The organism is Streptomyces sp. NPDC029956 (genome assembly GCF_055574655.1).
Genome location: NZ_JBVHZJ010000029.1, coordinates 1 through 57007 on the forward strand (window position 1 = coordinate 1; position 57007 = coordinate 57007).

General features: G+C 72.3%; 46 protein-coding genes and 1 riboswitch (1 of these 47 cut by a window edge). Of the genes, 11 read left to right on the top strand and 35 right to left on the bottom strand.

The annotated features are described in order from the left end of the window. The 5 genes from ACZ4XX_RS22675 to ACZ4XX_RS22695 all read right to left on the bottom strand — a co-directional run. Positions 1–593: AMP-binding protein (locus ACZ4XX_RS22675; protein ID WP_468509674.1), on the bottom strand; the 593-nt coding region annotated here is incomplete at its 3' end. Positions 594–698: 105 nt separating this feature from the next. Further along, positions 699–1991, bottom strand: a complete 1293-nt coding sequence (locus ACZ4XX_RS22680) for a glutamate synthase-related protein (protein WP_468509675.1) — start codon at positions 1989–1991, stop codon at positions 699–701. Continuing rightward, entirely contained in the window at positions 1988–3010 is a 1023-nt protein-coding gene (locus ACZ4XX_RS22685; protein ID WP_468509676.1) for an asparagine synthetase A, read from the bottom strand. The genes ACZ4XX_RS22680 and ACZ4XX_RS22685 overlap by 4 nt, the downstream gene beginning before the upstream one ends. Beyond that, the gene (locus tag ACZ4XX_RS22690) at positions 3007–4545 is read right to left on the bottom strand and encodes a methylaspartate mutase (protein ID WP_468509677.1); all 1539 of its coding nucleotides are present in this window, start codon (positions 4543–4545) and stop codon (positions 3007–3009) included. Before ACZ4XX_RS22690 ends, ACZ4XX_RS22685 begins: the two co-directional genes overlap by 4 nt. Next, positions 4542–5048: a cobalamin B12-binding domain-containing protein gene (locus ACZ4XX_RS22695; RefSeq protein ID WP_468509678.1), complete on the bottom strand. Its 507-nt coding sequence runs from the start codon at positions 5046–5048 to the stop codon at positions 4542–4544. The genes ACZ4XX_RS22690 and ACZ4XX_RS22695 overlap by 4 nt, the downstream gene beginning before the upstream one ends. 261 nt (positions 5049–5309) lie before the next feature. Between ACZ4XX_RS22695 and ACZ4XX_RS22700 the strand changes: the two genes are divergently transcribed. Together ACZ4XX_RS22700 and ACZ4XX_RS22705 are read left to right on the top strand one after the other, a co-directional pair. Continuing rightward, positions 5310–5579 carry a hypothetical protein gene (locus tag ACZ4XX_RS22700; RefSeq protein ID WP_266970030.1) on the top strand — a complete coding sequence of 90 codons (270 nt, stop codon included), beginning with the start codon at positions 5310–5312 and terminating at the stop codon, positions 5577–5579. A 292-nt stretch (positions 5580–5871) separates the two neighbouring features. Then, positions 5872–6084 (top strand): MbtH family protein, encoded by a 213-nt coding sequence (locus ACZ4XX_RS22705; RefSeq protein ID WP_055602877.1) that lies wholly within the window; start codon positions 5872–5874, stop codon positions 6082–6084. A 90-nt stretch (positions 6085–6174) separates the two neighbouring features. On the opposite strand, the gene ACZ4XX_RS22710 is transcribed toward ACZ4XX_RS22705, so the two are convergent. After that, positions 6175–7098 (bottom strand): ornithine carbamoyltransferase, encoded by a 924-nt coding sequence (locus ACZ4XX_RS22710; RefSeq protein WP_468509679.1) that lies wholly within the window; start codon positions 7096–7098, stop codon positions 6175–6177. Between the two features lie 151 nt (positions 7099–7249). Next, a complete protein-coding gene (locus ACZ4XX_RS22715) occupies positions 7250–8638 on the bottom strand; it encodes a helix-turn-helix domain-containing protein (protein WP_468509680.1) in 1389 nt (462 codons plus the stop codon). Positions 8639–8832: 194 nt separating this feature from the next. On the opposite strand from ACZ4XX_RS22715, the gene ACZ4XX_RS22720 reads away from it, so the two are divergent. Continuing rightward, a complete protein-coding gene (locus ACZ4XX_RS22720) occupies positions 8833–11880 on the top strand; it encodes an AfsR/SARP family transcriptional regulator (protein WP_468509681.1) in 3048 nt (1015 codons plus the stop codon). 16 nt (positions 11881–11896) lie between these two features. Here ACZ4XX_RS22720 and ACZ4XX_RS22725 read toward each other — a convergent pair whose 3' ends face one another. From ACZ4XX_RS22725 to ACZ4XX_RS22750, 6 genes are all read right to left on the bottom strand, one after another. After that, positions 11897–12262, bottom strand: coding sequence for a hypothetical protein (locus ACZ4XX_RS22725; protein WP_468509682.1), 366 nt, complete (start codon positions 12260–12262; stop codon positions 11897–11899). 202 nt (positions 12263–12464) lie between these two features. Continuing rightward, complete coding sequence (locus ACZ4XX_RS22730) at positions 12465–12899, bottom strand: hypothetical protein (protein WP_468509683.1); 435 nt, start codon at positions 12897–12899, stop codon at positions 12465–12467. Positions 12900–13002: 103 nt separating this feature from the next. Next, positions 13003–13650, bottom strand: a complete 648-nt coding sequence (locus ACZ4XX_RS22735; RefSeq protein WP_468509684.1) for a thymidine kinase — start codon at positions 13648–13650, stop codon at positions 13003–13005. 77 nt (positions 13651–13727) lie between these two features. Beyond that, a complete protein-coding gene (locus ACZ4XX_RS22740) occupies positions 13728–14933 on the bottom strand; it encodes an alkaline phosphatase family protein (protein ID WP_468509685.1) in 1206 nt (401 codons plus the stop codon). Continuing rightward, a complete protein-coding gene (locus ACZ4XX_RS22745; protein ID WP_030325407.1) occupies positions 14933–15529 on the bottom strand; it encodes a DUF5998 family protein in 597 nt (198 codons plus the stop codon). Before ACZ4XX_RS22745 ends, ACZ4XX_RS22740 begins: the two co-directional genes overlap by 1 nt. A 39-nt stretch (positions 15530–15568) precedes the next feature. Next, positions 15569–18646: a bifunctional acetate--CoA ligase family protein/GNAT family N-acetyltransferase gene (locus ACZ4XX_RS22750; RefSeq protein WP_468509686.1), complete on the bottom strand. Its 3078-nt coding sequence runs from the start codon at positions 18644–18646 to the stop codon at positions 15569–15571. A gap of 266 nt (positions 18647–18912) precedes the next feature. Between ACZ4XX_RS22750 and ACZ4XX_RS22755 the strand changes: the two genes are divergently transcribed. Next, positions 18913–19194 (top strand): HPr family phosphocarrier protein, encoded by a 282-nt coding sequence (locus ACZ4XX_RS22755; RefSeq protein WP_015036698.1) that lies wholly within the window; start codon positions 18913–18915, stop codon positions 19192–19194. A 144-nt stretch (positions 19195–19338) separates the two neighbouring features. On the opposite strand, the gene ACZ4XX_RS22760 is transcribed toward ACZ4XX_RS22755, so the two are convergent. The 4 genes from ACZ4XX_RS22760 to ACZ4XX_RS22775 form a co-directional block, all read right to left on the bottom strand. Then, the gene (locus ACZ4XX_RS22760; RefSeq protein WP_468509687.1) at positions 19339–20022 is read right to left on the bottom strand and encodes a GntR family transcriptional regulator; all 684 of its coding nucleotides are present in this window, start codon (positions 20020–20022) and stop codon (positions 19339–19341) included. A gap of 213 nt (positions 20023–20235) precedes the next feature. Then, positions 20236–21006, bottom strand: coding sequence for a M23 family metallopeptidase (locus tag ACZ4XX_RS22765; RefSeq protein WP_468509688.1), 771 nt, complete (start codon positions 21004–21006; stop codon positions 20236–20238). Positions 21007–21018: 12 nt separating this feature from the next. Then, a riboswitch (cyclic di-AMP (ydaO/yuaA leader) is annotated at positions 21019–21184 on the bottom strand. 200 nt (positions 21185–21384) lie between these two features. Then, a complete protein-coding gene (locus ACZ4XX_RS22770) occupies positions 21385–22752 on the bottom strand; it encodes a M16 family metallopeptidase (protein ID WP_468509750.1) in 1368 nt (455 codons plus the stop codon). Between the two features lie 26 nt (positions 22753–22778). Then, positions 22779–24131 (bottom strand): M16 family metallopeptidase, encoded by a 1353-nt coding sequence (locus tag ACZ4XX_RS22775; RefSeq protein WP_468509689.1) that lies wholly within the window; start codon positions 24129–24131, stop codon positions 22779–22781. Between the two features lie 181 nt (positions 24132–24312). On the opposite strand from ACZ4XX_RS22775, the gene ACZ4XX_RS22780 reads away from it, so the two are divergent. Then, entirely contained in the window at positions 24313–26772 is a 2460-nt protein-coding gene (locus tag ACZ4XX_RS22780) for a DNA gyrase/topoisomerase IV subunit A (protein ID WP_468509690.1), read from the top strand. Positions 26773–26795: 23 nt separating this feature from the next. On the opposite strand, the gene ACZ4XX_RS22785 is transcribed toward ACZ4XX_RS22780, so the two are convergent. Next, positions 26796–27902 carry a CobW family GTP-binding protein gene (locus ACZ4XX_RS22785; RefSeq protein ID WP_468509691.1) on the bottom strand — a complete coding sequence of 369 codons (1107 nt, stop codon included), beginning with the start codon at positions 27900–27902 and terminating at the stop codon, positions 26796–26798. Between the two features lie 121 nt (positions 27903–28023). Here ACZ4XX_RS22785 and ACZ4XX_RS22790 point away from each other — a divergent pair, with 121 nt between their 5' ends. Then, positions 28024–29799 (top strand): ATP-binding protein, encoded by a 1776-nt coding sequence (locus ACZ4XX_RS22790; protein WP_468509692.1) that lies wholly within the window; start codon positions 28024–28026, stop codon positions 29797–29799. Beyond that, complete coding sequence (locus ACZ4XX_RS22795) at positions 29796–30485, top strand: response regulator (protein ID WP_468509693.1); 690 nt, start codon at positions 29796–29798, stop codon at positions 30483–30485. Before ACZ4XX_RS22790 ends, ACZ4XX_RS22795 begins: the two co-directional genes overlap by 4 nt. 65 nt (positions 30486–30550) lie before the next feature. Here the strand turns inward: ACZ4XX_RS22795 and ACZ4XX_RS22800 are convergent, their stop codons facing one another. From ACZ4XX_RS22800 to ACZ4XX_RS22820, 5 genes are all read right to left on the bottom strand, one after another. Then, entirely contained in the window at positions 30551–32143 is a 1593-nt protein-coding gene (locus ACZ4XX_RS22800; protein WP_468509694.1) for a solute symporter family protein, read from the bottom strand. Then, positions 32140–32625 carry a DUF485 domain-containing protein gene (locus ACZ4XX_RS22805; protein ID WP_468509695.1) on the bottom strand — a complete coding sequence of 162 codons (486 nt, stop codon included), beginning with the start codon at positions 32623–32625 and terminating at the stop codon, positions 32140–32142. The genes ACZ4XX_RS22800 and ACZ4XX_RS22805 overlap by 4 nt, the downstream gene beginning before the upstream one ends. 99 nt (positions 32626–32724) lie before the next feature. Further along, complete coding sequence (locus ACZ4XX_RS22810) at positions 32725–33522, bottom strand: response regulator (RefSeq protein WP_468509696.1); 798 nt, start codon at positions 33520–33522, stop codon at positions 32725–32727. Beyond that, entirely contained in the window at positions 33519–34733 is a 1215-nt protein-coding gene (locus ACZ4XX_RS22815) for a sensor histidine kinase (protein WP_468509697.1), read from the bottom strand. Before ACZ4XX_RS22815 ends, ACZ4XX_RS22810 begins: the two co-directional genes overlap by 4 nt. A 97-nt stretch (positions 34734–34830) precedes the next feature. Continuing rightward, complete coding sequence (locus ACZ4XX_RS22820) at positions 34831–36948, bottom strand: DNA gyrase/topoisomerase IV subunit B (protein WP_468509698.1); 2118 nt, start codon at positions 36946–36948, stop codon at positions 34831–34833. Positions 36949–37380: 432 nt separating this feature from the next. On the opposite strand from ACZ4XX_RS22820, the gene ACZ4XX_RS22825 reads away from it, so the two are divergent. Then, positions 37381–37611: a DUF7455 domain-containing protein gene (locus tag ACZ4XX_RS22825; protein ID WP_015036683.1), complete on the top strand. Its 231-nt coding sequence runs from the start codon at positions 37381–37383 to the stop codon at positions 37609–37611. Positions 37612–37725: 114 nt separating this feature from the next. Here ACZ4XX_RS22825 and ACZ4XX_RS22830 read toward each other — a convergent pair whose 3' ends face one another. The 7 genes from ACZ4XX_RS22830 to ACZ4XX_RS22860 all read right to left on the bottom strand — a co-directional run bounded on the left by ACZ4XX_RS22830 (position 37726) and on the right by ACZ4XX_RS22860 (position 48250). Further along, positions 37726–38544 (bottom strand): S1 family serine peptidase, encoded by an 819-nt coding sequence (locus ACZ4XX_RS22830; RefSeq protein WP_468509699.1) that lies wholly within the window; start codon positions 38542–38544, stop codon positions 37726–37728. Positions 38545–38713: 169 nt separating this feature from the next. After that, the gene (locus ACZ4XX_RS22835) at positions 38714–40261 is read right to left on the bottom strand and encodes an RNA polymerase sigma factor (RefSeq protein ID WP_468509700.1); all 1548 of its coding nucleotides are present in this window, start codon (positions 40259–40261) and stop codon (positions 38714–38716) included. 379 nt (positions 40262–40640) lie between these two features. Further along, entirely contained in the window at positions 40641–41528 is an 888-nt protein-coding gene (locus ACZ4XX_RS22840) for a FadR/GntR family transcriptional regulator (RefSeq protein ID WP_468509701.1), read from the bottom strand. A 160-nt stretch (positions 41529–41688) separates the two neighbouring features. Beyond that, positions 41689–43542: an ATP-binding cassette domain-containing protein gene (locus ACZ4XX_RS22845; protein ID WP_468509702.1), complete on the bottom strand. Its 1854-nt coding sequence runs from the start codon at positions 43540–43542 to the stop codon at positions 41689–41691. Between the two features lie 122 nt (positions 43543–43664). Continuing rightward, a complete protein-coding gene (locus tag ACZ4XX_RS22850) occupies positions 43665–44504 on the bottom strand; it encodes an NUDIX hydrolase (protein ID WP_468509703.1) in 840 nt (279 codons plus the stop codon). Between the two features lie 109 nt (positions 44505–44613). Continuing rightward, positions 44614–46716 carry a glycogen debranching N-terminal domain-containing protein gene (locus ACZ4XX_RS22855; protein ID WP_468509704.1) on the bottom strand — a complete coding sequence of 701 codons (2103 nt, stop codon included), beginning with the start codon at positions 46714–46716 and terminating at the stop codon, positions 44614–44616. A gap of 115 nt (positions 46717–46831) precedes the next feature. Beyond that, positions 46832–48250: a DUF4192 domain-containing protein gene (locus ACZ4XX_RS22860; protein ID WP_468509705.1), complete on the bottom strand. Its 1419-nt coding sequence runs from the start codon at positions 48248–48250 to the stop codon at positions 46832–46834. A 141-nt stretch (positions 48251–48391) separates the two neighbouring features. On the opposite strand from ACZ4XX_RS22860, the gene ACZ4XX_RS22865 reads away from it, so the two are divergent. Next, positions 48392–50575 (top strand): RecQ family ATP-dependent DNA helicase, encoded by a 2184-nt coding sequence (locus tag ACZ4XX_RS22865; protein WP_468509706.1) that lies wholly within the window; start codon positions 48392–48394, stop codon positions 50573–50575. A gap of 228 nt (positions 50576–50803) precedes the next feature. Next, positions 50804–51433 carry a hypothetical protein gene (locus tag ACZ4XX_RS22870; protein ID WP_468509707.1) on the top strand — a complete coding sequence of 210 codons (630 nt, stop codon included), beginning with the start codon at positions 50804–50806 and terminating at the stop codon, positions 51431–51433. Between the two features lie 61 nt (positions 51434–51494). Here the strand turns inward: ACZ4XX_RS22870 and ACZ4XX_RS22875 are convergent, their stop codons facing one another. The 3 genes from ACZ4XX_RS22875 to ACZ4XX_RS22885 all read right to left on the bottom strand — a co-directional run bounded on the left by ACZ4XX_RS22875 (position 51495) and on the right by ACZ4XX_RS22885 (position 53689). Continuing rightward, complete coding sequence (locus ACZ4XX_RS22875; RefSeq protein ID WP_468509708.1) at positions 51495–52127, bottom strand: hypothetical protein; 633 nt, start codon at positions 52125–52127, stop codon at positions 51495–51497. Between the two features lie 106 nt (positions 52128–52233). Continuing rightward, positions 52234–52944: a ribonuclease HII gene (locus ACZ4XX_RS22880; RefSeq protein WP_468509709.1), complete on the bottom strand. Its 711-nt coding sequence runs from the start codon at positions 52942–52944 to the stop codon at positions 52234–52236. A 127-nt stretch (positions 52945–53071) separates the two neighbouring features. Continuing rightward, positions 53072–53689, bottom strand: a complete 618-nt coding sequence (locus ACZ4XX_RS22885) for a TetR/AcrR family transcriptional regulator (RefSeq protein WP_468509710.1) — start codon at positions 53687–53689, stop codon at positions 53072–53074. A gap of 133 nt (positions 53690–53822) precedes the next feature. Here ACZ4XX_RS22885 and ACZ4XX_RS22890 point away from each other — a divergent pair, with 133 nt between their 5' ends. Continuing rightward, on the top strand, positions 53823–55376 hold the full coding sequence (locus tag ACZ4XX_RS22890) for an MFS transporter (RefSeq protein WP_468509711.1): 1554 nt from the start codon (positions 53823–53825) through the stop codon (positions 55374–55376). Positions 55377–55431: 55 nt separating this feature from the next. On the opposite strand, the gene ACZ4XX_RS22895 is transcribed toward ACZ4XX_RS22890, so the two are convergent. Both ACZ4XX_RS22895 and ACZ4XX_RS22900 read right to left on the bottom strand, forming a co-directional pair. Next, entirely contained in the window at positions 55432–56340 is a 909-nt protein-coding gene (locus ACZ4XX_RS22895) for an ADP-ribosylglycohydrolase family protein (RefSeq protein ID WP_468509712.1), read from the bottom strand. Between the two features lie 12 nt (positions 56341–56352). After that, a protein-coding gene (locus tag ACZ4XX_RS22900; protein ID WP_468509713.1) for a histidine phosphatase family protein crosses the window boundary here: on the bottom strand, positions 56353–57007 show its 3' portion. It continues 5 nt past the right edge of the window; 655 of the gene's 660 nt are visible here — the last part of the coding sequence; its start codon lies beyond the right edge, outside the window; its stop codon occupies positions 56353–56355.

Below are 57007 nucleotides of genomic sequence, written 5' to 3' on the forward strand. Positions count from 1 at the left end.
AGCGCCAGCTCGACCACGTTCCGGTGCGTGTTCGCCACACCCTTCGGCACACCACTCGAACCCGACGTGTACATCACGTACGCCAACTGGTCAGGGTGAACGGCCACGTCGAGAGCGGCATCGTGCTCCGGAACCGTCACGTCCTCCGTCAGCCGCAGCACCGGAAGGTCGCCGGCGAAAGCCGCCTCCCGCTCGTCGCGGTCGGTGAGGAGGAGTACGGCCCCGGTGTCGGCGAGGAGGAACGCCCGCCGCTCCTCCGGCTGACGCGGGTCCAGCGGCACGTAGGCGCCACCCGCCTTGAGGACGGCGAGCATCGCGACGACGTACGCGAGGGAGCGGTCCTGGAAGAGGCCGACGCCGTCGCCGGGCCGTACGCCCCGGTCCCGCAGGCGGTGCGCCAGGGCGGTGGCGGCCGAGTCCAGTTCACGGTAGGTGAGTTCGCGCTCCCCGCACACCAGCGCCACGGCGTCCGGCGTCCGCGCGGCCTGGGCGGCGAACAACTCGTGCAGCGCACCCTCGGGGAGCCGCACGGCGGTGCTGTTGTACGCGTCGATGTCGACGGCGGGAGCCTGGACGGAGTGCTGGTGAGACATCTTCTCGACACCATTCTCGAAGGTTCGGGCGGGTACGGGTCTCGCGGCGTGCCGGACATCCCGTACGGCCACGACTGGGAATCGCGTAGGTGGTGCTGAGGCGGGCTAGACGCCGGCGGCGGTCGGGGGCTGCTCCCACCGGTCCGGCAGGAGCAGGTCCTCCGGGGCCAGGGCGTTCACGTGGTACTTGCCGACCGCGCTGGTCAGCATCCGCAGTTCGAGGGCGAGGGCCTCGGCGAGCCGGGTCAGGCCCGCCTCGCGGTCCTCGTCGACGGCGAGCAGGGCGGCGCGGCCGAGGCCGACGGCACGGGCGCCGAGAGCGAGGGCCTTGACGGCACGGGTGCCCTCCCACATGCGTCCGCTGGCGAGGAGGCAGTGGTCGGTGCGGCCCACGCGGCGCAGGCAGTCGGCGAGCGGCAGGCCGACGTGGGTGAGGAAGCCGGTGGGGGCCCAGGCGGTGCCGCCCTCCGCGCCGTCGACGGTGACGGAGTCCGCGCCGGCCGCCCAGGCGGTGGCCGCGGCGTGGGCCACGTCCCGGCCGGGGTGGAGCTTCACCCACACCCGGGCGCGGGGGAAGTTGTTGCGCATGAGGCGGATCTGCTGGCGCAGGATCTCCTCGGTGAAGGTGCCGGGGCTGGCGACCCGGAGCACCTGGTCGCTGCCGGCGCCGAACACCTCGTCGAGGGAGTACTGCTCGGCGACCTGCCCCGCGGTGCCCCGGTCGAGGAGGGTGAGCCCGCCGAGCCCGGGCTTGGCGCCCTGACCGACCTTGAGCTCGAAGGCGAGGCGGCCGGTGGCGAGCAGGGGTTCGGTGACCGGGTCGCTGTAGACGAGGTTCCACACCTCCGCGTCGGCGTCCTCGGTGGACTGCTGGACGACGACGCCGCCGTGCTCGCCGTCGGCCGCCTCTGCGTAGGCCGCGATCCGGCCGAGCAGCGGGGAGGCGCCGGCCTCGCCGGAGCTGCGGTAGCCGTTGACGGGGACGACGTTCTCGCCGATGACGAGCGGGATGCCGAGTGCTCCGGCCTGCCGTCCGGCGGCCTCGCCGAGGTCGTGGCTGGCGACCCGGGTGGACCCGAAGGCCGACACGTACAGCGGCAGCCGGCTCGTGAACCCGCCGATGACGGTGTCGAGTTCGACGTCGCTGTAGAGCGGTTCGCGGGCGAGGTCGATGAGCTTCTTCAGCCTCTCGGGCATGAAGACGGGCGGCACGATCCGGATCCGCTCGAGGACGTCGTCCGGGTCGTACCCGGCCCGCTCCGCGGACGCGGCGGGAGCGGCGCCGAGCAGTCCGGTGCCGTATCCCGCCTCGGCGGGGAAGACGGCCCCGGCGCCGTGCCGGGCGCGCTGCCGGACCTGCTCCTCGGGGAAGCCGTCCGCGACGAGTGCGGCGCTCACGCCGACACCACCCCGGGGAGCTTCGGGTAGGCGCTGGCCTGCCAGGCGGCCTGCCGTCCGGTGACGTAGCGGGTGAAGCGCTCCAGGCCGATGCCGAAGCCGGAGCTGGCGGGGATGCCGCGGCGGGCCAGGTCCAGGTACCAGCCGTACTTGGCGGGGTTCTCGCCGGTCTCCCGCATCCGGGTGACGAGGGTGGCGTAGTCGTGCTCCCGTTCGCTGCCGCTGGCGAGCTCGCCGTACCCCTCGGGGGCGATGAGGTCGAAGTTCCGCAGGACGCCGGGCTGTTCGGCGTTCTCCTTGTCGTAGAAGCCGCGGGAGCCCTTGGGGTAGTCGGTGATGAAGAAGGGGCGGTCCGCGCGGGCGGAGACGATCTCCTCGCCCTGCCAGTCGATCTCGGCCGCGGGGTCCTGGGGGTGGCCGAGGCCGATCAGCTCGGCGGTGGCCCGCTGGTGGCCGACGCGTCCGAAGGCACCCGCGAAGATCTCCCGCAGGGCGTCGGTGTCCCGGCCGAGCACGTCGAGTTCGGCCGGCATGCGGGAGAGGACCTCGGCGACGACATGGGTGACGAGCTGCTCGGCGAGGTCCATCGCGTCCTCGCGGCGGGCGTCGCGGATCTCGACGTCGATCTGGTGGAACTCGGCGAGGTGGCGGTGCGTGACGGCCGTCTCGAGGGGTTCGAGCCGAACGTTGGGCGCGATGTAGAAGATCTTGTCGAAGGCGAGGAGCGAGGCCTGCTTGTAGAGGATCGCGCTCGTCATCATCTTGTACTTGTGGCCGTAGAAGTCGACGTCCACCTGCTTGGAGCCGCGGATGCCGGGGTCGGTGACCGGGCCGATGATGGGCGGCAGCAGCTCCTGGAAGCCGCGGCCGGTCAGGAAGGCGCGGGTGGCGGTGAGCATGTGGCTCTGCACGCGCAGGGTGGCCCGGGTCAGCGGGTCGGTCAGATGCGCGTCGGGCGACGCCGGGAACGGCAGGAGTGCCTCGTCCACGGCCTCGGCGATGATGACGGTCACGGTCATACCTCCTGGAGGAGAAGGGCGTCGGCGGGGGTCCGGCCGGCGTCCTCGGGGCGGTCGTCGATGGGGTGGTGCACGGCGTGCTCGTCGGGATGACCGTCGAGCCGCGCCGCGGGCCGGGCTGAGAGCCGGGCTTCGGGCTGTGCCGAGGGCCGGGCTTCGGACTGCGCGTGGGACGGCGCCGCGAGCCGGGCTTCGGGATCGTCGTAGCGGCGCTGTACGAAGGTCAGCGCGTCGTGGAGTCCGGTCGCGGTGAGCCGGGCGCCGCGCCGTCCGGTGACCCGCCCGATGGGCATGGCCCCGATGTCCGACCAGCTCAGCCGGCCCGCCGCGTCGATGTGGCTGCGGGAGCGGCCGGCGTTGTCGGGGTGCAGGCAGTAGGGGACGTCCAGGTAGCCGCGCTCGAAGGCCTTCAGGAGGGCGCTTCCGAGATCGGTGTCCAGGTCCAGCACGGCGTCGACGAGGGCGCGGGCCTCGGCGTACACGGGGTTGTCGGCCGTCTCGTCGGCGCCGTCCGCCTCCTCCGTGCCCGCGGCCGCGGCGCGCTCGCCCGCGGCCGCCGCGATGCGCAGGGCCCGGACGTTCTCGGTGACCGTCGGGATGCGGTGGGCCTCGGCGGCGGTCTTGACGATCAGCCGCTGCGCACCCGCCCGGACCGCCAGCTCGGCGGAGTCCGCGAGGAGGGCGTGGGCGCCGCGCGTGGTCCTCGGGTATACGCCCATGTAGGTGTAGACGACGATGTGCCAGTCGGTGTCCGGCAGGAGTTCGGCCGCCAGTCGGCGCAGTGCGCGTACCGCCTGCCGGTCCTGCTCGGGGCTGGTCTGCTGGGCGTAGCTGAGGGAGACGGACCGCAGTCCGGCCCGGTGGAAGAAGACTCCCTCCAGTGCGCTGATCGCCACGAGCAGTCCCGGCGGGCAGAGCTGGCCGAGCATGCAGCCGCCGAAGCTCTCCAGGTGAGGCTCGGCGCCGTCGGCGCGCAGGGCGGCCAACCGCTCGCAGGTCTCCCGCCAGTTGCGGACCGAGTCGACGAGCGGCGTGCGGCCGTAGGGCAGGCAGTACGAGACCGGTCCGCCCTCGGTCGCGGTGAGGCCGAGCCGGGCGAGCGCGGCGACGATCCGTTGCGGGCTCGCCGAGCCGTGCCGGACCTGGACGGGGAAGTCCGCGTCGGCGAGGCCGTCGAGGACCCAGCGCGAGGTGTCGGGGCTGTAGGAGGTGATGGGGTAGCCGTTGAGCGGGATGCCGCTGCCCAGGGCGCGGACGGCCGAGGGCTCGTCGCCGACCCGGGTGTAGCTGTCGATGGTGAGGGTGCCGGCGACCGCGACGGCGGCACTCTTGGTGGCGGCGAGACCGGCCCGCATGCGGGCCGGCTCGGAGAAGCCCATGCGTGGCTGGACCACGAGGGCGCCGCGGGCCCTGGCGTCGGCCACGAACCGTCCGAAGGAGGTCGCGCGCCCGAGGGAGGTCCCGGCTCCGAGGGAGGTCCCGGTTCCGGAGGAGGTCCCGGTTCCGGAGGAGGTCCCGCGTCCGGAGGAGATCACCGTGCCACCCCTTCCAGCGGGGCGGCCGACGCGGCCGGGACGCGTTCGGCGGCCACCCGGCCGACGAACGCCGCGAAGGCGCCGAGGCCCTGGTCCTCGCCCCGGTCCTCCTGGAACACCGCGTCGAAGCCGGCCTCCAGGAGTCGGCGGCCGTGCCCGGCCCGGTCCTCGGCGCCGAGGACGCCCAGCTTGCCGCCGATGACGGCGGGCAGGCCGGCCAGCTCCCAGCGCGAGCGGATCGCCCGGATGAGCTGGTCGGCGTCCTGGAAGCCGTGGCCGTTGACGGTGCTGACCACGAGCAGGTCGGGCTGGTGCTTGCCGCAGGATTCGACGATCTCGTCCTGGGGGACGCACGGGCCCAGGTTGATGACGTGGTGCCCCAGGTCCTCGATCAGCAGCTGGATGAATACGAGGTTCCAGGTGTGCGCATCGGACGGCAGTCCGGTGACAACGACGTCCAGCGGCCCGGATCGCTCTCGGGACGCCCATTCCGCAGTCTGCATCATCACTTCTTCGTCCACATCGTGGGATGACAAGTGGGAGAAGGAGGTCCTGGATCGCTCGGAACATCCCTTCGGCATCGATCGTAGGAACGCGGGACACCGCCGACCGGCGCCCCGGGCGGCAGCCGGGCGGCAGTTGCCGCTGCCTGTCGCCGCCGCTCTCCCGGCCCGCCCTACAGTCGAGATCCGCCGCTCCGTAGCCCCGTCGGCCGGAGCGGAACGCGGGAGCACGCGCGTCCGAGAACCCTGAGGAGTGGACCCATGTCCCAGATCGCCCCCGCCGCGGAACTGGCCGCGGCCCTGCGTGACGTCATGACCGATGCCGACCGCCACGAGCCCCTGGGGGAAGCCAAGTTCGCCGTACTGGAGGCCGCGGTGCAGTTGATCGACGCGGACCGGCCGGAGCTGGCGGACCAGCCGCAGCTGCGCACGGAGCTGCTGCGCGAGGCACTCGGCTCGGTGCGGGCCGCCGCGGTCGCCACCGGCATCGCGGTCACGCGCGCCAACGAGGTGTCCCGCGTGCTCGTATAGGACCCCGGCGTACGGGGCCGGCCGCCCGGGGGACGAGGCCCGGGCGGGCTGCCGCCCCGACTGCCCGCCCGACGGCCGGATGGGCTGCCGCCCCGACTGCCCGCCCGACGGTCAGATGGGTTGCCGCCCCGACTGCCACCGCGACGGCCGGATGGGCTGCCGCCCCGGCTGCCGGGCAGGCTGCCGCCCAACTGCCGCCCCGGCTGCCCGAACCGGCGGACACGGTCTCGTAGCGTCGAGGCACCGGTGCGGCACCGGATCCCCGTTCCACGGAACCCACAGAGGTGAAGCCATGGCAACCAACCCGTTCGACGACGCCGACGGCCGTTTCGTCGTCCTGGCCAACGACGAGGGCCAGCACTCGCTGTGGCCCGCCCGGATCCGCCGCCCGGAGGGCTGGCAGCTGGTCCGCGAGGAGGGCAGCAAGCAGGAGTGCGCCGAGTACATCGAGGCCAACTGGACGGATCTGCGGCCCCGTTCGGTGGTCGCCGCGATGGGCGGCTGACGACCGTCGCTCACACGCGGGGGCGGCGTCGGTACCGGGTTCCACGAACCCGTACCGACGCCGCCCCCGTCCGTTGCGGACCTGTGGTGCTCAGATCTCGCCGACCACGCACCACTCCAGTACGGCCATCGCCGCGGTCATCTTGTGGTGGGCCTGCCGCCAGGCGAGGCTGCGCTCCCCGTCGAGGACCTCGTCGGTGACCTCCTGGCCGCGCACGGCCGGCAGGTCGTGCAGGAAGACGGTGTCCGGGCCGCTGTACCGCTCGAAGAACGCGCGGTCGATGGCGAACCCCTCGAACGCGTCCAGCCAGTCGGGGTCCGCCTTCGGTACGCCCATGGTCTGCCAGCGGCTCGTGTAGACCGCGTCGACGGGGCCTTCGACCTCGGCCGGGTCGGTGATCCGGCGCACCTGGTGGTCGCCGCCGCTCAGTTCGTCGACGAGGTCCATGGTGCTCTTGGGCACCTCGTACCCCTCGGGGCTCAGCAGGGTGATCCGCAGCCCGGGGGTCAGCGCGCCGGCCAGCGCGAGCGCCGCGCCGGAGCTGTTGCCCTCGCCGACGACGAGCACGTGGAGGCCGGCGAGCCTCCCGAAGTGCTCGGCGAGCGTGGTGAGGTCGGCGATCGCCTGGGTCGGGTGCTCGTCGAGGCTGAGGGCGTTCACCACGGCGAGGTCCGGGCTGCCGCCGAGGCGGCGCATCTCCGCCACGTCGCCGTTGGTGCGGACCACGAGGGCGTCCAGGTACTGGCCGAGGACCCGGCTGGTGTCCTCCACGGTCTCACCGGTGGTCAGCTGGAGCTCGTCGGGGCCGAAGGTGATGACGTCGGCCCCCAGCCGGGTGGCGCCGCTCCAGAACGAGGTCCGGGTCCGGGTGGACGACTTGCGGAAGTAGACACCGACCTGGCGTCCGGCCAGCGGCTTGTCCTCGACGCCGCCGGTGCCGAACTCGACGGCGCGGGCGACGATACGGGCGAGCTGCTCGGGCTTCAGGTCGGCGAGCGAGATCAGGTTGCGCATGGCGGACGGGCCTTTCTTCGAGGAGGAGAGAAGGGGAGAAGAAGCGGGACGGAGAGGGGAAGGGAAGCGAGGGGGAAGGGAAGCGAGGGGGCGAAGCAAGGAGGAACGGCGGCAGCGCGGACAGAGCCGAGGGACGGAGACCGGGCTCCGTTCAGGAGGAGACGAGGGCCGTCGCCGGTACGAGCGAGGCGGCGCGTTCGGCGGCGAGCTGCCGCACCAGGTTGAGCACCCCGAACCTCGGGGCTCCGTCCTCCTCGCCGGGAAGGCGTCGTACGAGACCCCGCAGCATCAGTGCGTGGACGTCGCGCACCACGGCGGCCGGCGTCGCGGACAGACCGACGGCGGCCTGGTCGGCGCTCCAGCCGTCGGGAAGGAGGCTCAGGTCGCCGAGCAGCGCCGCGGGTCCGTCGTCGAGCCGGGCCACGGCCGCCGCGAGCAGCGCGGCGAGTCCCTCGCCGCCCGCGCCGCCGCCGGCGTCCCCTGCGGTCACGTCGTCCACGACGTCGAGGGGTGTCGCCTGTGCGATGCGCAGCAGTTCCGCGGGTGAGCGCAGCAGCAGCCAGGAGGCGGCGGCCTCCATCGCCCGCGGTACACCGTCGAGGGCCCGGCTGATCCGCGCCACCGTGCGCACCAGCGAGTCGCCGGGCATCAGGTCGGGGCGCATGTGACCGACGTACGACAGCATGAGCTCGACGGCGGGCTGCCCCGCGGTCAGGGAGGCGCCGGGCGCCTCGGCGCCTCGCGGGGACTCTCCGGGCTCCGGCTCGGGTATGGGCAGCGGGCCGAGCGGCAGCATCCGGCTGCCCGGGGTGCGGTGCGGTTCGCGCGTGGTGATCAGCACCTTGAGCCGCTCGCAGACGTGCAGCAGTTCGAGGAGCGGGGGCGTGAGGTGGGGGCCGGTGTCGTGGCCGTCGAGGACCAGCAGGGTGGCCCGGCCGCGTATCACGGAGGCGAGTTCGTCCAGGCCCCGGCCGCCGAGGGCCAGGGAACGGGCCCAGGCCGTCAGCGCGGACCGCGGGCTGCGGGTCCCGGCGGGCCCGGCCACCGGCGGCGCGGCCTCGGTCATGTCGACCCAGACGACGGGGGTCCGGTCGCGGCCGTGGAGCAGCAGGGCGGCCTCCTGGGCCAGCCGGGTCTTGCCGACACCGGCCAGGCCCACCACGCTGAGGAGCCGCTCGTGCTCGGTGGCCAGCAGACCGGTCAGGGAACGGAGTTCCTCGGTCCGGCCGACGAGTCTGCGCAACGGCTGCGGTGGCGGAGCCAGTTCGGCGCCGTACGCCTCGCGCATCACCGTGCCGGCCTCCGCCCCCTCGACGGCCAGTTCGAGGGCGGCACGGCGGGCATCGCTCAGCCGCATGGCACCGGCGAGCAGCCGGAGCGTCTCCCGGCGCGGATGCCGCACCCGGCCCTGCTCCAGATCCCGGATGGCCCGCACGCTGACGGTCGACAGGCCCGCCAGCTGTTCCTGCGTGATGCCGGCCCACTGCCGTGCCGCCCGCAGCTGCTCGGCGAGCCCGTCCGGCGATGCCTGTTCGGTCATGACCAGTCTCCTTGCTGCATGGGGGGTCCTCAGTCGCGAGGGCCGTGAAGGAGGCGGCCTCGTGGGTCATACGGTGGCGGGACCGCTTACCGATCCCGTACCGCCTCGTTCCCGGGGGTCACGGGAACGGGCTAGGATCCGCAATCACCGGCGCCGAGGGCGTGGCCGGGAGACCTGGGGGGGTGCTCGCGGCAATGACCGCTGCCGAGGAGCAATCGCTGAGATTCAACGTGCTGGGGCCCCTTGAAGGCTGGGCCGACGGTTCCCGGCTGAGGCTGGGGGGCCTCATCCAGGAACGCGTGCTCGGAACGCTGCTCCTGGAGCCGGGACGGGTGCTGACGATCGGCCGGCTCGTGGAGTCGGCCTGGGCCGAGGACCCGCCGGCGACCGCCTCGCACCAGGTCCGCAAGGCGGTCGCCGATCTGCGTCGGCGCATCCCCGCGGGCAGCGAGGTCATCGTCACCGACGGCCCCGGATACCGGGTGGTCCTCGCTCCGGAGCAGCTCGACCTGACGGAGTTCGGCCTTCTCGTGAAATCGGCCCGGGACGCCCCGGGCGAGGGCCGGTCGGTCGACGCGGTGGAGTCGCTGCGCCGTGCGCTCGGCCTGTGGCGGGGTCCGATCCTGTCGGGGGCGGGCGGCCCGGTGATCGAGGCGGCGGCCACCGCGCTCGAGGAGCGCAGGCTCGCTGCCGCGGAGAAGCTCTTCGCCCTCCGTCTCGCTCTCGGCGAGACGGCGGAACTCGTCGTCGATCTGCGGGATCTGGTGCAGGCGCACCCCCTGCACGAGTCGCTGCGGGCCCAGTTGATGCTCGCCCTGTACCGCTCGGGCCGGCAGGCCGAGGCGCTGGAGGAGTACAGCCGGGTCCGCGAGCTCCTGGTGGAGGAGCTGGGCGTCGACCCGGGCCCCCGGCTGACCAAGGTGTACGAGGGGATCCTGCGCGACAGCCCGGAGCTGGCCGCCCCCGCTCCCCCGCCCGCCGTGACCCCGGTCGCCCTGTCGGACGCGGCGCCCGCCGAGGCCCCGTGCACCCTTCCGTACGACCTGGCGGACTTCACCGGCCGCGGCGACGAACTGCGGGAGCTGCTCGACTCGGCCGGCCGGGACTGCGCGCGGCATTCGCGGATCGTGGCCCTGGACGGCATGGGCGGCAGCGGCAAGACCTCCCTCGCCGTGCACGCGGCGCATTCGCTGGCCTCCGAGTTCCCCGACGGCCAGCTCTACATCGACCTGCGCGGCTACACACCCGGCGAGCAGCCGGTGACCGCCGGCGGGGCTCTCGACAGTCTGTTACGCGCCCTGGGCGTGCCGGGGTCGCGCATCCCGGAGGACCTCGCGGGCCGTACGGCGCTGTGGCGGTCGACCGTCACAGGGAAGCGGCTGCTGCTCCTCCTCGACAACGCCGCCGACGCCGACGGCGTACGACCGCTGCTGCCGACCACACCCGGTTGCCTGGTCCTCGTCACCAGCCGGGCCCGGCTGGTGGACCTCGACTCGGCCCAGTGGATCTCGATCGACGTGATGTCGCCTGCGGAGTGCGCGGCACTGATGGCGGAGACGCTGGGCGAGCGGCGGTACGCGGCGGAGCCCGAGGCGGCGGCCGAACTGGCCCGGCTGTGCGGCCGTCTTCCCCTGGCTCTGCGGATCGCGACCGCCCGGCTGCGCAACAGGCCCCGCTGGACGCTGCGTTACCTGGCCGACCGGCTGCGCGACGAGACGCGCCGGCTGGACGAGCTGAGTTCGGGGCAGCGCAGTGTCGCCGCCACCCTGCGGCTGTCGTACCAGGCCCTGGAGCAGGACTGCCGGACCGCGTTCCGCAGTCTGGCGCTGCATCCCGGCGGCGACCTCGACGTGTACGCGGCGGCCGCACTCCTGGAGACCGATCCGGCCGACGCCGAGGACATCCTCGAACTCCTCCTGGACGTCCATCTGTTGCAGCAGCCCGAGATCGGCCTGTACACCTTCCACGACCTGGTGCGCAGCTTCGCGCAGAGCCTCAGGTCGACGGTGACGGAGGAGGACGACTCCACGTCGACGCGTCGGCTGCTCGACTACTACCTGGCGGCGACGGAGACGGCCTGCCAGGTGATGTTCCCGGGCCGGCGCCGCATCCCCACCGAGGTGGCGGAGGTGGAGGACGCGGACGCGTGGCTCACGCGGCTGCCGCGGTTCGCGGAGAGCGAGCAGGCCGAGCTGTGGTTCGCACGGGAGCAGGCGTCGCTGCTCGGGGCGGTGGGTCTGGCCGACCGGCTGGGACACGACCGCCACACCGTGTTCCTGAGCCGTAATCTGGCCTTCCAGCTGAGTGCGCGGGGCCAGTTGGAGGAGTTCCGTTCGATGGGGCTCCTGGCGGTGGCCGCCGCGCGCCGGCTGGGTGAACTGCCGCTGCTGGGGGTGAGCCTGTCCAATCTGGGTGTTGCGTGCTGGAAGCTGGGGCGTTTCGCCGAGGGGATCGAGGTCGCCACGGAGGGCCGTGACGTCGCCGCACGACTGGGGGACGTACAGACGTTGGCCCACAGCGAGGGCGCCCTCGGTCAGCTGAACAGCCTGCTCGGCCGGTTCCCGCAGGCGCTGTCCCATCTGGAGAAGTCGATCGCGCACCAGCGGGAACTGGGCGCCAGCCGGGCGGAGGCGGAGAGCCTCACCCTGCTCAGCACCCTGTACGAGCAGTGGGGGCGGCACGAGGAGGCGGCGTCGGCAGCTCGTCGGGCGATCGCGCTCTGCGACGAACTGGGCCAGCACGAGAACAAGTTGGTGGCCTTCACGGACCTGGCGTTCGCCCACGCCTGCCTCGGCGACGACGAAGCCGCCGACACGGCCCTCGCGCGGGCGCGGGCACTGTGCACCGAGAACAGCGACCCGGGGCAGGTGGCCCTGGCCCTGGCTCTCCTCGCGGAGGTCGCCCAGCGTCTCGGCAGGGACGAGCAGGCCGTCCGGTACGCCGACCGTGCCATGGAAACCATCGGGCCAAACGTTTCTCCACTGCGCCGGGCCAAGGTCGAGAACACCGTCGGCCGCTACCTCTACAAGCGCAAGGAGTACGTGGCGGCGCTCGGCCTGCACGAGAGCGCCCACGAGGTGGCGCACTCCCTCGACTTCCGCATCGAGATGGCCTACGCCCTGTCCGGCATGGCCCGCGCCCAGGCCGCCCTCGGCCTCTCTGAGGAGGCGGCGCGCAACGAGCGCTCGGCGGAGGATCTGTTCGGCGAGATGGGCGTCCCGGCGGAACGCCGTCGTAGCTGACGTACGGGGCCGGGAATCAGGCGGCGAAGACGCTCGGACCCCCGGCGGCGACCCCGCCCTTGCCGATCACGGTCGGACCCTGGTCGTCCGTCGCACCGGCCTGGACGACCCCGCCCTTGCCGATCACCGTCGGACCCTGGTCGTCCGTCGCACCGGCCTGAACCACGCCACCCTTACCGATCACCGTCGGACCCTGGTCGTCCGTCGCACCGGCCTGAACCACCCCACCCTTACCGATCACCGTCGGACCCTGGTCATCGGCCTGGATCTGGACGCCGACCGGCCGGCTCTGCTCGTGACCCGCCTCCACCGTGGCCCCGAGCCCGAGGGCGAGAGCGGCGGCGACGACGATCCCGGCGAATCCAGTCGACTTGCGTCCCATGGCCGTATCCCCTTTACGTGGTTTCTCCGGTTCTGCTTCCCGACACCACGTACTCTCCGGTGAGCCGTTCCCGGACCGTTCCCGAGCCGATACCGCCCTTCGGCACGGCACGGGAACGCACCCGGGAACGCCAGGTCAGCCCGGGTACAACCCTCCTGTGGAATCCCGCTCGGCCCGCCGAGGACGCCCCCGGCGGACCCGCTCAGCCCGCCGCCCCCGACCCCGGCTCGCGCGCGAACACCGTCGCGCCGCCGCCCAGTCGGCAACTGACCACCCGTGGCCCCCGCTCGGTGAGGACCACGGTGGTACACACCCGTCCGGATCCGATGTCCGCCAGATCGAGCAGCGCGCGCACGGTCGCGCGCAGCGCGGCGACCTCTTCCTCGTCGGGCCCGGCACGGTCGGGCGGGGGCTGGCCGGGACCGCGCAGTGCCGTGATGTCCACCACGGTGTGCATGCTGTTGTCGCTGACGGTCTCGACGCTGAACTCGGGCCCGTCCCAGGGCCCCTCTCCGTCCGTACGGGCATCCGGCAGGCCCGCGCGTCCACCCTCGACCGACCGCTCGATGGCGGACAGCTCCTGAAGGATGTGGCGCAGCCCCTCGGCCACGTCGATCCGGTCCGGGGGATGTTTCATCGAAAGACTCCTCCTGCAGAGAACCACTCCGCCAGAGTCGATCGCCTCGATACCGTTTCTCTCCCGCTCCGGTCCCGCCGGACGGGCCCGGCCCGGTGAGGGCTCAGCCGTTGACCGGCAGCACGTCCGGGGAGAGGGCCCCTGCCCGGGCCGAGGCGGAGGTCATCCGGCGCCGGTGATGGCGTCGGCAGAGCACTTCGTAACCGATCTCCTCGGCCGGGCGGTTCACGTCGCCGACGACGACCTGCTCGCCCTCGACGACCATCTCGCCGCCCACCGTGCGGGCGTTGTGGGTGGCGCGGGCGCCGCACCAGCACAGCGCCTCGACCTGGAGCTGCTCGATGCGGTCCGCCAGCTCGATGAGCCGCTGCGAGCCGGGGAAGAGCCTGGTCCGGAAGTCGGTGGTGATGCCGAAGGCGAAGACGTCGAGACCGAGGTCGTCGACGACCCGGGCGAGCTGGTCGATCTGCTCCGGGGCGAGGAACTGGGCCTCGTCGACGATCACGTAGTCGGCCTTGCCGCCCTGGGAGAGCTGGGCGACGAGGTACGCGTACAGGTCCATGCCCTGCGGCGCTTCGACGGCCTCCGTCACCAGGCCGAGCCGGGAGGAGAGCTTCCCCTCGCCCGCCCGGTCGTCACGGGTGAAGATCACGCCCTGGAGCCCTCGCGCGTCACGGTTGTGGGCGATCTGGAGTGCCAGGGTGCTCTTCCCGCAATCCATGGTTCCGGAGAAGAAGACCAGCTCGGGCATGACGGGACGGGGACCTTTCAGGTCGTGGAGGGGGAAGGGTGTCCGGGGGCGTCCGGGGGTCCGGAGTTCCGGAGGGCTCAGGTGCGGACTTCGAGCAGCGGGACGAGCTGCTCCGCAGGGGTCATGGACCCGTGCATGCCGGCCATCGCGGACTCGTGGGGCTCGTTCACGGAGGCGGTGATCGCCACGTCGTCGTGGGCCGCGGCGACGACGTCGCCGATCCGCCCGTACACGCGCTCGTCGATCTCGTCGCCGAACCAGCCGAGCGAGATCGCCTCGTCGCGGCTCGCGACCCAGAACTGCTCGCCGATCACCTCGCGCCAGCAGGTGAGGACGTCCGTCTCGGCTCCGGGCACGGCGTAGACGTGCCGGGCACGTCCCTCGCCGCCGAGGAGGGCGACGCCCGCGCGGAGCTCCCAGTCCTCGTCGAAGTCGATGCGGTGCTGCTCGTCGAAGGGGATGTCGACCATGCCGTGGTCGGCCGTGACGTACAGCGCCGAGCGGGGCGGCAGCTGCTCGGCGAGCCGCTGCACGAGCCGGTCGACGAACATCAGCTGGCCGCGCCAGGCGTCGGAGTCGATGCCGAAGCGGTGTCCGGCGCCGTCGAGTTCGCTGTAGTACGTGTAGACCAGCGAGCGGTCGCCGGCGGCGAGCTGCTCGGCGGCGAAGTCCATGCGCTCCTCGCCGGAGAGCCGCCCGTGGAACGTTCCGCCGCTGAGCGCGACCTTGGTGAGCGGGGTCTGCTCGAAGATCGGGGAGGACACCTGGGCGGTGTGGATCCCGGCCTCGTGGGCGAGCTGGAAGACGGTGGGGTACGGCTGCCAGACGCGCGGCGAGGTCCACGGCTTCCAGCGCAGCTGGTTCATCAGCTCGCCGGTGTCGGGGTTGCGCACGGTGTAGCCGGGCAGCCCGTGCGCACCGGGGTAGCGGCCGGTGCCGACGGAGGCCAGCGAGGTCGCCGTGGTGGCGGGGAAGCCCGCGGTGATCGGCCGGCCGGTGCCCCCGCGCGAGGAGCCGAGGAGCGAGGTCAGATACGGGGCCTCGTCCGGGTGGGCCGTGATCTGCTCCCAGCCGAGCCCGTCGATCAGGAAGACGCAGTTCCGGTCGGCCGGGGAGAGCTCGGCGATCCGGGCGTCGAACCCGGGCACGCCCTGGCCGGCGACGAGCGTCGGCAGCACGTCGCCGAGGGAGCCGAAGGTGTACTCGGGGACCGGCGCGGTGTCCGGGGCGAGCGGAACCGGGTCGTCGGGCCAGCCGTGGGTCACGGCGGTCGGCTGCACCATCAGCGGGTGGGGGCGGCGGTGGCCGCGATGGCTTCGGACAGGGCCTGGGCGAAGACGAGGGTCTGCCGGACGGTGTCCGGGCCGTCCCCGGCCTCGCTCACCCGGAGGCTGAGGTCGTCGGCGGTGGCGTTGCCCGTGTAGCCGTGGTCGGCGTCGCAGTTGGCGTCGCCGCAGGCTGCGGGCTCCAGGTCGATGCGGGAGACGGCGCCCCAGCCGATGGTGAGGACCACCTCACGGGGCAGCGTGCCCGGGGTGTACGACTCCGGGTTGGCGACGACACGGCTGACGACGACCGACGAGATCCGGTCGAGCTTCACGGACTCGGTGGACGTCGTGGCGTACGGCGTCGGGGAGCTGGTGTCGGCGGCCTGCTCGTCGGTGTGGCTGACGATGAAGCGGTGCGGCGTCAGGACGAGGACGGTGACATGGCGCCGGACCTCGTTGGCGTCGAACGTGGTCTCCTGGTGCACGACGTACGACGCGACGGCCTCGCCGCCGACGGCGGCCTCCACCGCCTCGGCCACGAGGGCCGGGTAGTAGCCGCTGCGCTCGATCGCCGCGCGCAGCCCCTGGGTCGTCGTACCGGTCTTCGCCATGGATCCATCCTACGGGGCTGTGGGCCCCGCTCAGGCCCTTCAGTAGCTCGGCAGGCTGCGCGGACCGAGGTCGGTACGGGGCGGCGGCGGGGCCAGCCGGACGGTGGCGCCGAGGACGGACAGTCCGCGCGGTGCCACGACGACCGGCTCCAGGGAGACGGCGACCACCTCGGGGTGGTCGTCGACCAGGCGTGACACCCGGAGCAGGACCTCCTCGAGGGCCGGGGTGTCGACGGGGGCCGAGCCGCGCCAGCCGAACAGCAGCGGGGCGGTGCGGAGGGAACGGACCAGGTCGGCGACGTCACGGTCGGTGGCCGGCACCAGCCGGTGGGCCGTGTCGCCGAGCAGCTCGGACGCGGCGCCCGCGAGGCCGAAGGAGAGGACGGCGCCGACGGCCGGGTCGATGGCGGAGCGGACGACGGTGTCGACCCCCCGGGGCACCATCGCCTGGACGACCGGCTGGAGCTCCTCGGGCTTGCCGAGGACCTCGGTCAGCTCGGCGTAGGCCGTACGGAGCTGCTCCTCGGACGCCAGATCGAGCCGTACGCCCCCGAGGTCGGGGCGGTGGCGGAGGTGGGGCGCGGTGGTCTTGAGAGCGACCGGGTAGCCGAGCCGGCCGGCGGCCGCGACGGCGGCGTCGGGGGTGGGTGCGGGCAGTGTGGGCAGGACCGCGATGCCGTACCGGGCGAGCAGCTCGCCCGCCTGCGCGGTGTCGAGGGTCACACCGCGCGGGTCGGCGTCGTCGCCGCCCAGCACCCGCGCGATGAGCGCGGCGGCGCCCGCCTCGTCGATGTCCTCGTACTCGGGCACCCGGCCGGGCTCGGCGGCCCGCCGCCGCCACTGCCCGTACCGCACGGCCTCGGCCAGCGCCCGCACGGCCCGCTCGGCGGCGGGGTAGGAGGGGATGGTGGTGGGCGCGACGGGTTCGGGCGCGGTAGCCGGGTCGCCGACGACGCCGATGGCCCCGGCGCCGGACGCGGTGGCCGGTGCCGCTGCGGCCGAGGTCGGCCCGGGGGTCGGGGTCGGCCCGGGGGCGCCGGGGGCGGACACGGCGCCGCCCGTTCCCGGGCCGGACGGCCCCGCGCCGGCTGTCCGGGGCTCGGGCCGGAGCACGGCGGGCCCCGCCCCGGAGCGGGCGGGCCCGGCGGGCCCCGCTCCCGGTTCGGCCGGAAGTCCGGTCGGCCGGGCCCCCGGGGCGGCGGCCGCCCCGCCCCGTCCCGATGCCGTCGGCCGCGTGCTCGTGGCGACCGCGAGGGCCTCCGCGAGGCCGCCCATCTCGACGTGGACGACGACGACCGGCTTCGTGGGGGCCTGAGCGGAGGCGACGGCCTCACGGAGGGAGGCCGCGAGGACCTCTCCGTCGCCGAACTCGGTGGCGCCGTTCTCGCCGACCCACGGGATCGCGTTCACGACGACCGCGTCGGAGGTCTCGTCCGCGAGCGCCGCGACGAGTGCGTCCCGGAAGTCCGCCGGTTCCGCCGCCGTGGTGAGGTCGAGCGGCCGCAGCGGGCGCAGCCCCTCCGTCAGGCAGGCGTCGTACGTGAGGAGGCCGAGGGACTCGGAGTTGCCGAGGATCGCGACCCGGGGCCCGGCGGGCAGCGGCTGGGCGGCGAGCAGCAGTCCGGCGTCCACCAGCTCGGTGACGGTGTCGACGCGGATGACACCGGCCTGGCGGAGCAGCGCGGAGACCGTGGCGTGCGGGATGCGGGTGACGGGCACGCGATGGCCGGGGGGCGCGCTGCCGCTGTGCCGGGCGCCCTTGACGACGACGACCGGCTTGACGGCGGCGGTGCGGCGCGCGAGCCGGGTGAACTTCCGGGGGTTGCCGATCGACTCCAGGTAGAGCAGGACGACGTCGGTGCCGGGGTCGTCGTACCAGTGCTGGAGGAAGTCGTTGCCGGAGACGTCGGCGCGGTTGCCGGCCGAGATGAAGGAGGAGAGCCCGGCGCCCCGCCGGTGCAGTCCGGCGAGGAGGGCGATGCCGATCGCGCCGGACTGGGTGAAGAGGCCGATCCGCCCGGCGGCCGGCATCTGCGGGGCGAGGGAGGCGTTGAGCCGGACGTCGACGGCGGTGTTGATGATCCCGAAGGCGTTCGGCCCGATGATCCGCATGCCGTACGAGCGGGCCTGCCGGACCAGCTGGCGCTGCCGCTCGCGCCCGGTGGCCCCGCTCTCGGCGTATCCGGCGGAGAGGACGACCAGGCCCTGGACGCCGTGCTCGCCGCAGTCGGCGACGACCTCCGGCACCCGTTCGGCGGGGACGGCGACGATCGCGAGGTCGACGGGCTCGCCGATGGCCGCGACGGAGGGGTGGGCGGGGACGCCGTCGAACTCGACGGGCCCGTCGTTCTCGGTGAGCGCGGCGTTGACCGCGTACACGCGTCCGGTGAAACCGGCCCCGAGGAGGTTGCGGAGGACGGTCCGGCCGACGCCGCCCGGCGTGCGCCCGGCGCCGACGACGGCGACGGACCGGGGCGTGAGGAGGCGTTGCACGGAGCGGGCCTCGGCCCGCTGCTCCCGCGCGCGCTGGACGGCGAGGGAGCGGTCGGTGGGTTCGAGGTCGAGATGGAGCCGGACGGACCCGTCCTCGAAGCTGCGCTTCTGGGTGTAGCCCGCGTCCGTGAAGACCTTGATCATCTTGGTGTTGGCGGGGAGCACCTCGGCGGCGAAGCGGCGGATGTCCCGCTCGCGTGCGACGGCCGCGATGTGTTCGAGCAGGGCGGAGGCGACGCCGCGACCCTGGTGGGCGTCCTGGACGAGGAAGGCCACCTCGGCCTCGTCGGCCGGGGCGGAGGCGGGCAGGCCCCGGTCGTCGATGCGGTCGTAGCGCACGGTGGCGATGAACTCGCCGCCCACGGTCGCCGCGAGGCCGACCCGGTCCACGAAGTCGTGGTGGGTGAAGCGGTGCACGTCCTTGGCGGACAGCCGCGGGTAGGGGGCGAAGAAGCGGTAGTACTTCGACTCGTCCGAGACCTGCTCGTAGAAGCTGACGAGGCGGTCGGCGTCGTCGGCCGTGATGGGCCGGATGCGCGCGGTGCCGCCGTCGCGGAGCACCACGTCCGCTTCCCAGTGGTCGGGGTAGTCGTGCTCCGGCAGCTGGTCCGACGCGCTCTGCATGGGGTCAGCCTACGGCCGCGACACGGCGGTGGCACGGGTCGCGACACGGCGGCGGCACCGGCCGCGACATCGCGACGGCACCGGTCGCGACACGGCGGCGGCATCGCTCGCGCGGCGGGGGTCGGCCGTGCAAGGTAGGGAGCACGCCGCGCAGGGCGGGGGAGGGCCGAAGGGCGGTCCGATCCGGGCCGAAGGTCGGCGCGAGCACGCGGCATCACGTGAGAGACTGGTCTAGACAACCCGCTTGAGACTTGAAGGGCAACACCATGGCTGAGCGCCGCGTCAACGTCGGCTGGGCCGAGGGCCTGCACGCCCGCCCCGCGTCCATCTTCGTCCGTGCCGCCACGGCTTCCGGCGTTCCGGTGACGATCGCCAAGTCCGACGGCACCCCGGTGAACGCCGCCTCCATGCTCGCGGTGCTCGGCCTGGGCGCGCAGGGCGGCGAGGAGATCGTCCTCGCTTCGGAGGCCGACGGCGCCGAGGCCGCTCTGGACCGTCTGGCGAAGCTGGTCGCCGAGGGCCTGGACGAGCTTCCCGAGACCGTCTGATCCGGGTCGACCCCCACTGCACGACGAAAGGCCGTGACCGCCGGAATTCCGGCGGTCACGGCCTTTCGCTTTTCCATCGCCCCGCTTTTCGGGCAGCACGAGGCGACGGCGCCGAATTCCTATTCCATGTATACGATGCGCGCGTTAATTCCGGGAACTCGCCGTGTTGACTGCATGTTGCGAAACCCTCACACGGCTGCGGTCCGGCCTCTTGAGGCGGTGCAGCGACTGGGAGCGCTCCGCGTGCAGCGCGGTCAGCGTCCGCGCCCGCTCGGCGTCACCGCGCGCCACGGCGTCCACGATCGCGCCGTGCTCGGCCCAGGCGTCCACCGGCCGCTCGGGCTGCTCGACCGTGTACATCCAGGCGATCTTGTGCCGCAGCTGGGTCAGCAGCGCCGTCAGGGCCGGGCTGCCGGAGGCCTGCGCGAGCGTCTCGTGGAACCAGCCGCCGAGTGAGCGCAGATCTTCGCCCTGTCCGCGCCTGGCCCGCTCCTGACCCAGCCTGACCAGGCCGCGCAGCACCTTGAGATGGGCCTCCGTGCGCCGCTGGGCGGCACGGGCCGCCCCCAGCGGTTCGAGCAGCGCCCGCATGTCCAGCAGATCGGCGGCCTCCTGCTCGGTGGGCTCGGCGACATGCGCCCCGGCGTGGCGGCGGGAGACGACGAAGCCCTCGGACTCCAGGGTGCGCAGGGCCTCTCGGACCGGGACACGGGAGACCCCGTACCGGCGGGCCAGCTGGTCCTCGGTCAGCCGGCTGCCCCGCTCGAAGACGCCGGAGACGATGTCGTCCCGGATCGCCGTGCATACCGAGTGCGCGGGAATGCGCATGTCCGACCTCCGCCTTGGTCTGCGCGAGTCAATTCCGACGGCGCCTGTTCTGCGCCCGATCTGCGACTCTATTGCAGCGCGCCGGAATTTCCGATGCCCCGGTGGAATATCGATGTCCCGCGACCGACGAAAAGCCCCGGCTCTGTACGAGCCGGGGCTTTTGCGATGCGAGGGGGCGGCGAACCGCCGGCCCTGCGCGACGGGCGTCCTGGATCAGACGTCGACGCCGCGGGCGCGCAGGTACGAGACCGGGTTGATGTCGGAGCCGTACTCGGACGTCGTCCGCGCCTCGAAGTGGAGGTGCGGGCCGGTCGAGTTCCCGGTCGAACCCGAGATGCCTATCCGCTCACCCGGCTCGACGCTCTGGCCGACGTAGACCCCGATGGAGGAGAGGTGACCGTACTGGGTGTACGTGCCGTCGTTCATCCGGATGACGATGTTGTTGCCGTACGCGCCGCCCCAGCCGGCCTCGACGACGGTGCCCGAGCCGACGGAGACGACGTTGCTGCCGTAGGAGGCGTGGAAGTCGATGCCGGAGTGGCTGCCGGAGGACCAGAGCGAGCCGCCGGTCTGGTAGCCGGTGGACACGTACGTGCCCTCGACGGGCAGCTGGAAGGAGGCCAGGCGGCGGCGCTCGGCCTCGCGGGCCGCACGCTGCTCGGCCTGGCGGATCTCCTTGGCACGGGCCTCGGCCTTGCGCTTCGCCTCGGCCTTGGCCTTCGCCTTGGCGGCGACCTCGAAGGCCTCCTGCTCCTGGGCGGCGGCCTGGGCGTCGATCCGCTCGGCGAGGTCGTCCTCGGTGATCACCTTGGTGAGACCGGTGTCCTCGGGCGAGCGGTGGTCCGTGTCGGCGGCGAGCGCCGGGGAAGCGAGGGTTCCGATGACGCCTGTGGTGGCGAGCGTCGCCGCGCCGGCGATGCCCACGCCGCGGCGCGCCATCCGGCTCGGAGCACGATGCTTCCCGGTGGCACGGGTGAACGCCATGTAGGGGCTGATCCTTTCCTTCCCTCTCGCCTACCGGGTTAGCTGACGGGTTCGGAGCAGGAAGGTCTCCTACGAGCCCCTCCGTACGAGACGAAGGCGCCCGATTCACCCCAGGGACTACGTGTGGGTCCCCGGCTCCCCAGGCTCGCGCCTGACGGGGACTCGGCGATGTCTGTCCGATGCCGCGGATGCGGCACGTGCAACTGACGAACAGACGCACTGACGCTATGCGGATCGTCTTTCAATCACCAACCGGACACGCATTTTGTAAGACATGCCACAGGCCATAGGGCCACTCTTGATCTCAATACGGACAAAGGGGAGGACCCCGACGAACTATGCCGTCGGGGCCCTCCCTTGCCGTGTCGGCGGCGTGAATCAGCCGGTCACGACGGTCACTTCACCGATCCCGAGCGCGCGCACCGGATCCGCGATCTGCGCCGCGTCGCCGACGAGCACCGTGACGAGCCGGTCCACCGGGAAGGCGCTGACCACGGCCGCCGTCGCCTCGACCGTGCCGGTCTCGGCCAGCCGGGCGTACAACTGGGCCTGGTAGTCGTCCGGCAGGTGCTGCTCGACCTGGTCGGAGAGCGTCCCGGCGACGGAGGCGGCGGTCTCGTACTTGAGCGGCGCGACCCCCACCAGGTTCTGCACGGCCGTCTCCCGCTCGGCGTCGGTGAGGCCCTCCGCGGCCAGCGTCCGCAGCACCTTCCACAGGTCGTCAAGAGCCGGGCCGGTGTTGGGCGTGTCGATGGAACCGCTGATCGCGAGCATCGAGGCGCCGTTCCCCCGGCCGTCCGAGCGGAGCACCTGCCCGAAGGCACGCACGCCGTACGTGTAGCCCTTCTCCTCGCGCAGGACCCGGTCGAGCCGCGAGGTGAGGGTGCCGCCCAGGCAGTACGTGCCCAGGACCTGGGCCGGCCAGACGCTGTCGTGGCGGTCGGGTCCGACCCGGCCGATCAGCAACTGGGTCTGGACGGCGCCGGGCCGGTCCACGATGACGACCCGTCCGGTGTCGTCGGCGGTGATCGGCGGCATCGGGAGCGGCTCGGCCGGCTCGCCGGTCCAGGCGCCCAGGGTCTCGGCGAGGACCTTGTCCAGATCGACACCCGTGAGGTCGCCGACGACCACGGCGGTGGCCGTGGCGGGCCGGACGTGCGCCTCGTAGAAGGCGCGGACCGCGGCGGCGTCGATCGCCTCGACGGTCTCCTCGGTGCCCTGGCGCGGCCGGGACATCCGGGCCTCGGCCGGGAACAGCTCCTTGGAGAGCTGCTTGGCGGCGCGGCGGGACGGGTTGGCCGTCTCGTGCGGGATCTCGTCGAGGCGGTTGCGCACCAGGCGCTCGACCTCGGTCTCGAGGAACGCCGGCGCGATCAGTGCCTCGGAGACGAGACCGAGCGCCTTGGGCAGCCGGGAGACGGGAACCTCCAGGGAGACCCGTACGCCCGGGTGGTCGGCGTGCGCGTCGAGCGTCGCGCCGCAGCGCTCCAGCTCGGCCGCGAACTCCTCGGCGCTCTGCTGGTCCGTGCCCTCGAAGAGCGCGCGGGCCATGATGGTGGCGACACCGTCGAGACCGGCGGGCTCGGCGTCCAGCGGGGCCGGCAGGAAGATCTCCACGGCCACGACCTGCTGGCCGGGACGGTGACTGGTGAGCAGCGTCAGGCCGTTGTCCAGGGTGCCTCGGTCCGGGGCCGGGAAGGCCCAGGGCCGGGCGACGCCGGGCGTCGGCTGCGGGTGGAAGTCCATGCTCGTCAAAGACGCGGCGGCGTCGGTCACTGGTCCGCTCCCTCTTCCTCGTCGTCGCCGTTGTCACTCTGTTCGGTCGCCAGCGGCTCGTAGACCAGCACCGCGCGGTTGTCGGGGCGCAGCGTGGCCGCGGCCACGGCCTGCACCTCGTCGGCGGTGACCGCCAGGACGCGGTCCACGGCGGTCAGCGCGAGCTGCGGGTCGCCGAACAGCACGGCGTACCGGCACAGTTCGTCGGCGCGGCCCGCGACGGTGCCGAGCCGGTCGAGCCACTCGCGCTCCAACTGGGCCTGCGCGCGCTCCATCTCCTCGGGCGTGGGGCCCTCGGCGGCGAACCGGGCGAGCTCCTCGTCGACGGCCGCCTCGATCTGCGGGACCTCGACACCGCCGGAGGTCTTGACGTCCAGCCAGCCGAGCGAGGGCGCGCCGGCGAGCCGCAGCATGCCGAAGCCGGCGGCGACGGCCGTACGGTCGCGGCGGACCAGGCGGTTGTGGAGGCGGGAGGACTCGCCGCCGCCGAGGACCGTCAGGGCCAGGTCGGCGGCGTCGCAGGCGCGCGTGCCGTCGTGCGGCAGCCGGTAGGCCGCCATCAGCGCGCGGGCCGGGACCTCCTCCTCGACCACCTCGCGCAGCTGCTCGCCGATGACCTCGGGCAGGTCGCCGGAGCGCGGTGCGGGCTTGCCGTCGTGGCCGGGGATGGAGCCGAAGTACTTCTCGACCCAGGCGAGGGTCTCCTCCGGGTCGATGTCGCCGACGACCGAGAGCACGGCGTTGTTCGGGGCGTAGTACGTGCGGAAGAAGTTCCGCGCGTCCTCCAGGGTGGCCGCGTCCAGGTCGGCCATCGACCCGATCGGCGTGTGGTGGTACGGGTGCCCCTCCGGGTAGGCCAGGGCGGTCAGCTTCTCGAAGGCCGTGCCGTACGGCACGTTGTCGTAGCGCTGGCGGCGCTCGTTCTTGACGACGTCCCGCTGGTTCTCCATGGACTCGTCGTCCAGGGCGGCGAGCAGCGAGCCCATGCGGTCGGCCTCCAGCCAGAGCGCGAGCTCCAGCTGGTGCGTGGGCATGGTCTCGAAGTAGTTGGTGCGCTCGAAGCTCGTCGTGCCGTTGAGGGAGCCGCCGGCGCCCTGCACGAGCTCGAAGTGCCCGTTCCCGTGGACCTGCTTCGAGCCCTGGAACATCAGGTGCTCGAAGAGGTGGGCGAGGCCCGTGCGGCCCGGGACCTCGTGCCGCGAGCCGACGTCGTACCAGAGGCAGACCGCGGCGACCGGGGTCAGGTGGTCCTCCGAGAGCACCACACGCAGGCCGTTCGCCAACCGGTGCTCGGTCGCTGTCAGGCCGCCGGAGCCGGCCTCGGCCGTGGCCGTGTGACCCATGGGCATGTACGTCCCTTCGATCGCGATGTGAAAAAGTCCTGCCACTGTATGCAAGCGCGCCGACACCTGGCGAAGTTCCCGCCCCCTGGAGATGTCCCTCTTCCGGGTCGCGGTCGGCGCTGTCGGTGGCACGGTCCACAATGGTCCGCGTCAGATCAACCTTGTTGGTGAAGGAGCCGCAGCCGCGATGGCCCGCCGCAGCACGAAGACACCGCCGCCGGACGACGCGTTCGAGGAGCGAATCCTCGACATCGACGTTGTCGACGAGATGCAGGGCTCCTTCCTCGAGTACGCGTACTCGGTGATCTACTCGCGTGCCCTCCCGGACGCCCGTGACGGCATGAAGCCCGTCCAGCGCCGCATCGTCTACCAGATGGGCGAGATGGGGCTCCGGCCCGACCGGGGCTTCGTCAAGTGCGCCCGTGTCGTCGGCGAGGTGATGGGCAAGCTCCACCCGCACGGCGACGCGTCGATCTACGACGCCATGGTCCGCATGGCGCAGCCCTTCTCCATGCGGCTCCCCCTGGTCGACGGCCACGGCAACTTCGGTTCCCTGGGCAACGACGACCCGCCGGCCGCCATGCGGTACACCGAGTCCCGGATGGCCCCGGCCGCCCTGATGATGACCGAGTCCATCGACGAGGACACGGTCGACTTCTCGCCGAACTACGACGGCCAGGAGCAGGAGCCGGTGGCGCTGCCCGCCGCCTACCCGAACCTGCTGGTCAACGGCGCGTCGGGCATCGCGGTCGGCATGGCGACCAACATGCCCCCGCACAACCTCGGCGAGGTCGTCGCGGCCGCCCGCCATCTGATCCGTCACCCGGGCGCCGACCTCGAGACGCTGATGCGCTTCGTGCCCGGCCCCGACCTGCCGACCGGCGGCCGGATCGTCGGCCTCTCCGGCATCAAGGACGCGTACGAGTCGGGCCGCGGCTCGTTCAAGATCCGTGCCACGACGAGCGTGGAGACGGTGACGGCGCGCCGCAAGGGCATCGTCGTGACCGAGCTGCCGTTCACGGTCGGCCCCGAGAAGGTCATCTCCAAGATCAAGGACCTGGTCGGTTCCAAGAAGCTCCAGGGCATCGCGGACGTCAAGGACCTGACCGACCGCAACCACGGCCTGCGCCTGGTCATCGAGATCAAGAACGGCTTCGTGCCCGAGGCCGTCCTCGAGCAGCTCTACAAGCTGACGCCGATGGAGGAGTCCTTCGGCATCAACAACGTGGCCCTGGTCGACGGCCAGCCGCTGACGCTCGGCCTCAAGGAGCTCCTGGAGGTCTACCTCGACCACCGCTTCGAGGTCGTCCGGCGCCGCTCCGAGTTCCGCCGCACCAAGAAGCGCGACCGGCTCCACCTGGTGGAGGGCCTGCTCGTCGCCCTGCTCGACATCGACGAGGTCATCGCGCTGATCCGGGAGAGCGAGAACTCGGCGCAGGCCAAGGAGCGCCTGATCGAGCGCTTCTCGCTCAGCGAGATCCAGACGCAGTACATCCTGGACACCCCGCTGCGCCGCCTCACCAGGTTCGACCGGATCGAGCTGGAGACCGAGCAGGACCGGCTCAACGGCGAGATCGACGAGCTGACCGGGATCCTCGACTCCGACGCGGAGCTGCGCAAGCTGGTCTCGGCGGAACTGGCCGCGGTCGCGAAGAAGTTCGCCACGGACCGGCGCACGGTCCTGCTCGAGTCGGCGGGCGCGCCCGTCGCGGCCGTCTCCCTCGAGGTCGCGGACGACCCGTGCCGGGTGCTGCTCTCCTCGACCGGACTGCTCGCCCGTACGGCGACGGCGGAGCTGCCCCCGGTCGACCCGGACGCCACCCGCGTCAAGCACGACGCGATCCTGTCGTCGGTGGCCGCCACCCAGCGCGGTGACATCGGCGCGGTGACCTCGGCCGGCCGGCTGCTCCGGATCGCGGTGATCGACCTGCCGCAGCTCCCGGACACGGCGTCCGCTCCGAACCTGGCGGGCGGCGCGCCGCTCTCCGAGTTCCTGTCCCTGGAGGCGGACGAGACCGTGGTCTGCCTGACCACCCTCGACGAGGCGTCCCCGGGGCTCGCCCTCGGCACGCTCCAGGGCGTGGTGAAGCGCGTGGTCCCGGACTATCCGGCGAACAAGGACGAGCTGGAGGTCATCACCCTCAAGGAGGGCGACCGGATCGTCGGCGCGACCGAGCTGCGGACGGGCGAGGAGGACCTGGTCTTCATCACCTCCGACGCCCAGCTCCTGCGCTACCCGGCCGCGCAGGTACGGCCCCAGGGCCGGCCGGCCGGCGGCATGGCGGGCGTCAAGCTCGCGGACGGCGCCGACGTGCTCTCGTTCACGGCGGTCGACCCGGCGGCGGACGCCGTCGTCTTCACCGTCGCGGGCTCCACGGGCACGCTCGACTCCTCGGCGGGTACGTCGGCGAAGCTGACGCCCTTCGACCAGTACCCCCGCAAGGGCCGCGCGACCGGCGGCGTCCGCTGCCAGCGCTTCCTGAAGGGCGAGGACGTCCTGATCCTGGCCTGGGCGGGCACCACCCCGGCCCGCGCCGCCCAGAAGACCGGCGCCCCGGTGGAACTCCCGGAGATCGACCCCCGCCGCGACGGCTCGGGCACCCCGCTCGCCCACCCGGTGGACGTGGTGGCGAGCCCGGCGGTCTAGCCGGCGGGAGGCCCGGAGGCGCCCTACGGCGCCTCCGGCTCCTCCTCCGTCCGCTGCACGTACCGCAGGACACCCCACATGCTCGTCTCGTCGGGGGTGTCCTGCGGCCCGTTCTGCTCGCACTCCGCGAGCTCCTTGCGCAGGCCCGCCGCGTCGACGCCGGAGCCGATCAGGACGAGCTGGGTGAGCCGCTCCTCGCCCTCGGGCCACCGCTCGGGGTAGAAGCGCAGGAAACGGCCGACCGCGTGCACGGCGTAGCGGTTGTCCGGATCGGCGGCGCCGAAATCGACGAAGCCCTTGATCCGGTAGAGCCCCTCGGGCCGCGCGTCGAGGAAGGCCATCAGCCGGCGCGGGTGGAGCGGGGTGGCGGCGGTCAGGGAGACGGTCTCGTACGCCGTGTGCGTGTGCGCCCGCCGGTCCCCGCCGCCGCCGTCCCCGCCGCCGTCCGCGTCCCAGTCCCCGTCCGCGTCCGCGTCCGCGTCCGCGTACAGAATGTCCTCGATCGACATCTGCCCCTCGATCTCCCCCTCGGGGACCACCCGGTCGAAGAGCAGCTCCGGGTCGATCCGCCCGTGCGTGGCGTCGACGACCACGGCCTTCCCGGCGAGACGCCCCACCGTCTCGTGGACGGCGAGCAGCTCGGCCCCGGAGACCCGGTCGGTCTTGTTCACCACGACGAGGTCGGCGATCGGCAGGTGCCGGTCGGTCTCGGGGTGCCGCTCCCGGGTCGCCGAGAACTCGGCCGCGTCGACGACCTGGACGAGCCCGCCGTACACGATCCGCTCGTTCTCGCTGGCGAGGACCATCCGGACCAGTTCCTGCGGCTCGGCGAGGCCGCTCGCCTCGATCACGATCACATCGAGCCGCGACTCGGGGCGGGTGAGGACCTCCAGGTACTCGTCGAGCTCGCTCGCGTCGACGGCGCAGCACAGGCAGCCGTTGCCGAGGGAGACGGTGGAACCGACCTGCCCGGCGATTCTCATCGCGTCGATGCCGATGTCGCCGAAGTCGTTGACCATGACGCCGATACGGGTCCCCCGGGAGCTGCGCAGCAGATGGTTGAGGAGCGTGGTCTTCCCCGCCCCGAGAAACCCGGCCAGGACGACGACGGGGATCTGCTGCGTGCTCAAGGGACGTGCCTCCGGTTCCTTCGGGACCCACGGCTGTGGGATCCCCAGAATAGGTTTCCGCACAGACACCCGCGCCGACGCCGTTTCCGGTCCCGGGGCGCGGCCCCTTACCGTTTCCGGCATGAACCCCGCACAGACCAGCCCTCCGCGCCCGCGTGCGCGCCGTCGGCGGTTCGGCTGGCCGCAGCGGGTGTTCTCGCAGGTCCTGCTGATGCAGCTGGCCATCGCGACCGGTGTCACCGTCCTCGCCACCGGGCTCTTCCTGGCCCCGCTCAGCGCCCAGCTGGACGACCAGGCGATGCGGCGCGCCCTGGCCATCGCGGGGACCACGGCGTCGCCCCGGGTGGCCGCGGACCTCACCGGGACGCGGCCGTCGGCGACGGGGCCGGTGCAGACGGAGGCCGAGCGGATCCGGACCTCCACGGGCGCCGAGTACGTCGTCGTCATGGACACGCGCGGCGTGCGCTGGTCGCACACCGATCCGGCCGCGATCGGCAGGCGCGTCTCCACCGATCCGACCGACGTCCTCGCCGGGCACCAGGTGATGGAGATCGACAGCGGCACCCTGGGCCGCTCGGCCCGCGGCAAGATGCCGCTGCGGGACGCGGACGGGCGGATCGTCGGCGCGGTCTCGGTCGGCATCGAGTACGACAGCGTCCGCGACCGGCTCCTCGGCGCGATCCCGGGCCTCCTCGCCTATGCGGGCGGGGCGCTCGCCGCCGGCGCCCTGGCCGCGTACCTGATCTCGCGGCGTCTTCAGCGGCAGACCCACGACCTGGCCTTCTCCGACATCTCGGCGCTGCTCGCCGAACGCGAGGCCATGCTGCACGGCATCCGCGAGGGGGTCGTGGCCCTGGACCGCCACGGCTCCGTCCGGCTCATGAACGACGAGGCGCAGCGGCTCCTGGGCCTCGGCCCCGAGGCGGCGGGCCGGCCGCTCGACGAGGTCCTCGGCCGGGGCCGTACCGCCGACGTCCTGGCGGGCCGGGTTACGGGCGAGGACCTGCTCACCGTCCGCGGCCACCGGGTGCTCATCGCCAACCGGATGCCGACGGACGACGGCGGCGCCGTGGCGACCCTCCGCGACCGCACCGAGCTGGAGCGGCTCGGGCGCGAGCTGGACTCCACCCGGGGCCTGATCGACGCGCTGCGCGCCCAGGACCACGAACACGCCAACCGGATGCACACCCTCCTCGGTCTCCTGGAGCTGGAGATGCACGAGGAGGCGGTCGAGTTCGTCACCGACGTGGTGGGCGTGCACCGGGCCACCGCCGAGCAGGTCACGGAGAAGGTCCACGACCCGCTCCTCGCGGCGCTCCTGGTCGGCAAGGCGACGGTCGCCGCCGAGCGGGGCGCCTCGCTGCGGCTCGCCCCCGACTCGCTGCTGCCGGACCGGCTCGTCGACCCGCGCGAGCTGGTCACCGTCGTCGGCAACCTGGTCGACAACGCCCTGGACGCCGTCGCGGGGACCCCGGGCGCCCGTATCGACGTCTCGTTCCGCACCGAGGGGCGTACGGTCGTACTGCGGGTCGCGGACAGCGGTCCGGGGGTTCCCGAGGAGCGCCGCGAGCTGATCTTCACCGAGGGCTGGTCGACGAAGGCGCTTCCGCCGCACGGAAAGCGTGGTCTCGGTCTCGCCCTGGTACGCCGGCTCGCCGAGCGCCGCGGCGGCACCGCGCGGGTGACCGACGGGCTCGACGGGGGCGCGGAGTTCACGGTCGTCCTCCCGGACGCCCTGACCGAGCCGGAGCAGGGCGCGGCTGTCCGCGGGCCGGAGCCGGAACCGACCCTCCGCTCGCCGGATCCCGGACCGAGGCCGGCCGTCCGGGAGCCGGAGCCCGAACCGGGCGCGGCTGTCCGCGGGCCGGTTCCGGGGCCCGTCGAGGAGGCCCGATGATCGACGTCCTGGTCGTCGACGACGACGTGCTCGTCGCCCGGATCAACGCCGCCTACGTCGCCAAGGTGCCCGGCTTCCGTGTCGCCGCCACCGCCCACTCGACCGCCGAGGCGCTCGCCGCCCTGGACGAGCAGTCGGTGGACCTGGTCCTCCTGGACCACTACCTGCCCGACGAGAACGGGCTCGCCGCCGTACGGGAGCTCCGCGCGCGGGGCCACCAGTGCGACGTGATCATGGTGACGGCCGCCCGGGACGTGGCCACCGTTCAGGCGGCGATGCGGCACGGCGCCCTCCAGTACCTGGTCAAGCCGTTCAACTTCGCCGGGCTGCGCGCCAAGCTGGAGGCCTACGCGACACTCCGCCGCACCCTGGAGGTCGGGGGCGAGGCGGAGCAGGCCGAGGTGGATCGGATCTTCGGGGTCCTTTCGGCGGGTTCCGTGGCCCCTGACCTGCCCAAGGGGCACTCCCCCACGACAGCCGAGCTGGTCCGCCAGGTGCTGCTCGCCGCCGGGGGCCCGCTGTCCGCACAGGAGATCGCCGAGCGGTCCGGCGTCAGCCGCCAGACCGCCCAGCGCTACCTCAAACTCCTCGAACGCACCGGCAGGGTCCGCCTCTCGCTCCGGTACGGCGAGACGGGCCGCCCGGAGCACCGCTACGTCTGGGCGACCTCGCCGTCCCACGGCTGAGGCCCGCCTCGGACGTCCACCGGCCGACGCCCGCCCGCCGGTGGACGTCCGGCTCCCGAGGTCGGTCAGGCGGCGCCGGCGCCGGTCAGCGACCGGACCTCGGTCTCGGCGTGCCGCGCCTCGTCGGGCGGCTCGGTCGACGTCACGGTCCCGATCCACCCGGCGAGGAAGCCCAGCGGAATGGAGACCGCTCCCGGGTTCTGCAGCGGGAAGAGGTGGAAGTCGACACCGGGGAACAGCGATTCGGGAGCGCCGGAGACCACCGGCGAGACCAGGACGAGCAGCACCGCCGGGATCAGACCGCCGTACACCGACCAGACCGCACCCCGAGTGGTGAACCTCCGCCAGAACAACGAGTACAGCAGCACCGGCAGGTTGGCGGAGGCCGCGACCGCGAAGGCCAGCCCGACGAGGAAGGCCACGTTGAGGTCGCGGGCGAGCAGCCCCAGGCCGATCGCGGCCGCGCCGATCCCCGCGGCGGCGATCCGGGCCACGGTCACCTCGCTGTACTGCTTCGCGTGCCGGCGGCGCAGCGAGGCGTACAGGTCATGGGCGACGGAGGCCGAGGAGGCGAGGGTGATCCCCGCGACGACGGCGAGGATGGTCGCGAAGGCGACGGCGGCGACGATCGCGAAGAGCACGGTGCCGCCGGTGGAGCCCGCGCCGCCGCCGAGGTCGAGGGCGAGCAGCGGTACGGCGGTGTTCCCGGACGCGTTGGACGCACGGACCTCGTCGGGTCCGATCAGGGCGGCCGCGCCGAAGCCCAGCACGATGGTCATCAGGTAGAAACTGCCGATGAGCCCGATGGACCAGACGACCGAGCGGCGGGCGGCCCGGGCGGTCGGCACGGTGTAGAAGCGCGACAGGATGTGGGGCAGTCCCGCCGTGCCGAGCACCAGGGCGAGCCCGAGGCTGATGAAGTCGAGGCGGGAGGTCCAGTCGCCGCCGTAGCGGAGCCCGGGGGCGAGGAAGTCCAGGCCGTGGCCACTGCGTTCGGCCGCCGTGGAGAGCAGGCTGTTCACATCACCGTGGAACCGCAGCAGGACGAGGACGGTGAGCGCGATCGTGCCCGCCATGAGCAGGACCGCCTTGACGATCTGGATCCAGGTGGTGGCCCGCATGCCGCCGAGCGACACGTAGATCACCATCAGCGCGCCGACGCCGATCACCGTCCAGGAGCGGGCCGCCTCGCTGGTGCCGCCGAGCAACAGTGCGACCAGGCTTCCCGCGCCCACCATCTGGGCCACGAGATACAGCACGGAGACCGCCACCGAGGACGTGCCCGCGGCGATCCGCACCGGGCGCTCGGCCATCCGCGCGGCGACGACGTCGGCGAGGGTGAACCGCCCGCAGTTGCGGACCAGTTCGGCGACGAGCAGCAGCACGACGAGCCAGGCGACCAGGAATCCGACGGAGTACAGCATGCCGTCGTAGCCGTAGAGGGCGATCAGCCCGGAGATGCCGAGGAACGAGGCCGCGGACATGTAGTCGCCGGCGATGGCGAAGCCGTTCTCCAGGGGCGAGAAGAGCCTCCCTCCGGCGTAGAACTCCTCGGCCGAACCATGCCGGTTGCGGCTCACCCAGGTGGTGATCCCCAGGGTGACGGCGATGAAGACGCTGAACAGCACGAGCGCCAGGGTCTGGTGGTTCGCGGTCACGACTGCGCCACCCCTCGGGTCATCTCCTGGGTGTCCCAACGCAGGTCGAGCGCGGCCCGGTCCCTGCGCAGCCGCGCGTGGCGCGCGTACGCCCAGGTCAGCAGGAAGGTGGTGAGGAACTGTCCGAGCCCTGCCACCATCGCCACATTCACCACCCCGACGACCGGCCGCGCCATGAGCCCGGGAGCGGCGGTCGCCGCCACGACGTAGGCGAGGTACCAGAGGAGGAACGCGAGGGCGGCCGGGAAGACGAACCGGCGGTAGCGGCTGCGCACCTCCTGGAAGGCAGGGCTCCGCTGCACTTCCAGATAGATCGCGGCCGCACTGTGGACCCGCTGTCGCGGCACCGCGTCCGGGCGGCCGTCAGCGGGATCCCCGGCCCCCGCGTGCTCGCCCCGGCCCGAGGCCGTCGCGTCGTACCAGGGGTCGTCGAACGGCACCGCCGAATCGTCGAGCCCCTCCTGCTTGTCCACCTGCTCCACCGGCCAACTCTCCTTGTCAAGCGAACCGTTTCGGCCGCGTGCCCAAGGATGGACAGAGCGGGAAGATCCCGGACTCTTCTCCTCCCGCTGTTCACCCCATCAGGTGACTCTCCGCCCAGGTGCCCTGACCAGACCGTGCTGATATGCGTACCGCACGGCCTGCGCCCGGTCGCGCACCCCCGTCTTGGCGAAGAGGTTGTTGATATGGGTCTTCACGGTGGCCGTGGAGATCCGCAGCCGCCCGGCGATCTCCTGGTTCGAGAGCCCGTCGGCGACGAGCACGAGCACTTCGGTCTCCCGCTCGGTGAGCCCGTCCGCCTCCGGGACCACAGGCCCGGCGGCCACCACCTGATCCACCTGCCCCGCTCCGGTCCCACCCGGCGAACCCGCCCGCTCGGACCCCTCTCCCCGCTCCAACAGCTGCTCCAGCAACCGCCGCTGCACCACGGGGGAAAGGCCCGCCCGCCCGTCGGTCACGTCCCGCAGAGCCCGTACGATCTCCTCCCCGCCCGCGTCCTTGGTCAGGTACCCCCGCGCCCCGGCCCGTAGCGCCGGGAACAACGAGTCGTCGTCGGCGTAGGTGGTGAGCACCACGATCTCCGTCCCGGGGTGCCGCTCACGGATCCGGCGGGTGGCCTCGACACCGTCACAACGCGGCATGCGCAGGTCCATCAGGACCACGTCGGGCGCGAGTTCGGCGGTCAGTGCGACGGCCTCCTCGCCGTCCCGGGCGGACCCGACGACCTCGACCCCGGCAAGTAGCCCGAGCAGCATCACGATCCCCTCACGCACCACGGCCTGGTCGTCGGCGACCACCACCCGCACCACCCGAGCCCCCTCACCGGAATCGACCTCCTCCGGCCGGGGCAGCCCCACGGCCCTCTCATCGGCGCTCATGCCGGCACCCGCAGCCGCACGGCGAACCCCGGCCCGTCCGGCCCCGCGTCCAGACTGCCGCCGAGCAGCTCGGCCCGCTCCCTCATCCCGAGCAGTCCGTACCCGGAACCGGACGAGGCGAGCCCGTCGGGCGCTCCCCCGCCGTCGGCCGTGGAAGGTGGCCCGGAGTCACATATCTCCAGGGCGATCTCATCGGCCTCGTAGGAGAGCGTGATCCGGGTCCGGGCGCCGGGAGCGTGCTTGCGGACGTTCGTCAGCGCCTCCTGCGCGACCCGTCGCACCGCCTGGGAGGCCTCGGCCGGCAGGTTCCGACGCTCTCCGCTGACATCCACCTCTGCGCGGTCCTCCCGGGCCAGCTCTCGCAGGTACTCCTCGACGGGCACCATCTCACCGCGCAGCGCCGACAGCGCGTGCCGGGTCTCCGCGAGCCCCTCTCTGGCCATGGAACGGGCCGAGGTGACGAGCTTGAGGACCTCGCTCCGGTCCGCACCCGCCTCGATCTGGAGCCGTGCGACCTCCAGGTGCACCATCTGGGCGGAGAGGCTGTGGGCGAGCACGTCGTGTATCTCGCGGGCGATCCTGGCTCTCTCGGCCAGCGCGGCCGACGCGGCCTCTGCCTCTCGGGCGAGCCGCTCCTGGGCGAGCAACTGGAAACCGGCCCCGCGGGCGTGGGCGTCCAGCCGGAGCGAGTAGCCCGCGAGCAGCACGGCCCCGGTCGTGAGGCCGGCCCCCAGGACCCCGGTCTCGTCCGCCTCCACGAAGCCGGGGACGAGCACGGCCACGGTGGCCAGGCCGAAGGTCAGCGGCAGCCGTTCCATCGCCATGATCGCGACGACTATCCACATCACGGTCGCGGGCGTCGGCGCCCCGGCCGCGTAGGCCCCGAGGCCGCACAGGGCCATCACCGCGAGCAGCCCCAGCGAGGCCGCGGGCCGGTGGTCGAGGGTCGTGTGGTGGTAGCCGAGCGCCGCCGCCACGCAGAGCCCGAAGCCGAGGGGAGGCAGCGGCGCGTACCAGCCGTCGAACGCTCCCGAGGCGTAGCAGCCGGTGAGCACCCAGACGCTCAGGGCCGTGATCATGCTGTAGTCCAGGAAGATCCGACCCCGGGGCACGCCCAGGCGGGTGAGCGCCTCCCGCGAGGGCCAGGAGCTCCAGGAGCCTTCCTGGGTCGTTCCGGTCCTCGCGTCCGCCCGTTCGCGCGTCTCGTTCATGCCTGTCCCCCTCCGTCACATCGATGCTACGGAGAGTCGAAGGCCGTGTGATCGGCCCGTGGGTGGAGCGTGGGGCTCCACCCACGGGTGGAGCGCCTCAGGCGTCGATGCGCGAGCGGTCGAGCGTCGCCGCGGAGCCGGTGATGAACTCCTTGCGGGGCGCCACGTCGTTGCCCATGAGGAGGTCGAAGACCTGCTCCGCCGCGTCCAGGTCGCCGATGTTGATCCGGCGCAGGGTGCGGTGGCGCGGGTCCATCGTGGTCTCCGCGAGCTGATCGGCGTCCATCTCGCCCAGACCCTTGTAGCGCTGGATGGAGTCCTTGTAGCGGACGCCCTTGCGCTGGTACTCCAGCAGGGTCTGGCGCAGCTCGTTGTCCGAGTACGTGTAGACGTACTTGTCCTGGCCCTTCTTGGGCTGGACGAGCTCGATCCGGTGCAGCGGCGGTACGGCCGCGAAGACCCGCCCGGACTCGACCATCGGGCGCATGTAGCGCTGGAAGAGCGTGAGCAGCAGGCAGCGGATGTGGGCGCCGTCGACGTCGGCGTCGACCAGGAGGACGATCTTCCCGTAGCGGGCCGCGTCGATGTCGAAGGTGCGGCCCGAGCCCGCTCCTATGACCTGGATGATCGCTCCGCACTCGGCGTTCTTCAGCATGTCCGAGACGGACGACTTCTGAACGTTGAGGATCTTGCCGCGGATCGGCAGCAGGGCCTGGAACTCGCTGTTGCGGGCGAGCTTGGCCGTACCGAGGGCCGAGTCCCCCTCGACGATGAAGAGCTCGCTGCGCTCCACGTCGTCGCTGCGGCAGTCGGCCAGCTTGGCAGGCAGCGAGGAGGACTCCAGCGCGGTCTTCCTGCGCTGCGCATCCTTGTGCTGGCGGGCGGCGATGCGCGTCCGGGCGGCGGCGACGGCCTTGTCCAGGACGGCACGGGCCTGTGCCTTGGCGTCCCGCTTGGTCGAGGTGAGGAAGGCCTTGAGCTCCTTCGCGACCACGTTCGCCACGATCCGGCGGGCCGCGGACGTACCGAGGACCTCCTTGGTCTGCCCCTCGAACTGCGGCTCGGCGAGGCGGACCGTCACGACGGCCGTGAGGCCCTCGAGGGCGTCGTCCTTGACGATGTCGTCCTCGGCGACGCGCAGCATCTTCGCGGAGCGCAGCACCTCGTTCACCGTCTTGGTGATGGCCTGCTCGAAGCCCGAGACGTGGGTGCCGCCCTTGGGCGTGGCGATGATGTTGACGAAGGACTTGACCGTGCTGTCGTAGCCGGTTCCCCAGCGCAGGGCGACGTCGACGGCGAGTTCACGGGTGACCTCGGTCGGGGTCATGTGGCCACGCTCGTCGAGGACCGGGACGGTCTCCTTGAAGGTGCCCTGGCCGGTGAGGCGCTGGATGTCGCAGACGGCCTTGTCCTGCGCGAGGTACTCGCAGAACTCGCTGATGCCGCCGTCGAAGCGGAAGGTCTCCTCGCTCTTGCCGATCCCCGCCAGGTCCCGCTCGTCGCGGACGACGATCGTGAGGCCGGGCACGAGGAAGGCGGTCTGCCGGGCGCGCTGGTGCAGCGTCTCCAGGGAGAGCTTGGCGTCCTTGAGGAAGATCTGCCGGTCCGCCCAGTAGCGCACACGCGTGCCGGTGCGGGTCTTGGGGACGCGCTTGCCCTTGCGCAGGCCGTTGCCCGGATCGAAGGGGCTGTCGGGGCCCTGCTCGGTGAAGATGCCCGGCACACCGCGGCGGAAGCTGATCGTGTGCGTGGCGCTGTTCCGGTCGACCTCGACGTCGAGGCGGGCCGAAAGGGCGTTGACCACGGAGGCGCCGACGCCGTGCAGACCGCCGGACGCGGCGTACGAACCGCCGCCGAACTTTCCGCCGGCGTGCAGCTTGGTCATGACGACCTCGACTCCGGAGAGTCCGGTCTTGGGTTCCACGTCGACCGGGATGCCCCGGCCGTTGTCCTGGACCTCGACCGAGCCGTCGTCGTGGAGGACGACCTCGATGTGGTCGCAGTAGCCCCCGAGGGCCTCGTCGACGGAGTTGTCGATGATCTCCCAGATGCAGTGCATCAGGCCGCGGCTGTCGGTGGACCCGATGTACATACCGGGGCGCTTGCGGACCGCTTCGAGCCCTTCGAGTACGAGCAGGTGCCGCGCGGTGTAGTTGGAAGCGTCACGGTCTGCGGTCAGCAGCGCACTGGACGGCACGGACGTTTCGGCGGTCACGCGGTTCGCTCCTCGCTGAATTTGAAATCTGGCCCAGTGGGGTAAGGCCCGGCGTCGGTCACCCGTCAGAGGGTACCGATGCCTGGTAGAGCCGTTGTTACGCCACCCTCCCCTATTCCTCATGCTAGTCCAGCCTCGCATGGATGTTCGATCCCTCGATGGGGTGACGCGAACATCACGTTCCCTTCCAGGCATGAACCATTTAGGCTCCGGGCACGTCCTCATCAACAACCGGCAACCACGCCGGGGGGACCGACCCACACAAGCAACGCGAAATCCGTAGAGCGACGCAATACGGCTCATTCGCCGCCAACCGGCAGCAGACAGCCACCTGCGAAGAAGTTTGAAGGAAAAGCCGCGAGCGGGAACGTTTTCGGCCTGGTTGGATGTTGACCCTGGTACGACAGCTCGTCGAGCTAGAGAAGAGGCGACGTGACTACTGTTCTGACCCCCGCGAGCCCCCTGACGGCCGCTGACCGTTGCGACCGCTGCGGCGCCCAGGCTTACCTGCGTGTCGTCCTGACCAGCGGAGGTGACTTGCTCTTCTGCGCCCACCACGGACGTAAGTTCGAGCCGGAACTCAAGAAGATCGCCGTTGAGATACAGGATGAGACGGACCGCCTGACGGACGTGCCGGCCCGCACGCAGGGCGACGACCACTGACGCCTCACATCCACGACGAGCCCAGATCCGGCCAATGACCGGACAACGGGCGGCCACCCCCGCAGTCCAAGGGGGGTGGCCGCCCGTTCTCGTACCGCCACTGTCCGCCGTGGATCAGAAGCTCTCCGGCAGCACCGCCGAGACACGGGTGTAGACCCCTGGGTTCTCCGCCTGTCCACAGCCGCTGCCCCAGGACACCAGGCCGACGAGAAGCCCCTTCGCCACGAGCGGGCCTCCGCTGTCGCCCTGGCACGCGTCCTTGCCGCCGCGCGGGTCGCCCGCACACAGCATCGTGTCGTCCCGGTAGGCGACGCCGAAACCGCCCGGGTAGGCCCGCTCGCACGCGCTGCCCGGCAGCACCTGGACCCGCGCGGTCCGCAGCGTGGACGCATAGGTCCCGTTGCCGGTCGTGTCGCCCCAGCCGTAGACGTCCGCCTCCGCGCCGGGCGCGTACGCCGCGTCTCCCGTGCGGGCGACGCCGATCACGTACGCCTGAGGCAGCGCACTCACCAGCGTCAGTACCGCGAGGTCGCCCGAGTTCGTCGTCGGGTCGTAGTCGGGATTGACCCAGGTGTCCGAGATCCGCACCTCCTGCCCGCCCTGCCCGCGCAGCGCGGCGCGGCCCGCGATGGCGACGAAGTCGCGCACCTCCCACGGTTCACCGCCGAGGACCTCGCGGCCCAGGCAGTGGGCCGCCGTGAGCACCTTGGTCGGCGCCACGAGCACGCCCCCACAGAACTGCCCCGCGCGCGTACCTCCGAACCGGTCACGGCTGGACAGCGCCACGACCCACGGGGCATCCGTGATCTGGGCCTGCCGGCCACCCACCACGACGCTGTCGGCGGCCACGGGTACGGCAGTGGCAAGCTGCCCCGCCGCCGCCGCGATCAGGCCCAGAGCACCCGTCAATGCTCGGGTGAGGGAACCACGCATGGAGCCTCCTGACTCTCCGGTGATGTCGCTTCACCCAGAGTCCAGCACACGACCGCGCGGTGCACCCCGCGTACAGCCGGAGGGCCCGGCTCCCCCTCGGGGAACCGGGCCCTTCCGCGTACCGCTCCTGCCTCGCGTCCGTCACTCTCACGGACTGCCGGGGTACGGATCAGTCGAGGTAGTCGCGCAGCACCTGCGAGCGCGACGGGTGACGCAGCTTCGACATGGTCTTCGACTCGATCTGACGGATCCGCTCGCGGGTCACGCCGTAGACCTTGCCGATCTCGTCCAGCGTCTTCGGCTGGCCGTCGGTGAGACCGAAGCGCATCGAGACGACGCCGGCCTCACGCTCGGAGAGCGTGTCGAGCACGGAGTGCAGCTGCTCCTGGAGGAGCGTGAAGCTCACCGCGTCGGCCGGAACGACCGCCTCGGAGTCCTCGATCAGGTCGCCGAACTCGCTGTCGCCGTCCTCACCCAGCGGGGTGTGGAGGGAGATCGGCTCACGGCCGTACTTCTGGACCTCGATGACCTTCTCAGGGGTCATGTCGAGTTCCTTGGCCAGCTCCTCCGGGGTGGGCTCACGGCCCAGGTCCTGGAGCATCTGACGCTGCACACGCGCGAGCTTGTTGATGACCTCGACCATGTGCACCGGGATACGGATGGTGCGGGCCTGGTCGGCCATGGCGCGGGTGATCGCCTGACGGATCCACCAGGTGGCGTACGTGGAGAACTTGTAGCCCTTGGTGTAGTCGAACTTCTCGACCGCGCGGATCAGACCCAGGTTTCCCTCCTGGATCAGGTCCAGGAAGAGCATGCCGCGGCCGGTGTAACGCTTGGCCAGCGAGACCACCAGACGGAGGTTGGCCTCCAGGAGGTGGTTCTTGGCCCGGCGGCCGTCCTCGGCGATGATCTCCAGCTCACGCTTGAGCTTCGGAGCGAGCTTGTCCGAGTTCGCTAGCTTGTCCTCGGCGAACAGGCCGGCCTCGATGCGCTTGGCGAGCTCGACCTCCTGCTCGGCGTTGAGGAGCGGGACCTTGCCGATCTGCTTCAGGTAGTCCTTGACCGGGTCGGCGGTGGCACCGGCGACGGCGACCTGCTGCGCCGGAGCGTCGTCCTCGTCGTCGTCGGACAGGACGAAGCCCTTGCTCTCGCCCTCGGTCTCCTCCTCCTCGCCCTTGCCGGGCGCGACGTCCTCGAGCGGCTCTTCGCCCTCGACGGCTTCGTCGGCGTCCTTCTTGGACGTGGCCTTCTTGGCCGCCGTCTTCTTGGCGACGGTCTTCTTGGCCACCGTCTTCTTGGCGACGGTCTTCTTGGCGGCCGCCTTCTTGGCGGCGGATCCGGCCTCGTCGGCCGGGTCGTCGCCCTCTGCCGCGGAGGCCGTGGCGGCCGTGACGGTCGTCTTCGTCACGGTCGTCCTGGCGGTGACGGTCTTGGTGGCGGTGCGCTTGGCCGGGCTCTTCGCGGCGACGCTCTTGCGGGCGCGCTTCGGCGACTCCGCTGCACTGACCATCAGCGTCACACCCTCTTCCTCGAGGATCTGATTGAGGCTGCGCAGAACATTCTTCCACTGGGTTGGCGGAATCTGGTCAGCCTCGAAGGCCCGACGCACGTCATCGCCGGCGATCTGCCCATCAGCCTTTCCCCGCTCGATGAGCGCCATCACAGACTCGGACTCGGCGATCTCCGGCGGGAGCGTACGGGATGTGCTGGCCGACACGAACAACCTCTCGGAACGATGGAAACGGCTTCCGGCCCCGCCCTGGATCGGGCTGGAGCCGACGACCGTCGACGGGGAATGTGCCGACGGCGCGGGCTGGACCGGGGAACTGCACAGCGCCTCCATCGGCTGCTGTATTCCTTCCTCGGCTGTCACCTCTTAGGTCATCGCACGGCTCGGAGGAGTGTTACGCCCAATCTTCGTGGCCCGAGTCACACCTCATGTGCGACAAATGAACGCAGAGGGATATATCAGCGTACATTCACACCGCCGGAAACCTGGTGTCGACCGGGGAAACCCTTCCGGGCTCCCCGGGCGCCACTCGGACCCGGCAGCGTGCGCTGCCCGCGCCTCGACGCTCCCGGCCACGGCCCGCGGGTCAGTGTTCGCGAGGGGCGGGGACGACGCGCTCCACCTCGGGGTGGACCGTGAGGAGGGCCCGCATGGCCGTCTCCGCGCCGAGGGCGTCGCCCGCGGCGAGCGCGTCCACGATCCGCGCATGGTGCGCGAGACAGGCCTCACTCGGGCGGTCGCAGCCCGTGACGGGGCCGCCGGACACCTGGAGCGCCGCGCCGACGATGCCGGACAGGTGCTCCAGCATGCGGTTCCCGGCGAGCTGGATGAGGAGCGAGTGGAACTCGGTGTCGGCGCGGGAGAACGTGATGCCGTCCCCCTGGGCGAACGCGTGGCCCATGATCTCGACCATGTCGGCGAGTCGCTGCTGGACGTCCTCGCGGCCGTGCCCGGCGGCGAGCCGGGCGGCCAGGGGCTCGATCGTCCAGCGCAGCTCGTTCAGCTCACGACGCTGGTCGTCGCGCTGGGGGCCGAAGGCGCGCCATTCGATGATGTCGGGGTCGAGGAGGTTCCAGTCGCTGACGGGCCTGACGCGGGTGCCGACGTTCGGGCGGGCGCTGACGAGCCCCTTGGCCTCGAGCACGCGCAGCGACTCGCGGACGACGGTGCGCGAGACCTCGAACCGCTGGCCGATCTCCTCGGGGACGAGCGGGCGGTCGGCCCCGAGATCGCCGGAGACGATCATCTGGCCGAGCTGCTGGACGAGCTGGCCGTGCAGCCCACGCCCCCGATTGCCGGCGCTCCGGCGGCCGACGCGGCCCAGGTCGGTGTCCACACCCTCCCAGGAGGGCGGGCCCACGCGGCCGGCGGCGGGCGCCTCCGCGTAGGGGTAGTGGTTGAGATCGCCCGGGGCGCCGAGGCCGGAGTCGACGGAGCGGGCGGCGGTCATCATGGTGTGCGCAAGGGTACTCACGCATCCTTTGTCGGCGCTGCTTCCGTGACCCTTGAGGTCTTTGGTGAAAAGCACACGAAAGGGTGATCGGCACCCCCTACACAATTGACGATTAATCGGACATATCGGTCAGATTTCAAGGCAGTTGACCGCGAAACGGAATCTTTCGATCCGCAAGTGATCACCAACGCGCCTTACGGCGAAGGCCGGTGAACACATAGGCGCAGAGCAATCCGGTCAACGTCAGCGAAAGAGCCACTCCCGCGGGCTGCCCGAGCACCCTCAGCCCTCCCGCCAGCCAGTGGTCCACCGCCGGAGACCACTGCGGACCGGCGAACTCCCGGAGCCGCGAAGGGAGTCCTGCCGCCGACCGCACCGAGGGTCCGGTCAGCACCTTCTGGAGCAGCGGGACGAAGGCGACCGGCACCGCGAGGACCGCCGCCACACCGGCCGCAGCCGCCCGGAACACCCCGGCACCGAGGACTCCGGCCCAGGCGCAGCCGACGTTCAGCCCCAGCCAACTCGCACAGAGTGTCGGCCAGTTCTTCGGCACGGAGATCAACTCTGCGCCGTAGACGAACCGCAGCACCTGGAGATCCACCATCACGACGGCCGCCCCGAGCACCAGGGCGACGGCCGCCGCCACGGCCAGCTTCGCCAGCAGCAGTCCCGGCCTGCGCGGCACGGCTCCCCGGCCCGTGGTGAGCGCGGGATAGCGGTACTCCTCACCGAAGGAGAAGGCGCCGAGCAGTCCGGCCCCGAGTGCCGCGGGCGGCAGTGGGGAGAGAGCGGGCCAGCCTGCCAGGACCGCGGGCAGTGCGGCGCTCCCGCCCCGCCCGAGGAGCAGGGCGAGGGTCACGGAGCCGAACAGGACGGCCGCCACCACGAGTGGGGTGGACGGCACACCCAGGAGGCGATGGATCTCGTACCGCAGAGGCCGCAGGGGCGAGCGGGCGGGCTTCCGGCTCCCACTCCGCTCCCCGGCGGCGAGGTCGCGGGGCACGAAGCCGGCGGGTGCGGGGGTGTCGGGCCCGTGCCCCCCGGACACGGAGGCGCCGGACCCGGGGACATCGGGTCCGCGGACATCGGGTCCGGCGTCCCGCCCGGAGCCGGACTCCGGGCGGCCCTCTCCCGCCCGCGTACGCCGTTCGGGCAAGGTGTCAGCGGTGTCGCCGGTCTCGACGGCGAGCCGGTGGATCGGTACGCCGTGGCGGAACGCCGTGTCGCCGACGGCCGCGCAGTCGCTCCCGTAGACGGACAGCCGGTTGCCGTCCTCAGCGACGACCTCGACCGGCCGACGAGCGGCCCTGGCCTCCTGGGTCACGACCGCGGCGAGCCGTGCGGCCTGCGGGGTGCGTACGGCGACACGAGGGCGCAACCGGGTGCGGGCGAACTCCGTGACGTCCTGGTCGGCGACGAGTCGCCCACCGTCGAGCGTGACGACCCGATCGGCGTTGCGGACCGCGTCCTTGGGATCGGCCGTGGTGTACAGGACGGTTCCCCCGTTGCCCGCGTGCGCCCGGAGCAGCTCGTACAGCCAGGCGCTCTCGGGTACGGAGAGACCGGCGCCCGGCTCGTCGAGCAGCAGGGTGTGAGGGTCACCCAACAGGGCGGAGGCGAGGCCGAGTCGTCGATCGGCTCCGATCGGCAGGGTGCCGATCCGTCGGCGCTCCAGGCCGTCGAGACCGACGGCCCGGGAGAGTTCCCCGGCCCGCGAGGCGGGAACCCCCGTGGCGGCGCAGAGCATCCGCAGCTGGCCGCGGAGCGTGCGGGAGGGGTGCCCGGGGATGTCGCCGAGGAGGACGCCGACCTCACGCGGCGGGTGGGCGATGCGGTGCAACGGCCGACCTCGGAAGTAGGTGATCCCCCGGCCCGGCTCGAGTTCGAGCATGAGCCGGAGCGCGGTGGTCTTGCCGGAGGCCGCGGAACCGAGGAGGGCGGTCACGGCACCCGGCCGGGCCTCGAAGGTCAGATCGTCCACGGCGGGCGGGCGATCGCGGCGGGGAGTGCTGGTCAGTCCGATTGCCTGGAGCATCGCTTCTCTCGCGGTAGGTGACACCGCTCCGCGGCAGGGCGGCGCTATCGCAGCAAGATAACGCTACATTTCGGACTTTCCGTGCAGGGTTGGCGCCCAGGAGAGCCGGAAGCACCGGTCCGTCAGACCTCGGGGCGCAACATCGGCGGGTTGAGGAGAGTGGCCCCACCTGCCCTGAAGAGCTGGGCCGGGCGCCCGCCCTGACGGGTCGTGGTGCCGCCGGCCGGAACGAGGAAGCCGGGCGTGCCGGTCACCTTCCGGTGGAAGTTGCGCGGATCCAGGGCGACGCCCCAGACGGCCTCGTAGACGCGCCGCAGCTCTCCGACCGTGAACTCCGGCGGACAGAACGCCGTGGCAAGGGAGGAGTACTCGATCTTCGAGCGGGCGCGCTCCACCCCGTCGGCGAGGATCCGGGCATGGTCGAAGGCGAGCGCCACCGGGCCGCCTTCCTTCTCGTCACCCGCCGCGTCACCGGGGGCCCCAGCACCGCCGGCGCCACCGGCCGCTCCGGTGACCTCCGCCGTCCCGGCGAGCACGTCCTCGCCGAGCAGCTCCTCGACGGGCGCCCAGCGGGCGCTGTTCGCGTCGCCGCCGGCCCGCGGTGCGGGAAGGTCCGGGGCGAGCGCCAGATGCGCGACGCTGACCACGCGCATGCGGGGGTCACGGTCGGGTGCCCCGTACGTCGCCAGCTGCTCCAGGTGCGCGCCGTTGCTCGGTACGGGCGGCGGGGCCGCCGGGTCGTGGGCGCAGAGGCCCGTCTCCTCGACCAACTCACGCGCGGCGGCGCCGCTGAGGTCCTCGTCCTCGCGCACGAAGCCGCCGGGCAGCGCCCAACACCCTTGATACGGCGCCTCTCCCCGACGTACGACCAGGGTGCAGAGGGCATGGCGGCGCACGGTGAGCACGACCAGGTCGACGGTCACGGCAAAGGGCGGAAAGGCCGACGGGTCGTAGGGAGGCATGCCGCGATCATAGTCGTCTTCCTGACGATAAGCACGCCCCTCGGGAGTATCCGCACTGACTTCCGCGCCCTGTCGTGAGGCTTCCGTCGTGTCTGTGCCCGGCATCCCGTCACACCCCCAGTTGAAGGCCCTCTGCGGCCTCCTCGACCATACCGAGACCGAGCCTGCCGACCCGTACGGCGAACGGCTCGCCCGCGACCACGAGCCCCGAGAACCGGATCGCCCCGAGCGGCGCCGACCGCAGGGGATGCGTCGACACGGACCGGCCCGGCGCGTCCGGCCGGATCCCGGCGAGGGCGAGCAGCGCGTGGACGGCTCCGGCGGCCGCGACGGCCGCCGGTCGGCACGCGGCGGGGTGTGGCACCGGTCGCCCGCCCGTCGTGCGCTGCTCCCCCGCGTACATCTCGGGGAGCCGGTACGTGAAGGCCTCCGCCGCGTCGAGCAGCCCACGGAGCAGGGAGGTGGCCTCCTTCTCGTGGCCGAGGGCGGCGAGTCCTGCCACGGCGACCGCCGTCTCGTGCACCCGCACCGCTCCCCCACGGTGGCCGAAGGGGTTGTGGCCCGGCTCCTTGGCGCCCAGACTGCGCAGCCCCCAGCCGGAGTCGAGGGGCGGGGTGCCGAGCAGTCGGGCCACCTGTTCGGCCTCCGTCCTGTCCAGCAGTCCGTGGGCCAGGCGGCCGCCGCCCAGCAGCCCGGTGTCGAGCAGATGCGCGGCCCAGCCACCCAGCTGGGGCCAGGTCCGGCCGTCCGGCCCGCGGGCGACGGCGGGTCGGCCGCCGGCCCCGTCGTCGAGCCAGAACTCCCGCCGGAAGCGCTCGCGCAGCGCCTCTGCCACATCGCGCAGGGCGTCTCCCCCGGGCCTGTCGCAGGCGTCGAGCAGGTCCGCTCCGAGCAGCGCCGCGCGATGGGCGTGTGCCTGTGTCTCGGCGCGCCAGGGCCCGGCGGGCCCCGGGTCCGGCACGAGCCCGCTCGCGCCGGCCGTCCGACGCAGCCAGTCGAGGCAGCGTTCCGCGACGGGCAGCAGCTCTTCCAGATCCGCCGTGGGCAGCCCCCAGCGGCGGGCCTCGGCAAGCACGACCGGCCAGGCAAGGGTGGCCTCGATGCCGGTGCAGCGGGGCGGCAGGTGCGGTCCTGCGTCCCTGAGGGGTCCGGGGATGCGGCCGGAGTCGGTTCCGCCGCCGGGGATTTGGGTGCGCCCGAGGGCGCGCAGGGTGGTGACGGCGAGCCGGGTGCCGAGGGGCAGGGCCATCCGCGCGGCCCACAGCGCCTCGGCGGTGACGGGGCCGCAGCGCCAGGGGACGCCTGCGGCGAGGTGGACGTCCGCCGGATGCATCGGGTCACGCTGGAGCAGGGCCCGCAAGTCCTCGACACAGGCACGCAGCAGCTCCCCGGGACGGGCATCGTCGCCCTCGGCGAGGGCTTCGGCAAGGATGTGGCCTCCGGGCCGCCCGCCGCCGCCCGGGGAGCCGGCCGGACGGCCGGTCGAGCCGTCGCGTACCCGTAGCCGGACCGTGAACGTGCCTCCCGGCGCCAGCTCGGCCTCCCAGCGGAGGACGCCCGCCGCCGCCAGGGCGTCCATGGGCGGCGGGTCCGCCGTGACGGTGACGGATCGTCCTCCGTCGCCGGTCCAGCGCAGGCCGGTGCCGTGGACGCTCGCGGCGAGCTCGGGTCCCGGTCTGCCGGACGCCACCGCGCCCAGGTCCGCGAGATCCGACCCCAGAGCGATTTCCACCGGGAGGCGGAGGGGGCGGGCGACGGCGCTGCGCAGGGTGATCCGCTCGCTGCCGTCGGCGCTCCGCGTGCGTTCGACGGTGAGTCCGGGGTCGGGTCCCATGTCCCCGGGGACTCGGAGGACTCCGAGGAAGATCGCCCGGTCGGCGGCCGCCATACGGCCCTGGAGGGCGACCGGCTCGCGCCCCGCCACACGCAGGACGCAGCGGGAGAGGAGCCGTCGCCCCGCCGCGTACACGCCCTCGGGCCCCTCGCCGGTGAGCTGGCCGTGCTCGGCGCAGACGGCGAGGTTGGGCAGCGCCACGCAGAGAAGCGCGTCGTGCACCGAGGGAAGCTCCATGGGCCGGACCGCGCGGGGCGGTGCGGAGCCGGTACCGGGGCCGACGCCGACCCCGGCCTGCCGCCCGGTGGGGCGTCCCGGCACGTGGCCGATCGGTGGTCCGGTGGGGCGGCCGGGGGCCGGGACGGGACTGAGGGCCATGGCGGGTACGGGGTGCTCTCTGTGCGGACCGGGTGGCCGGCGAGGTGTCGGCGGGACGGTTCGGGCGACTCCGCCAGAGAGCTGAACGCGCCGACGGGCGGCAGGGTCACGGTCGTCATCGGCCGCTCCTGGTGCCGCGCTGCCCACCGCGGCTCGGACTTCCACTCCCCGGCTTCCCCGCGGCAGGCCCGCCGGGCCGGACGCCAGCCGAGGAACGGCGCTCCGTTCCGCCGGTCCGGCGGCCGGGCTTCCTCAGCGTCTGCCGACCGCCCTGCGGGCGGGCGACACGCATCCGGACCCGCGGGGATGTGCCCGAAGCGGCCTCCTCCGATGCGATCCGGCCGTCCCGCTCGGTCCGCAGACAGGAGCGCAGCGACTCGGGGTCGAGCCCTTCGTTGCACGCCTGGTGCAACAGCCGGGCGAAGACGTACTCGGGGTCGATGTCGAGCGCCAGTCCGAGGGCGACCCTGGCGGTCGGCTCGTCGCCGGTGGACCAGGCCGTCCAGCCCGCGAGGGTGAGCGGTGCGGCCGCATGCTCCTGGTAGGGGGCGACGCAGCGCCGGGCGAGGACGCGCCAGAGCCGCAGGGCTGCGGTGCCCTCCCAGCCCTCCATCCATTCGGCGGCGCGGTCCCGGGTGACCCGGTCCTGGAGGCCGAGGATCAGCGCGGCCGCTTCACCGGTCTCGACGAGGGCGTCGTCGGCCGCGTCGCTCTCGGCTGTGCCTACGACGCTCCCCCTCGCGGTCCTCGGGTCGGTCGAGCCGCCGGTCCGGCCGGTCGGACCGGCCTCCCCCGTCGGATCGGCGAACCGGCGGAGGACCGCCCGTGCGAGGCGCAGCGTCGTCTCTCGGACCTCCACCCGCCCCTTGTCCTCGGCGCCCTCGAGGATCCGGGGCACGATCACGGCGGCGCTCGCGTCGAGTGCCGCGCGCTGTTCTTCCTCCCGAGGACCGCCGGAGGGCTGGAACCGCCGCTCCATGTCCCGCAGGGTCCCCCGAACCTGGACTCCGGCGTACGCCGCGGTCGCCGCCATCACCGACGTACCGCTGAGAGCGAGCGGGGTGCCGTCGGGCGGGCAGCAGCGGACGTCGGGACAGCAGTAGGAGAAGTAGAGGCCGTCGGAGATGCAGAGGGCCTCGTAGACCGGGATGTCGAGGGCGCCGCACGCCGTGCGCAGCCGCTGGGCGAACGGGCGCAGTCGCTCCATGACCCTGCGGCCGGTCTCGCCTGCCGCGGGGTCCTGGCAGAGGAAGACGACGATGCCGTCGGGTCGGGTGCCGCTCCTGCTGCCTCCCTCGACGAGGCATTCGGCGAGGTGGTCGGCGGTGGACGCCCATTCGCGGGGCGAGCGGGGAATGCCCAGCCTGACGCGTCCACCGAAACGGCCGTGCTCGCCGTGGAGGGCGACCAGGACGACGGAGTCGGTGGGGTGGAAGCCCAGCACGAACGGCAGGGCGTCGGCCAGTTCCGCAGGGCCGCGCAGGGTGATCCGGGTACGGGAGAGGTCGCTTGATTCGTGGTGATTCGCGTTCATGGTCAGGACGGTCTCGTGATCTCCCGAAATCCGAAACCCCTGTGGATAACTCCCGGAACGGGGCTTCCGTCGGCCTGCCGAGTTGTCCACAGGTTCGGCGCTCGTTCGCGCAATGTCCGAGGCATCGGGTTGCATGGAGTCATGACCCACGCAGACCCCCTGGAAGACCGCGCCGCACTCCGGACCGCCGCCGATGCCGTGCTCGCCCGTCTCGTCTCGGACCCGACCGGCACGGCGAGACTGCGCGAGGACCAGTGGCGGGCCATCGAGGCGCTGGTCGCCGACCGGCGCCGGGCCCTGGTGGTGCAGCGGACGGGCTGGGGCAAGTCGGCCGTGTACTTCGTGGCGACCTCGCTGCTCCGTGAGCGCGGCAGCGGGCCGACCGTGATCGTCTCGCCGCTGCTCGCGCTCATGCGCAACCAGGTGGAGGCGGCAGCTCGGGCGGGCATCCGCGCCCGGACGATCAACTCGTCGAACACGGAGGAGTGGGACACGGTCCAGGAGGAGGTGGCCGCCGGTGAGGTGGACGTGCTCCTGGTGAGCCCCGAGCGGCTCAACAATCCGGATTTTCGTGACCAGGTGCTTCCCCGGCTCGCCGCCGCCACCGGGCTGCTCGTGGTCGACGAGGCGCACTGCATCTCGGACTGGGGGCACGACTTCCGGCCCGACTACCGGCGGCTGCGCACGATGCTGGCGGACCTGCCGTCCGGGGTTCCGGTGCTCGCCACCACGGCCACGGCGAACGCCCGGGTGACGGCGGACGTGGCCGAGCAACTGGGGACGGGGGCCGGCACGGACGCCCTGGTTCTGCGCGGTGCGTTGGACCGGGAGAGCCTGAGCCTGGGCGTGGTCCGGCTCCCGGACGCGGCCCACCGGCTGGCCTGGCTCGCCGACCACCTCGGCGAGCTGCCCGGTTCCGGCATCATCTACACCCTGACGGTCGCCGCGGCGGATGAGGTCACCGCCTATCTGCGCCAGTGCGGGCACACGGTCTCCTCGTACACGGGCCGCACGGAGAACGCCGACCGGCAGCAGGCGGAGGACGATCTCCAGGCCAACCGGGTCAAGGCCCTCGTGGCGACCTCCGCCCTCGGCATGGGCTTCGACAAGCCCGACCTGGGTTTCGTGGTGCACCTCGGGTCGCCGTCCTCCCCGATCGCGTACTACCAGCAGGTCGGCCGCGCCGGCCGAGGTGTGGAGCACGCCGAGGTGCTGCTGCTGCCCGGGCAGGAGGACGAGGCGATCTGGCGCTACTTCGCCTCGGTCGCCTTCCCGCCGGAGGAGCAGGTGCGCCGCACGATCGACGTGCTCGCCCAGGCGGGCAGGCCCTTGTCGCTGCCCGCGCTCGAGCCTCTGGTGGAGCTGCGCAGGACCCGTCTGGAAACGATGCTCAAGGTGCTCGACGTGGACGGCGCGGTGCGACGGGTGAAGGGCGGCTGGGAGAGCACGGGTCGCCCCTGGGTGTACGACACCGAGCGGTACGCCTGGGTGGCGCGACAGCGGGCGACCGAGCAGCAGGCGATGCGCGACTACGCGGCATCGTCGGGGTGCCGGATGGAGTTCCTGCGCCGTCAGTTGGACGACGAGGAGGCCGCGCCGTGCGGTCGCTGCGACAACTGCTCGGGCAGCCGGTTCGATCCGAAGGTCTCCGACGCGGCGCTGGACGCGGCCAAGGGTGAACTGGGCCGGCCGGGTGTGGAGGTCGAGCCCCGGAAGATGTGGCCGACCGGACTCGCGGCCGTGGGGGTCGATCTGAAGGGCCGTATCCCGGCGGGCGAGCAGGCTTCCGGCGGCCGGGCCCTGGGACGGCTCTCGGACATCGGCTGGGGCAACCGGCTGCGTCCGCTGTTGTCCGACAGCGCCCCGGACGGCCCGGTTCCGGACGATGTCGTGCAGGCGGTGGTGCATGTCCTCGCCGACTGGGCGAAGGGGCCCGGCGGTTGGGCCTCCGGCGCACCCGACGCGTCCGCCCGACCGGCCGGCGTGGTCACGGTCGCCTCCCATCGGAGGCCTCAGCTGGTGGGTTCGCTCGGACAGAGGATCGCCGAGATCGGCAGAATGCCCCTGCTCGGAGCGGTGGAGTACGCGCCCGAGGCGGAGGACGTACGACTGTCACGGACCAACAGCGCCCAGCGGGTGGTGGGGCTGCAGCGCACCCTGACGGTCTCCGCCGAAGTGGGCGAGCGGCTGGCCGCGGCGGGCGGGCCGGTACTCCTCGTCGATGATCTGTCCGACAGCGGTTGGACCTTGGCGGTGGCGGCCCGGCTGCTGCGACGGGCCGGTGCGGAAGGGGTGTATCCGTTGGTGCTTGCCGTCCAGGGATGAAACGGGAAGGGGAACGGGGAGTGAACAATGGGCAACTGGGCAGGGATATGAAAGGCATACCGACGCAATCCCGTCAGCGGCCTCAATTGCTCGTTGCCGCTCGCCCACGGGCCCGCAAGAATTGGGAAACCGCCTCACACTCCCCGCCAGCGGTCCGGACGGGCTGTGCTGTGGTGCGCCTTCACTCAACCTTGCCCGCCTCGCGGGCGCGTATCCGAAGGGAGGACCGTGACCCTCGGATTCGCTCCGCCCACAGCCGCCTCGCTCAGATCGTCGTCCGAGTCCGCCAACCGCCTCGCTCGGATACTCGAACCGGCCGAGTGGGCCGCGGCGGGGATCCCTCTGTTGAGCAATCCGCGTGAGGTCGTCGGCGGACTGCACTCTCGCCACGCTCCCACGCCCTCGATGGCGGTCCTCGCGATCCTGGACCACGAGGAACGGATCGCCGCCAGCGCCTCGTTCGTCCGTCGCCCCACCCCGGCGGACGGCTGGGATTTCCGCAACGCACTGCTCGCGCATCTGCGGCGGGTCATTCCGCACGACCTCCGCCGGCGCACACCCGTACGGACCGCGGTGCTGATGTACTGCCGTGAGGGTGACGAGCGCTGGACCGAGGAGGACGGAGCGTGGATGTGGGGGCTCCGGGACGCCTGCACCCTGCACGGACTCCGCTGCGGCGCGTACATCACGCTGACCCGAGCGGGCTGGCAGGTGCTCGGAGAAGGCCGCGGCGGCCGTCGTCCGAGCTCCGATTCGCTTCCCCTGCTCCTCGGTGAGGGGCCGGCCGAGCTCGGCCGACTGACGCCGAGAACCGCCGGTGGCGCGATCGAGCCGCTGCGCCGGGCCGCCGCGCGCTGATCGCGGGGGAACGACGCCGGCCCCCGCCGGACCCGTTGTGGTCCGGCGGAGGGGGAGTCGGTCAGACTCCGGCGCCCGCTCCGAGGAGCGCCGTGGCGCGCTGCGGGTCACCGCAGACGACGAGCAGGGCTCCGGCGCGTGCCATGGCCGACGGCAGGGCCTCGGCGGTCGCCGCGTCGTCTCCTCCGTTGACGGCGACGATCACCACGGGCCGAGCGGTGGCTCGCTCCACGGCGGCGGCGTGCGCGAAGAACACGTCGTCACCGGTGTCCTGCTGGGCCCAGTAGGCGGCCTCGCCGAAGGACAGCTCGTGCGTGGCCCAGGGGTGCGGGTCGCCGGTGGTGAGCACCAGGACCTCGCCCGGCGCCTGGCCGCTCTCCAGGAGCAGGTCCAGGGCCTCTTCGGCGGCGTCCAGTGCACCGTCGACGGGGGCCGGGATCAGCTGGAGCTGCGGCGTGGACGGCTGATCGGAACGATTCTCCGGGGCGTTCGCCGGAGACGGCCCGGGGCCGGGGTGCGGGCGCGGCGCCGCGGGCCTGGCAGGGCCGGGAACGGGGCGTCCGGGACGCGGTGAGGCCGCGGTACGCGGGCCGGGTACGGGACGGGGGGTCGACGCGGGGCGGCCGGCGGCCGCGGTGGCGCGGGGACCCTGGGCGCTCTCGTGAATCTGAGGCTCCTCGGGGATGAGAGGCATGAGTGGATGTCTATCAAACGCCGCTGCGCGAGGCATCGGCGGGTGGGCGCACACGTACGCCCCGGCCGTGTGGGAGTCCCTTGAGCAGGTCCCCGCGACCGGAAGTTCAGAAGTCGAAGCCGAGTTGGCCCCCGCTTTCCAGCGCGACCGCCTCGGCGGAGAGGCGGACCTTTTTGAGGTGGCGCCACCTCGGCATGGCGTCCAGGTACGACCAGGAGAGACGGTGGTGCGGGGTGGGCCCCAGCTCTTCGAGCGCCGCTTTGTGGACCGGCGAAGGGTAGCCCGCATTGGCACCGAAGGCGTACGCCGCGTAGTCCTCACCGCCGACGCCCAGCTCCGCCATGGCGGCATCACGCCGGACCTTGGCGATCACGGAGGCGGCGGCCACGGCGATGCAGGACTGGTCGCCCTTGATCACCGTGCGGACCTGCCAGGGGCTGCCGAGGTAGTCGTGCTTGCCGTCGAGGATCACCGCGTCAGGTCGTACGGGCAGGCCTTCCAGGGCCCGGACGGCCGCGAGCCGCAGTGCAGCGGTCATCCCGAGCTCGTCTATCTCCTGCGGGGAGGCGTCGCCCAGCGCGTACGCCGTGACCCAGTGCTCCAGTTCCGCGGCGAGCGCGGTACGGCGCTTGGGGGCGAGCAGCTTGGAGTCGGTGAGGCCTTCGGGCGCCCGGCGCAGTCCGGTGACGGCGGCGCACACGGTGACAGGGCCTGCCCACGCACCGCGTCCGACCTCGTCGACTCCGGCAACGATCTTGGCGCCGGTGGTGGCTCGGAGCGATCGCTCTACGGTGTGGGTGGGTGGTTCGTACGGCATGGCGCCTGACAGGTTACGCCGCTTGGGGCCGGGTGCGATAGCCGGATTCCCGTCGGGCGCCCGACGGGACGTCGCGGCGCGCCCCCGGGCCCGTGCGCATCACCCCTCGGAGGCCACCCGGCCCAGGTCAGGCGCGTAGCAGCGGCACCATGATCCGGTCGATCAGATCGGCGATCTCACGGTCCGGCCATTCGCTGGCGCACACCTTTGAGCGGTACATCATCATGGCGGGTACGACGTCGATCACCAGGTCGTTGTTCGCGTCCGCACGCACCTCACCCCTTGCGATTCCTCGGCGTAGAACATCCCGGAAGAGCCGGGACGAGGGCTCAACCACTCCGGTGACGATCAAGCTGCGGAACCTCTCGACAGCCTCGGCATCGCATTCGTGAATGACAGAGCGGAGGGCAAAGCCGGGCTTGGAGTACATGACGTCCCGGACGCGGCGGCACAGCTCGTACAGCTCCTCGCGCACGCTTCCCAGATCCGGGACCTCATCGAGGGCCGGAAGTCCGGCCTGGAGCGCGTCGGCGACGAGGTCTTCCTTCGAAGGCCATCGCCGGTACACCGCGGCTTTGCCCGTCTGAGCGCCGACCGCGACACCTTCCATCGTCAGACCGTTCCAGCCGACGCTGCCCAGCTGCTCGAGCGCGGCCTCCAGGATGGCCCGTTCAAGTACGGGGCCGCGGCGTCGCAGTGCCACCCCTTCCGGCCGGGCGGCGGCCGTGGAGCGCGAAGTAACCATCAGGATCTCTCCGTTGAGGCAGTGTCATGTCATCGGCAGTACTCAGGGAACGGTTGCGTTCACTGAGGGGGACTCACTACCGTGATGAACAGTGAACGGGTGCGTTCACTAATTCTTCCGTGGGGGATCCATAGTGACAACTTCTCCGGTCGGCACACAGACCAAGGACGGACCAGCTCGCGCCGGAGGACGGCCGGGTATCGCCTTGACCGTCATCGCCGCCTGCCAGCTGATGGTGGTCCTCGACGCCACCATCGTGAACATCGCCCTGCCGCACATCCAGGACGCGCTCTCCTTCTCGACCACCGATCTGTCGTGGGTGCTCAGCGCCTACACGCTCACCTTCGGTGGTCTGCTGCTCCTCGGCGGACGGGCCGGGGACGTCCTGGGGCGCCGCCGGGTGTTCATGGCCGGCATCCTGCTCTTCACCTTCGCCTCGCTCCTCGGCGGCTTCGCCCAGGAACCCTGGCAGCTGCTCGCCGCGCGGGCCCTGCAGGGCGTGGGCGGCGCCATCGCCTCGCCCACCTCGCTCGCGCTGATCACCACGACGTTCCCCGAAGGGCCGGAACGCAACCGGGCGTTCGGCGTGTTCGCCGCCGTCTCCGCGGGTGGCGGCGCGATCGGTCTGCTCGCGGGCGGCGTCCTCACGGAGTGGCTGGACTGGCGCTGGGTCCTCTTCGTGAACGTCCCGATCGGTCTGCTGATCGCCTTCCTGACCCCGCGCTACATAGCGGAGTCCGAGCGTCACCCCGGCCGGTTCGACATCGCGGGAGCCGCGAGCTCGACGCTCGGCATGGCGGCGCTGGTCTACGGGTTCATCCGTGCGTCCGAGAAGGGCTGGGAGGACGCGGTGACCATCGGTTCCTTCGCCTCGGCGGTCATCCTCCTCGTCGCCTTCGCGGTTGTGGAGTCCCGTGCGAAGGAGCCGATCACGCCGCTCCGCATGTTCGCGGACCGCAACCGCTCGGGCACGTACGTCATCATGCTCAGCCTGGCGGCCGCCATGTTCGGCATGTTCTTCTTCATCGTGCTCTGGGTCCAGGACGTCCTGGGCTACACCCCGATCCAGTCCGGACTCGCCTTCCTCCCCGTGACCTTCGCGATCGGTGCCAGCGCGGCACTGGCCCAGCGGCTGCTGCCCGCGCTCGGCCCCAAGCCGTTCATGGTGAGCGGTGCGGCGATCACCGGCGCGGGTCTGTTCTGGCTGACGTTCATCAGCTCGGACAGCAGCTACGCGAGCGGGGTCCTCGGCCCGATGGTCCTGTTCGGCTTCGGCATGGGCCTCAACTTCGTGACGCTCACGCTCACGGCCGTCTCCGGAGTGGCCCAGCACGAGGCGGGAGCCGCTTCGGGCCTGCTCAACGCCACCCAGCAGGTCGGCGGCTCGCTGGGCCTGTCCATCCTGGTCACGATCTTCGGCACGGCGAGCCGCGAGGAGGGCGAGAAGCAGATGCCCGCCTTCCTCGCGAACTCGACGCCCGAGCAGCAGGCCGAGGCGATGAAGACGCACGAGCTGCCCCCGCCCTGGGGCCACGAGGTGCTGACCTCGGGCATCTCCTCGGCCTTCACGGCCGCCGTCGCGATGGTGATGATCGCGCTGGTGACGGCCCTTCTGGTGATCCGCGTCCGCAAGAGCGACCTGGAAGCGCTCAGCGGCCGGGCGGAGGCCGCCGCGCCGGTGGCCTGAGCACACGCCGATGGCCCCTGATTCCCTTCCGGGATTCAGGGGCCATCGTGCCGTTTCAGGCCTTCTCGACCGGAACCCACTCCGGCAGGTCCTCGGTCTGCCGCAGCCACTCCGCCGGCGGCGCACCGGTCGTCGCCGCGGCCACCACGCCTCCGGCGATGGCACAGGTCGTGTCGACATCGCCGCCGACCTGGGCGGTCGTCCAGAACACCCGCTCGAAGTCACCGAGGCCGCGGGCCGCCGACCAGAGCGAGAACGGAACGGTGTCGTGGGCGCTCGTCCGCCGGCCGCTGCCGAGGACCGCCGCGACCGTGCCCGCGTCGCCGTAGTCGAGCATGTCGCGCGCCCGGCGCAGTCCCGCCCCGACCGCGCTGCGCGGCACCAGGGCGATGACTCCGTCGAGCAGCGCCTCCGGAGTGGGCGGCCCGGCGGGGTCGGCGGCCAGCGCGGCCGCGGCGGCGACGGCCATGGCACCCACCACGGCCTCACGGTGCTGGTGGGTCGTGTAGGCGGAGATCTCGGCCTGGTGCGTCGCCTGCTCCGGGTCGTCCGCGTACCAGGCCCCGAGCGGCGCGATGCGCATCGCGGCGCCGTTGCCCCAGGAGCCCTGCCCCTGGAAGAGCGCGGCGGCCAGCTCCCGCCAGTCGCCCCCCTCCCGGATGAGCCGGAGCATGCGGTTGACCGCGGGGCCGTAGCCCCGGTCGAAGTCGTGGTGCTGAGCGAAGGACATGGCCAGGGCGTCCTGGTCGATCCGCTCGTGGCGGGCGAGGACGGCCAGGACGGAGCAGGCCATCTCGGTGTCGTCGGTCCACTGCCAGGGGCCGTCGGGCAGCTCGCGTCGCTTCAGCAGGGGATAGTTTGCGGGTACGAAGAACTGGGAGCCCAGGGCGTCTCCCACGGACAGCCCGCGCAGGCTGGCCAGGGCGCGGTCGAAGCGCCGGTCGAATGAGGAGTCAGCGGTCATCGGTCTGCCACTCTATCCGGTAGGGCCGTACGGTTCCGGGGTACGCCAGCGTTCGAACGGCCTGTCCAGCCGGTATCGCCCGTCCGGGTCGAGCAGGAGCATGCGCGTCTCGGCGTTGCCGGGGTTCGACAGCGACTCGAAGTCCGCGACCGTCCAGTGGAACCAGCGCATGCAGAAGAGCCGCATGGTCAGCCCGTGGGTGACGATCAGGACGTTGGGCGGATGGTCGGGCGCCTCGAAGCTGCGGTAGAGGCTTTCCAGGAACGCCCCGACCCTGTCGTACACATCCGCCCCCGACTCGCCCTGGGCGAAGCGGTAGAAGAAGTGCCCGTACGCGTCCCGATAGGCCTTCTGCAGTCGCACGTCATCCCGCTCCTGCCAGTTGCCCCAGTCCTGCTCCCGCAGCCGGGGCTCCTCCCGCACCCTGACCTGCTCCGGAGGCAGCCGGAAGGCACGGAGGGTCTCGTGGGTGCGCCGGTACGGCGAGACGTAGACGCTCACCGCCTCGTCCCCGAAGAGCTCCCTCAGCCGCTCCCCCGTCTCCTCCGCCTGTCTCCACCCGGTCTCCGTGAGGCGCAGGGCGTGGTCGGGCTCGCGTTCGTACACCGTGTCATCGACATTGCCCTCGGACTCTCCGTGCCGTACGAGAACGATGCGCCGCGGTCGT

Coding starts and splice junctions, on each gene's coding strand:
- ACZ4XX_RS22770 (WP_468509750.1), bottom strand. CDS start 22,752: ATGGACTTCCACCCGCAGCCGACGCCCGGCGTCGCCCGGCCCTGGGCC.
- ACZ4XX_RS22860 (WP_468509705.1), bottom strand. CDS start 48,250: ATGAACGCGAATCACCACGAATCAAGCGACCTCTCCCGTACCCGGATC.
- ACZ4XX_RS22750 (WP_468509686.1), bottom strand. CDS start 18,646: ATGCAGAGCGCGTCGGACCAGCTGCCGGAGCACGACTACCCCGACCAC.
- ACZ4XX_RS22875 (WP_468509708.1), bottom strand. CDS start 52,127: ATGCCTCTCATCCCCGAGGAGCCTCAGATTCACGAGAGCGCCCAGGGT.
- ACZ4XX_RS22880 (WP_468509709.1), bottom strand. CDS start 52,944: ATGCCGTACGAACCACCCACCCACACCGTAGAGCGATCGCTCCGAGCC.
- ACZ4XX_RS22850 (WP_468509703.1), bottom strand. CDS start 44,504: ATGCCTCCCTACGACCCGTCGGCCTTTCCGCCCTTTGCCGTGACCGTC.
- ACZ4XX_RS22700 (WP_266970030.1), top strand. CDS start 5,310: ATGTCCCAGATCGCCCCCGCCGCGGAACTGGCCGCGGCCCTGCGTGAC.
- ACZ4XX_RS22895 (WP_468509712.1), bottom strand. CDS start 56,340: ATGACCGCTGACTCCTCATTCGACCGGCGCTTCGACCGCGCCCTGGCC.
- ACZ4XX_RS22810 (WP_468509696.1), bottom strand. CDS start 33,522: ATGAGCGCCGATGAGAGGGCCGTGGGGCTGCCCCGGCCGGAGGAGGTC.
- ACZ4XX_RS22755 (WP_015036698.1), top strand. CDS start 18,913: ATGGCTGAGCGCCGCGTCAACGTCGGCTGGGCCGAGGGCCTGCACGCC.
- ACZ4XX_RS22790 (WP_468509692.1), top strand. CDS start 28,024: ATGAACCCCGCACAGACCAGCCCTCCGCGCCCGCGTGCGCGCCGTCGG.
- ACZ4XX_RS22685 (WP_468509676.1), bottom strand. CDS start 3,010: ATGACCGTGACCGTCATCATCGCCGAGGCCGTGGACGAGGCACTCCTG.
- ACZ4XX_RS22765 (WP_468509688.1), bottom strand. CDS start 21,006: ATGGCGTTCACCCGTGCCACCGGGAAGCATCGTGCTCCGAGCCGGATG.
- ACZ4XX_RS22760 (WP_468509687.1), bottom strand. CDS start 20,022: ATGCGCATTCCCGCGCACTCGGTATGCACGGCGATCCGGGACGACATC.
- ACZ4XX_RS22730 (WP_468509683.1), bottom strand. CDS start 12,899: ATGAAACATCCCCCGGACCGGATCGACGTGGCCGAGGGGCTGCGCCAC.
- ACZ4XX_RS22695 (WP_468509678.1), bottom strand. CDS start 5,048: ATGCAGACTGCGGAATGGGCGTCCCGAGAGCGATCCGGGCCGCTGGAC.
- ACZ4XX_RS22865 (WP_468509706.1), top strand. CDS start 48,392: ATGACCCACGCAGACCCCCTGGAAGACCGCGCCGCACTCCGGACCGCC.
- ACZ4XX_RS22710 (WP_468509679.1), bottom strand. CDS start 7,098: ATGCGCAACCTGATCTCGCTCGCCGACCTGAAGCCCGAGCAGCTCGCC.
- ACZ4XX_RS22740 (WP_468509685.1), bottom strand. CDS start 14,933: ATGGTGCAGCCGACCGCCGTGACCCACGGCTGGCCCGACGACCCGGTT.
- ACZ4XX_RS22830 (WP_468509699.1), bottom strand. CDS start 38,544: ATGCGTGGTTCCCTCACCCGAGCATTGACGGGTGCTCTGGGCCTGATC.
- ACZ4XX_RS22780 (WP_468509690.1), top strand. CDS start 24,313: ATGGCCCGCCGCAGCACGAAGACACCGCCGCCGGACGACGCGTTCGAG.
- ACZ4XX_RS22775 (WP_468509689.1), bottom strand. CDS start 24,131: ATGCCCATGGGTCACACGGCCACGGCCGAGGCCGGCTCCGGCGGCCTG.
- ACZ4XX_RS22735 (WP_468509684.1), bottom strand. CDS start 13,650: ATGCCCGAGCTGGTCTTCTTCTCCGGAACCATGGATTGCGGGAAGAGC.
- ACZ4XX_RS22795 (WP_468509693.1), top strand. CDS start 29,796: ATGATCGACGTCCTGGTCGTCGACGACGACGTGCTCGTCGCCCGGATC.
- ACZ4XX_RS22705 (WP_055602877.1), top strand. CDS start 5,872: ATGGCAACCAACCCGTTCGACGACGCCGACGGCCGTTTCGTCGTCCTG.
- ACZ4XX_RS22885 (WP_468509710.1), bottom strand. CDS start 53,689: ATGGTTACTTCGCGCTCCACGGCCGCCGCCCGGCCGGAAGGGGTGGCA.
- ACZ4XX_RS22725 (WP_468509682.1), bottom strand. CDS start 12,262: ATGGGACGCAAGTCGACTGGATTCGCCGGGATCGTCGTCGCCGCCGCT.
- ACZ4XX_RS22855 (WP_468509704.1), bottom strand. CDS start 46,716: ATGGCCCTCAGTCCCGTCCCGGCCCCCGGCCGCCCCACCGGACCACCG.
- ACZ4XX_RS22720 (WP_468509681.1), top strand. CDS start 8,833: ATGACCGCTGCCGAGGAGCAATCGCTGAGATTCAACGTGCTGGGGCCC.
- ACZ4XX_RS22715 (WP_468509680.1), bottom strand. CDS start 8,638: ATGACCGAACAGGCATCGCCGGACGGGCTCGCCGAGCAGCTGCGGGCG.
- ACZ4XX_RS22815 (WP_468509697.1), bottom strand. CDS start 34,733: ATGAACGAGACGCGCGAACGGGCGGACGCGAGGACCGGAACGACCCAG.
- ACZ4XX_RS22745 (WP_030325407.1), bottom strand. CDS start 15,529: ATGGCGAAGACCGGTACGACGACCCAGGGGCTGCGCGCGGCGATCGAG.
- ACZ4XX_RS22845 (WP_468509702.1), bottom strand. CDS start 43,542: ATGCTCCAGGCAATCGGACTGACCAGCACTCCCCGCCGCGATCGCCCG.